This is a genomic window from Citrobacter sp. Cpo089 (assembly GCF_030332695.1).
Classification (GTDB): domain Bacteria; phylum Pseudomonadota; class Gammaproteobacteria; order Enterobacterales; family Enterobacteriaceae; genus Citrobacter; species Citrobacter portucalensis.
Genome location: NZ_JAOWHJ010000038.1, coordinates 1 through 57,671, shown reverse-complemented (window position 1 = coordinate 57,671; position 57,671 = coordinate 1). Strand labels below are relative to the sequence as shown.

Here is a 57,671-nt window from a genome sequence, read left to right as displayed (position 1 = left end):
TGTGATTTCAGTGCTTCAATGGCTTCCGCACTCAGACGACGCCCCATGTCCGGACGCGTCAGATACAGGTTTTTGTCGCTGATTTCCGAGCGCACTTCCAGCAGCCCCTGGGCTTTTACCCACTCTTCCGGCACTTCTTTCAATACCGTATCTTTCGAACGTGAGTGGTCAGCCAGGAAACGCAGCAGCGCCTGGGTACGCGGACGAGGACCGGCACGACCGGTACATACACGCGCAGCGGTGCTACGGCGAAGTTCAGTCAACACCTCTGCACGGTGCGGATTCTCTACGCCAATCCATGCTTTGGCTTCGGCTGAGCCTAAGTCCATCGCGCAGCTTTCACCGGTCGGCGCGGCGCACTGCGTGGTGCTGCATTTTGCTGGTGCTGACGGTTCTTGAGCCTGCGGTTGAGACTCACCCATTGACGCCATTACGCTGCGTACAATTTCTTCAATCTGTTTTTGATCCATCGTGTGTCATCCCCGCGTCATCAGAAGAACAGTGACGGATCGCCCGCCCGTTTGGTCAGGCGACCGTTTGCCATAATGCCCATGGTTTCCAGCCAACGTTCAAACTCCGGCGACGGACGCAGGTTCAGCAGCTGACGCACGGTCGCGGTGTCGTGGAAGGCGGTGGTCTGATAGTTGAGCATGATGTCGTCACCGAGCGGCATGCCCATGATGTAGTTGCAGCCAGCGGTGGCGAGCAGAATCATCAGGTTTTCGTTAAGGTTCTGGTCAGCATCAGCATGGTTGGTGTAGCAGCAGTCGCAGCCCATCGAGATGCCGCTCAGCTTGCCCATAAAGTGATCTTCCAGACCCGCGCGAATAATCTGACGGTCGTTGTAGAGATACTCCGGCCCGATAAAGCCCACCACGGTGTTCACCAGGAACGGATCGTAGTGGCGTGCCAGCCCGTAGTTACGCGCTTCCATCGTCACCTGATCGGCGCCGAAGTTCGCGCCCGCGGAAAGCGCAGACCCTTGCCCGGTTTCGAAGTACAGGCAGTTTTCCCCGGCGATACGGTTGAACTCAGCGCCCACTGCACGCGCTTCATCCAGCATGGCCAGCTCAACGCCAAACTCTTTTAAGCCTTTTTCGCTACCGCAGATACTCTGGAAAATCAGCCCGCCCGGCGCACCGCGACGAATCGCTTCGATCTGGGTAGTCACATGTGCCAGTACGCAGCCCTGGGTCGGGATGTTGAATTTGTCGATAACGCCGTACACGGTATCCAGTACGCGGCTTAAGTTTTCCACGTCATCCGTTACCGGGTTAACACCAATCACCGCATCGCCCGCCCCGAAGGACAGCCCTTCGTAGATTTGTGCCGCAATACTCTGCACGTCATCACGGGTGTCGTTCGGCTGTAAACGGCAGCTGAAGGTGCCCGGCAGACCGATGGTGGTATTGGCCTTTTTGATCACCGGCATTTTCTTACCGCCGTAGATCAGGTCCGCGTTAGAGCAGATTTTTGCTACCGCAGCGACCACTTCCGACGTTAACCCTTTGCGCGTAAACGCAATGTCATCAACGGAGGTTTCATCGCTCAGCACGTACTCGCGCAGCTCGCTGATACTCCAGTTTTTGATACGGTTATATGCCGTTTCGTTGACGTCATCCTGAATCAGACGCGTTACACAGTCCTCTTCATAGGAAATCACCGGGTTATTGCGGATATCCGCCACCGTCATTTCCGACAGTACCTGCTTGGCCGCCACGCGCTCCTGCGAACTGGTTGCAGCCACTCCTGCCAGCACATCCCCCGAACGCAGTTCGTTGGCTTTTGCCAGCACCTCTTTAACATCCTTAAACTGATAAACATTGCCGAACAATGTGGTCTTTAGTTTCATAAGTCGTTCCCTCAGGAAGGAAATGCGAGTGATTTCACCGTCACCGGCACAACCGATCCGCCAAAAAGAGGCGTACCAATGTCGATATAGTCCCCCGCCCGGACAACCACCTCATCGATGACTGCCAGCGGGTGTTGCTGTAACTGTGGGCGTAACAGCATGCCCAGGGCCTTACCAAAATCCTGCTCGGCTACCACCAGCAGGGGGTGCGGATTCGGATAGCGCGCGACGAAGGCCAGCAGCGCATCAATCACCGTTAACAGCGCGGCGTAGCGCACCGGCAGTGAACCGGGCAGCGCCAGCACGTAGGCGTCTGTTTGCGGGTCAAGATCGAGCTGCATTAGCGCCTGTTGCCAGGCGGCCACCAAATCAGCCTCATCAACCGGAATCGCCACCGGCAGATTGCGCAGCGGAAGCGCCACACCTTCCAGCCAGATAGTGCTGCCCGAAAGCGACAGCGTATGCGCACCGGCGCCAATCACCGTGGCGCGCACGGTTTGCGCCGGGAACTGCACGTTCATCTCACGCAGGCGCGGATGTTCATGCAGCGCCGTCGCTAACAGCGGGCCAATGTCGGAAAAACAGAACGGATCGGCAGGTTGGTTGCGGTAGCATTCGCCCACCCCGCCGGACAACGTAATCACTTCCGGCTTCACGCCCGCCGGTAACAGGCCGGTTTGCATCAGCGCCTGCGCCAGCGGTGATAACGTGCCGTCAATCACCTCCACAATCAGCGCCGCCATCCGTCGGGCTACCTGAACAAGCTGCGCCGCATTGAGAGTTCGGGCATCAGTGCCCGGACCAAATACGTCATCAACAATCATCTGTCCCGGCTGATGCGCATGCACAACGCGCCCCTGGCCATCCGTTTCCAGCAATCGTCCGCCGACGTTGAGGCAAGCCGAACCGCTGACCTTTCCGGCATCGAACAGAACGTAGTTCGACGTACCGCCACCGATGTCGATATTCAGTACGCGGCACAACTTCTGCTCTGAAAGGGTTTGTGCCCCCGCACCGTGACCGGCAATCACTGATTCCAGATGCGGACCGGCGCTGGCAACCACGAAGTCCCCCAGAGACTGAGAGAGCGCCATCACCGCCGGACGCGCATTTCGGGTTTTGGCACTTTCTCCGGTGATGATGATCGCGCCGGAATCGACAATCTCAGGCGCAATACCCGCCGCCTGATACTGGGCGAGGATCAGCGCCTTAAGTTCGGCCTCTTTCAACCCGCCCTGCTTATCAACGGGGGTAAAGAACACCGGGCTTTGCCAGCTAATTTCGCGTTTGATGAATTCGTAGCGCGGCACCTGCGACACTGCCGCACGGTTAACCAGTTCAAGGCGCGAGAAAATCACCTGAGTGGTAGTGGTGCCGATATCGATACCGACGCTCAGTAGCTGGCGAGTATTCACGATTGCGCCTCCGGGTTGGTTTCTACTTCTGCTGGCACATCTTCATCTTTCGGTACCAACAGCATAGCCACACCAATCGCCGTCACGCCGCCAATCAACTTGCCGACAATCATCGGGAAGATCATCGCGTTCATGTTGGCAGCGGCGAAGCCTAAGTGGTCACCCAGTGCAAAGGCCGCGGAGACCGCAAAGGCGCAGTTGATCACTTTGCCGCGGGTATCCATATTCTTCATCATGCCGAACATTGGAATGTTGTTCGCCAGCGTCGCGACCATACCAGCAGCCGCAATATTATTGATTTTTAACAGGTTACCGACGCTCATCAGCGGTTTTTCAAACCAGCGGGTCAGCAGCAGTACCATTGGGTACGCACCGAGCAGTACGCAGGAAATAGAACCGATCACTTCGATGGCGCGCATCACTTCACCCGGCTTGTCGCCCGGAGCCATGAAGATAGGATCAAGACCTGGGATCAGCTCCCAGCCGAGCAGGAATTTGACCACCGCTGCTGCCAGGCCAATGGTGATCAGCGCCACCAGGAATTTCGCGAAGATCTGGAAGCCGTTGATCATTTTTTCCGGGATGAATTTCAGTCCCAGCGCCACCAGCACAGCCACGATCAACACCGGGATCATATTCATCAGGATCAGCGCGAAGGTGAATTCCACCGGCTGCCCGTTGATTTCGACGCCGGAGTACATCGCAATCAAACCGCCCGCAATACAACCAATCGGAATGGTGACAATACCCGCCAGCACGCCCAGCGCCAGATAACGACGGTCAGACGGTTCAATAATCCCCAACGCAACCGGAATGGAGAAGACCAGCGTCGGCCCCATCATCGCCCCGAGGATCAGGCCAGAGTACAGCCACGCCGCAACGTCGCCGCCCGCCAGTTCTTTCGCCAGGAAGAAGCCGCCCATATCGCACGCCAGCAGCGTTCCGGCAAACATCGACGGGTTCGCGCCCAACATTTCATACAGCGGAATAATTACTGGCCCGAGCACATGCGCCAGAACCGGTGCCAGCGCGGTCATACCGACCATCGCCAGGCCCAGTGCGCCCATCGCCATAAAACCTTCTTCAAACTGGCCGCCCGATCCCTCAATACTCTTACCGAACTTCCCGAGGAAGCGTGCCGAACCGCCGAACTGCGACAGGATCCTGTCCACGGCGGCAATCAGCATAAAGAACATCATGATGTACATGATGATTTCGTTAATTCCCATAGCCCCTACTCCCTGTCATTTGTGATTTGTAGGCCGGATAAGACGTTTACGTCGCCTCCGGCATTAACGCCGTGTTATTGCCGGATGACGGTGCGAGCACCTTATCCGGCCTACAGGCATTACCCAGCAGCCGCGTACAGGTCGATGATATGTGCCTGCGTGGCGGTGCGTGGGTTACTGCGAATACAAATATCCTCCAGCGCAGCGTGAGCCCATGCGCTGTACTGCTCGGGCTTTGCCCCAACGTCAGAGAGTCGTTTGGTCTGGCCCACTTCGCTAATCAACTCGCTGACCGCGTTGATAGCATCACGATCGTCCGATTTCTTGTTGGTTAACGCGCGTCCGATATGGCTGAAGCGCTCACGACACACCATGCGGTTGAACCCCATTACCGTAGGAAGCAGCATGGCGTTAGCCTGTCCGTGTGGAATGTGCAACGTCGCCCCCGGCTGGTGCGCCATCGCATGGCACAGGCCAAGCCCAGCGCTGGAAAACGCCATCCCGGCCATACAGGAAGCCAGCAGCATGCTTTCGCGCGCCGCCAGATCCTGACCGTAGCCGACGGCCTTCGGCAGCGATTTACCGATCATCGCTATCGCGCCAATCGCCAGGCTGTCGGTAAACGGCGTCGCGTTCAGTGCGCTATACGCTTCAACGGCGTGCGTCAATGCATCAATCCCGGTCATCGCCGTTACGTGTGCAGGCACGCCTTCCGTCAATGCGGCGTCAAGGATCGCCACATCCGGCATCAGGGTTGCGTGGGCCAGCACTTTTTTGAGTCCGGTCGCGGCGTCGATAATCACCGTGACGTTCGTGGTTTCTGAACCCGTTCCGGCGGTAGTCGGTACGGCAATCAGCGGCAGACGCGGGCGTAACACGCTGCGCTCGTCCATGTCAGCCAGCGTCTGGGTAGGATTGGTCACCAGCAACGCCACTGCCTTGGCGGCATCCAGCACGGAACCGCCGCCGAAAGCCACGACACCGTCGCACTTTGATTCACGCAGTTGCGCGACTGCCGCGCAGACGTCCGTAATGCACGGTTCACCTACCGGACATGGCCACAGCGTCATTGCCACACCTTTCATCGCCAGGCTGCGCTCCAGTGCGGCGGTCATCCCCGCCTGATGCAGAAAGCTGTCAACCATGACGAACATATGCGTCAGTCCGCGCGTTTGTGCTTCCTGTCCGCAGGTACTGAGCGCTCCCAGTCCACATAACGTAACCGGGGGAACGCTAAACGTTTTTACGCGTTGCAGATTCAGGGTATCGAATGCCTGAAAGAGCGCGGTCTGCAATTCAGCTTGCATAGATTCCTTCCGCTTTTTCTTTTCCGCTGTTTGCAATCGCCAGCGGAGTCATAAACAGGCTGTGCTGGGGTAAATGCACCTGCAGTTCCGGGAAACGCTTACGGAACAGTTCATCAACGCCCGGCTGCATACAGGAGCCACCCGCCAGCCACAAATCAGCGACACTCTGTCCGGCAATATGGTGCGCCACGATTTCTGCCATCTTTTCGTAGACAGGCTTCACCACCGGCCAGATTTCTTTGCCATTGCTGCGCTTGTACTGCTCGGCTTCCTCCAACTGGATACGACGGTTCCCGGCCAGCGTCAGAGAGATATGGTGCCCGCCGGTCGCTTCATCAGCGGAGTAAGTCACTTTTCCCTGTTTAACAATTGCAATCCCGGTAGTGCCACCACCAATATCCACCACGCCGGCGTTATCAAGCTGCAACAGATCCGCCACCGCGGTTGGTTCGTCGAGGACATGGCTCACTTCAAGCCCGGCAGACTCCAGCACGTTAATAGAGATGCGTGGGTCAGTTCCCGGTGGAAACGAGGTTGCCGCATGGGTAAAACGGCAACCCAGCTGTTGTTCGAGCGTATCGAGATGGCGACGAACGATGGTCACCGCACCAAAGAAATCCCAGACGATGCCATCGCGCACGACATCGGCCCAGTCCAGGCAAACCGCGACCGGCTGTCCGTCACTGTCCACAACCATCGACACCACATCACACGTTCCCAAATCAATGCCCAACCACAGCGGTGAATCGCTCTTTGCGGGCGTCTGGTTACATAGCGTTGCCGCTTTTAGCAGTCTGGGTGTCAACCAACGTTGTTCGTCGTGCGCCATCTCATTTACTCCTTATACAATTCTGAAGGCGTCTACCAACACACAGCGACGCAGACGCACAAACGTACGCGCACTGGTCACCCCTTCCCCGGTTGGTGTGGTAATGGTCATCGTGGTCCAGCCTTCACCGCCCAGTCCAAGACCGGCAATGCACGGTCCGTTCTTAACGAAGATGCTGGTATCAATGGCGTTTGCCATACGGTTCATATTTTCGATATTGCGTGAGTGCATCGCCGCCGTATGGTGGCAGCCGCCTTCCAGCTTGACCGCCAGTTCAATGGCTTCATCGACGTTGGCAACCCGTACGACCGGCAGCACCGGCATCATCAGTTCGGTAACGGCAAACGGATGCGTCGCTGAGGTTTCGACGAATAACAGACGGGTTTGCTCCGGTACGTTCAGACCAATCGCCGCAGCGATTTTTCCGGCATCGCGTCCGACCCAGTCACGACTGACCGTGCCTTTACCGCGCTCATCGATATTTTTCAGCAGCACCGGCTGCAGCTGTTCGGCCTGAGCAGCGGTCAGTTTCACCGCATGCTGGCTTTCCATCAGACGCATCAGTTCATCAGCGACGCTATCGACCACGATCAGCACTTTTTCGTCGGCGCAGATGATGTTGTTGTCAAACGATGCACCTTTGACTATCGACTGCGCCGCACGTGCCAGGTCAGCCGTTTCATCAACCACCACTGGCGGATTACCCGCACCAGCGGCAATCAGACGTTTGTTGGTGTGCTTACGCGCGGCGTCCACTACGGCTTCACCACCGGTCACCACCAGCAGGCCGATACCTGGGTACTTGAACAGACGCTGGGCAGTCTCGATATCCGGGTTGGCAACCGTCACCAACAGGTTTGCCGGACCGCCTGCGGCAACCACCGCCTGGTTAAGCAGAGTGATAGCGCGCTGAGAGACTTTTTTCGCCGCCGGATGCGGTGCGAAAACCACGCTGTTACCAGCGGCAATCAGGCTGATGGCGTTGTTAATGACGGTCGCGGCCGGGTTGGTGGATGGGGTTACCGAGGCCACCACGCCCCACGGCGCGTTTTCAATCAGCGTCAGACCGTTATCGCCGGTCAGAACCTGTGGAGACAGGCATTCCACACCCGGCGTGCCGCGCGCCTGCGCCACGTTTTTGGCAAATTTATCTTCGACGCGTCCCATGCCGGTTTCAGTGACGGCAAGTTCCGCTAATTCTCTGGCGTGCTTTTCGCCCGCCTCACGTAGGGCCGTGATAGCCAGTTGGCGCATGGCGACGCTTTTCAGCCCCTGCTGGGCCAGTTTTGCTGCCGCCACTGCGTCATCCAGGGAGGCAAAAACGCCCATTTCTTGAACGGCACTGACGGGTTGGCTGCTGTCTTTCATTTTCAGCAGTACCGCTTTCACGACCTGTTCAATATCCTGTTGATTCATGATTTTCTGCCTTATTTATGGAAGATCACCTGACCACCTGCCACCACTTCATCGACAATGCCAATCACGCACAGATCGACAGGCGATGATTCATTCCGGTGCGCCTGACGGGCGGAGCTTCCGCTGACCAGCAGCACCCACTCTCCGGTTCCCGCCCCGATGCTGTCGATAGCAACAGCACATTGCCCATCGGGATTTCCCTGGGCGTCAATCATTTCCACCATCAGCAACTTGTCGTGCGCGAGCCCCTGATGGCGTACGGTACAAACAATTTGTCCTGTAACGATTGCCAGTTTCATACGCGCCTCCGTGGCATATTTCAGGTAAAACCTCCCCCTACCCTCCGCAGAAGGTAATGTGAAAAGGAGAGAGGGTGACGCCAGCAATGAAGTCTGTGGCGTCACATGGACGACTTACATGTCGTTGCTGTCGCCTTTAAAGCTGATCGGGAACACTTCTTCCAGATCGCCGTGCGGACGTGGGATCACGTGTACTGAAACCAGCTCGCCAATACGCTGTGCTGCCGCAGCACCTGCGTCCGTTGCAGCTTTACATGCCGCTACGTCGCCACGGACCATGGCAGTGACCAGACCGCCACCGATCTGCTTCACGCCAACCAGTTTCACGCGTGCCGCTTTAACCATTGCGTCAGAAGCCTCAATCAGTGCAACCAGGCCCCGGGTTTCAATCATTCCTAATGCTTCCATTGTGTTTTCCTCTCATTAAGGGGTCCAGAACGGGACCTAAACAACCAGTGTTTGTGAGGCGTTTTCACGACTCACGTCAGTCTGGCGCGGCACTGCTGCCACCAACGCCAGTTCGATAATTTCCTGTACGCTACAGCCACGAGAGAGGTCGTGAAGCGGTGCGGCAAGCCCTTGAATCAACGGACCCACTGCGCGATACCCTCCCAGACGCTGAGCGATTTTGTAGCCAATATTGCCTGCCTCGAGCGATGGGAAGACCATCACATTGGCATTGCCCTTTAACGGACTGGCGGGCGCTTTTTGCGCAGCGACATCCGGAACAAAGGCGGCATCAAATTGCAGTTCTCCGTCCACGGTAAGCTGCGGGGCACGCTCACGAACGATCTCGGTCGCCTGCTGCACGTTAGCGACGTTAGGATGGCGAGCACTGCCATTGCTTGAAAACGACAGCATGGCGACGCGCGGCTCTTCACCAGTGATCGCCTGCCATGTCTGTGCGCTGGCAATCGCAATATCCGCCAACTGTGCGGCGGTGGGCTGCGGTACGACGCTGCAATCGGCAAAGCCTAATGACGGCCCAAGGTACTGCGGCAGCATCAGGAAAATTGACGACAGCGTTTTACAGCCAGGCTGTAGCCCGATAATGCGTAATCCGGCACGCAGCACGTTCGCTGTTGATGAGAGATTGCCCGCAATACAGACGTCAGCTTTACCCGCGCTGACCATTGCAGCGGCGAACATCAGCGGATCGTTGAGTTTTTCCAGCGCATCCGCAGGCGTTTTATCTCCCGCGCGGGCCAGCCAGCGCAGCGCAAACTCTTCGCGCATTGGCTGATTGCTTTGCGGATCGATAACCTGAATACCATCCATTGCCACCCGGTGGCTGAGGGCAAACTGGCGCAGCGCAAACGGACTGGCGACGAGAATGGGATGTGCCAGACCGTGCTGATGCAGGTAATTCGCCGCCTTCAGCACCCGGACATCCAGCGCATCCGGGAACACCACCCGTGCAGGTGAGCGTTGGGCGAGTTGACGAGCACGTTCAATGATCATTGCTTCTCCCCCAGTCGCTGTTGAATTTGGTTAACCGTCAGCGGATGCTTCGCAACGCTCAGAATCATCATCACGTAGACCGTACTGGAAAGGCGATTGAGCGCCTGCATAATGTCCGGTCGCATAACCTCAAAACTGCGAGTGATGAACACCTGGGCCGCCACCGTCTCCGTTTCACGGACTTTGGTACGCAGCAAATTAAGCAGCGCGCAATCACGTCCGTGGCTGGCCTCCGGCACCAGATGGTCGTGGTCCAGATAGCGCAGCGGTTGATGCGAAAGACGGTGTAAATCTTCGTCACTTAAACCCACGACAGCTTGTGCTGCCAGCGGCTCATCCATGGCATCAGCGCGCATAATATTGCCCAGGCGCGAGCGGATATCCGCCAGCCACGGCTGCCACGGTTCTGCCATCTCAATCTGCAACCACACGGCCACGGCGATGGTGCTGTCCAGCGCGGCGCGAAATCCCAGACGCGGATCGCTTTTGGCGACCATCTTGTCCGCCGTCAGATGCGTCAGGGTGTCCGGTTTCTTCACCACCGGTTGATGACACAGTTCGCAGCTGGCCTGTGGATGCGTATCTCTGCTGGTTAATCCATGCACCGGCTGCGGCTGCTGTTCTTCGTCATCAATAAACAGGCTGCCCTGCTCGTCGATAAACTTAATACGCAGATGTCGGCTTTCCAGTAATTCCCGGGCAGACGGCGTCAGGCGAGCGTCAGCGGGGAGATGAATTTCAGCCCCTTCGCTGAGCGTATGATTCGCTCTGAGCCATGCTTCGGTAATGAAATCCTTCATACATCCGCCTTAGCAGGACTGCCAGTTCGCAGGCCAGGCCACATACAGAAACTTCACCGTCGATGGCGTACCAAATTCGATGCTGGAACCTTTCGGGATAAACATTACGTCCCCGGCTTTTGCAATCATGGTTTCGCCTTCGTGGCGAACGTGCAGCTCGCCTTCCAGAATCATGTCGATTTCGTCGTAGTTCAGCGTCCATGGGAAAAAGGCGTTATCCCACTGCATAAACCCGGCGGCCATACTGCTACCGTCCTGGTCGGTCACCAGATCGGTTAAGCCCACGCAGTGCGGCTGCGCGCCGTCAAAACGACCAAACTTCACGCTGCTGCCGTCGATGACTTTGACGCCGCCTTTGCCGGTTACCGAGTTAAAGCTCGGCTGCATTCCGCCCTGTTCCAGCGACTGCTTCTCCTTCATAACTTTGTCCATCAGCTGGGCGACCAGGCTTTCGGTAAACTGCCCTTCCGGTAACTGCGCAATGATGGTTTCGCGAATGCGCTGGCTTTCCGTTTTGCCATCATCAACCGCCGCCGGTACAGCAGCAGTTGACGCGGATTCCTCGCATTCACTGATGGTAACGCCCAGCAGCTCCGCAACTTCGCGCGCCTCCGGGGTGATGATGCTGGCGCGCAGAACAACCGACATTTCCTGTTCGCCGCGTGCGTGGGCCGCACGAATATCATTAGCTGTGATGAGTTTTTTCACCTGCCCTTTCCTCCTTTTGGCTGAGCTCAGTCAGATAATCCACCAGGTGCTGCACGCTACGCGGGTCATGGCTATTGAGCTCAAAAATCGGCTCCTGAAACCCCATCCCGCGAAGTAGTTGTCGCGTTGCGGCGACGTCGGCATCCGGCATGTCCGTTTTACTGATAACGGCGATTTGTCGTTTACTGGCGCCGATATCCAACAGCCCGGCAGGTAAGCGACTTTCTTTATCATTTGCCGCGTGTATATAAATCAACGTATCAACATCCTGCAGCGTGGTAATTAAGGCGTGATACCAGCGCGGATGGCTAAAATATTCCCCTGGCGTATCGATATCGCCATTTTCATTAAACTCCACGGCCTGTGTTTTTCTGGCGAGGGAATAATTCCCCTGTAGCGCATTAAAGAGCGTTGTTTTCCCCGCCCCCACCGTACCGACAAATGCAATACGTTTCATCGCCGCCTCTGATTAACTTTTTGTCAGGTTGCACAAAGTGAAATTTAATAATCGACCCAGACCGCTTACCGTCTGTAATAACGCTTCTTCTACTGCGCCTACCGAACCGTAGATCACCAGTGCGCCGCTGAATCTATCGAGAAAACCGATATGTACATCCGCCGCCTTCATGGCTAAGTCACCGGCAATCATCGCGGTTTCGCCTGGCGTCAGCGTCATGATGCCGATAGCGCCCGCTTCGGGAACGCCGATCTTTTTCGCTAATTCCTCGCCGGGGTGCGCAATGAGATGCGCCAGTGTGACCTGTTTCCCCGGCACAAATTCCTGAATAATGCGTTCTTTTTCCATTGCTCACCGCCTCCGCTAAAACTGCCCTCATCGTGGCAATTTTTTGTCAGAGTAAATAACAAAATTCGGCAACCAGGTTTAAAAGGTGAAGTAGATCACTAAGAAAGGGAAAATAAAAAGGCGCGGGAGAAACCCGCGCCGGAAATAAATTAAAGTGAAATTACAGCGGCTGCGTTTGGGCTTCTACAACCGCCAGCGCCACCATATTAACGATACGACGAACAGAGGCGATCGGCGTTAATACGTGAACCGGTTTCGCAACCCCCATCAGCACCGGGCCAACCGTTACGCCTTCAGAACTGGAAACGCGTAGTAAGTTGTAACTAATACGGGCCGCTTCCATATTTGGCATCACCAGAATATTCGCTGAGCCTTTCAATGGACTGTCCGGCATGCGGTCATTACGGATGCTTTCCACCAGCGCGGCATCGCCGTGCATTTCGCCGTCAATCATCAACTCTGGCGCACGCGCCTTAATCAGCTCCAGCGCGTCGCGCATTTTGCTGGCCGACGGGCAGTTAGAGGAACCAAAGTTGGAGTGCGACAACAACGCCACCTTCGGTTCAATACCAAAGCGGCGCACGGTCTCTGCCGCCATCACGGCGATTTCCGCCAGTTGCTCAGGCGTAGGATCGTCGTTGACGTAAGTATCGGCGATAAAGGTGTTACCGCTTGGCAGCAGCAAGGCGTTCATCGCTCCGGCAGTATGCACGCCGTCGCGATGACCAAACACCTCTTTTACCACGCTGAAGTGCTCATGGTAGTCGCCAATCGTACCGCAGATCATCGCATCCGCTTCGCCGCGCTGTACCATGATTGCGCCGATCACCGTGGTGTTGGCAATCACCGCACGCTGCGCCTGCTCCTGGGTAATCCCACGACGCTTCATAATCTGGTAGTACTCGCTCCAGTACTCTTTAAAGCGCGGATCGGACTCATTGTTGACGATTTCAAAATCGACACCCGCTTTGATCTGCAGACCCAGCTTCTGGATACGCATTTCAATAACGCTCGGACGCCCGATCAGGATCGGTTTTGCCAGCCCTAACGTGATCAGCTCCTGGGTAGCGTGCAGTACGCGCGCTTCTTCCCCTTCGGTCAGCACCACGCGCTTCGGCGCTTTGCGTGCCAGGGAGAAAATCGGCTTCATGAACAGGTTGGTTTTGTAGACGAACTCGGTCAGCTTATCGATGTAAGCGTCAAAATCGGCAATCGGACGCGTTGCCACGCCGGAGTCCATCGCCGCTTTCGCCACAGCAGGGGCGATTTTGACGATCAGACGCGGGTCGAACGGTTTCGGAATGATGTATTCTGGGCCGAAGCTCAGGTCCTGATCGCCATAAGCAGAGGCCACCACTTCACTCTGCTCGGCATGCGCCAGCTCAGCAATGGCGTGCACCGCCGCCAGTTTCATCTCTTCGTTAATGGCCGTCGCACCAACGTCCAGCGCACCGCGGAAGATGAACGGGAAGCACAGGACGTTGTTAACCTGGTTCGGGTAGTCGGAACGACCGGTACAGATGATGGCGTCGGAACGTACCTCTTTTGCCAGCGGCGGCAGGATTTCCGGTTCCGGGTTAGCGAGAGCCAGAATCATTGGCGCACGCGCCATCTTCTTAACCATTTCCTGGGTCAGCACTTTCGGGCCCGAGCAGCCGAGGAAAATGTCTGCACCATCAATAACATCATCCAGCGTGCGCTTACCATCATCCACCACCGCGTAAGCCGCTTTGGTTTCCGCCATGTTCGGTTCGCGGTCTTTGTAAATCACGCCTTTGGAGTCACAGACCACAATATTGTGTTTCTGCATACCCAGCGCTACCAGCAGGTTCATACAGGCAATCGCCGCCGCACCTGCACCAGACACCACCATGCGCACGTCAGAGATATTTTTCTCAACCACCCGCAGACCGTTCAGAATTGCGGCAGTACTGATGATTGCCGTACCGTGCTGGTCATCGTGGAAGACCGGAATATTCATGCGTTCGCGCAGTTTTTGCTCAATGTAGAAGCACTCCGGCGCTTTGATATCTTCGAGGTTGATACCGCCAAACGTGGGTTCCAGGGCCGCAACCACATTGATAAATTTATCCGGATCGAGTTCATCGACTTCAATGTCGAACACGTCGATCCCGGCGAATTTCTTAAACAGAACGCCTTTACCTTCCATCACCGGTTTGCCGGCCAACGCGCCAATGTTGCCGAGACCCAGCACCGCTGTACCGTTGGAAATAACCGCAACCAGGTTGCCGCGCGCGGTGTATTTGTAGGCTGCCAGCGGGTCCTTTTCAATTTCAAGACACGGTGCAGCCACGCCCGGCGAATAGGCCAGCGCCAGGTCGCGCTGCGTTGCCAGAGGCTTGGTTGGAGAAACCTGGATTTTACCGGGTACCGGAAATTCGTGGAAATCGAGGGCGCTTTGTTTTAACTGGTCATCCATCTTGTTGTTCCTTTCACGTATCTATCAAAAAAGTGGCGCGGGTAACCATTCTACTGAGCCGCACATTATCACCTCAGTCAACGGCACAAACTTTGAAGGTCCCCAAACTCTCACCATTCAAAGAAAGAATTTGTTATCAATTTATAACAGCCATGTTACCTGCTTAATCCAGCAATACCATGCTTGTCTGCTATGCTTTTTGCTGACAACGGCCGCAATTTTCCCAAAAGTGTGAATCACAACACGCATCTAACACTTTACTTTTCAAGGAGTATTTCCTATGACCCGTAAAGAGCTTGCCAATGCCATTCGTGCGCTAAGTATGGATGCCGTCCAAAAAGCAAACTCCGGCCACCCTGGAGCACCAATGGGGATGGCCGATATCGCCGAAGTGCTGTGGAACGATTTTCTACGCCATAACCCGGCCGATCCCACCTGGTACGATCGTGACCGGTTTATTCTGTCCAACGGCCACGCCTCAATGCTGCTTTACAGCCTGTTGCATCTTTCCGGTTACGACCTGCCGATCGAAGAATTAAAGAACTTCCGTCAGCTCCATTCGAAAACGCCAGGTCACCCGGAAATTGGCTACACACCGGGCGTGGAAACCACCACCGGACCGCTGGGCCAGGGGTTAGCCAACGCCGTCGGCATGGCCATTGCCGAGCGAACGCTGGCAGCGCAGTTTAACCAGCCAGACCATGAGATTGTTGACCACTTTACCTGGGTCTTTATGGGCGACGGCTGTCTGATGGAGGGTATTTCACACGAGGCTTGTTCGCTGGCGGGCACGTTGGGGCTTGGCAAACTCATCGGCTTCTACGATCACAACGGCATCTCGATTGATGGCGAAACCGACGGCTGGTTTACCGACGATACTGCAAAACGCTTTGAGGCTTATCACTGGCATGTGGTGCACGAGATTGACGGTCATGACCCTGAGGCGGTGAAAAAAGCCATTCAGGAAGCGCAGGCTGTTACCGATAAACCGTCGCTGATTATCTGCCGCACGGTGATTGGTTTTGGCTCACCAAATAAAGCCGGAAAAGAGGAAGCGCACGGCGCTGCGCTGGGCGAAGAAGAGGTGGCGCTGACCCGGCAGAAACTGGGGTGGCATCATCCTGCTTTTGAGATCCCCAAAGAGATTTACCGGGCGTGGGACGCACGCGAGAAAGGCGAAAAAGTGCAACAGGGCTGGAAGGAGAAATTCGCAGCTTACCAACAAGCCTACCCGGAACTGGCGGCAGAGTTTACTCGCCGGATGAGCGGTGGACTGCCGAAGGAGTGGGAGGCAACAACCCAGAAATATATTACCGAGCTGCAGGCTAATCCGGCCAAAATCGCCACCCGTAAGGCCTCGCAAAATACCCTTAACGCCTACGGGCCTATACTGCCTGAGCTGCTTGGCGGATCGGCGGATCTGGCCCCCAGCAACCTGACCATCTGGAAAGGCTCCTCCTCTCTTAAAGAGGATCATGCAGGAAACTACATCCACTACGGCGTGCGTGAATTTGGCATGACCGCGATTGCCAACGGTATCGCGCACCACGGGGGCTTCGTACCGTACACCGCTACGTTCCTGATGTTTGTCGAATATGCCCGTAATGCCGCGCGTATGGCGGCGCTGATGAAAGCCCGACAAATCATGGTTTATACCCACGACTCAATTGGTCTGGGGGAAGATGGTCCTACGCACCAGGCCGTTGAACAGCTCGCCAGCCTGCGTCTGACGCCTAATTTCAGCACCTGGCGACCATGCGATCAGGTTGAGGCGGCGGTAGGCTGGAAGCTGGCAGTCGAACGTCACGACGGGCCAACCGCGCTGATCCTCTCGCGGCAGAATCTGGCGCAAGTTGAGCGCACGCCTGAGCAGGTACAGCAAATTGCCCGCGGCGGCTATGTGCTGAAGGACGGCGGCGGTAAGCCGGATGTTATTTTGATTGCTACCGGTTCAGAAATGGAAATCACGCTACTGGCAGCGGAAAAACTGACCGGCGAAGGTCGTAACGTGCGGGTGGTTTCTCTGCCCTCAACCGATATCTTCGACGCCCAGGATGAGGCGTACCGGGAATCGGTCCTGCCAGCAAACGTCAGCGCGCGTGTGGCGGTAGAAGCAGGGATTGCCGACTACTGGTACAAATATGTCGGGCTGAAAGGGGCAATTGTTGGGATGACGGGTTATGGGGAGTCGGCTCCGGCGGACAAGCTGTTCCCGTTCTTCGGCTTTACGGTAGATAACATCGTCGACAAAGCGCACAAGATGCTTAACGCGTGATCCACAGCGTGGGCCAGGCATCTGGCCCATGCCAGTTATCGCAGCTTGGCTCCTGGGCATAGCGCACCAGGCGAAAACGTTGCCCGTCGTAGCGCCAGCGGGTCTGGATACCGCAATCTGCCAACCCTCGCCCTTTAGCGAGGGTGACCAGCTCCCGCGACTTCTCGTCAAACGTCGCGTTGGTCAGCTCCATATCGCGACTTTCTGTATCCGTTTTAAACGGCAGGTTTAACCGTACCGCGCGTGAAGTCAACGGAGTCGTACGTGAAACCACCCACGCCAGATCGATGATGTTATACGCCCCGGCCTCACAGCCAATCATCAGCAGCGCTTTATCATCCGTTAGGGCCGTGACGCGCATCTCGCGACGCAGCGGATCGATAGAGCAGCGAATACCGTTGATCCGCCAGTTACCATAGTCCAGCAGTTCACTGCGCTCCTGCTGTGTGAGAGGCGTTGGCGTTGGATTAATGACCGCTACACCTTTCAGCGCGGGGGCCGGGGGTACGCTGAGCGGAGGCTCGTCACCTTTTTCAATCCATGCGGTTTCGCTCCCCACCCGTTTTTGCTGGGCGTCGATAAACAACAACGCGGCTTTTAGCCCGACCAGCGAAAGGTTTTGCGCACCTTTTTGCAGGGTAATCGCCTTCGCGTCCTGTACGGTTTGTAAAAATGCGCTGATGGTGGCGGGATCATCGGTCGTCAGCTGCCAGGGAGTTATGCGCCAATGTTCGCCGCTCAGCGAGAGTGGCGCACCATCCAACAGCAGACGCGGCGCAATATCGCTCTCTTTGACGCTGGACGATTCCAGCCCGCCCAGCTCAATACGCAACACGGCATCGGTATATGCCCCGGCGCTGCGGCTCAAGGTCATGACCAGGCCGTGGTGCTCCCCGGTATTGCGCGCCACGCAAAAATTTTGGTTATTACACGTCACCTGCCAGTCAGAAAACGCCTGTTGCGCGGGCGCAGCCCACAGCAAACGGGCGGGTAGCAACCCGAGCAGGAAAAGGAGAATAACGCGATAGCGCATGGACGGTACAACTCCGAAGTCAAAACACACAGCCTAAGCGGTATCTTCCTTGCGCGACTGATGTGGCTCAATAAGAATCGTCGGATTGGCCGTAAATTTGTAAAGAAATATAAATCCCGCGCATTAGTCCATGAGATGCGATGACTGCAAATAGTTCAGTAATAGCACTGTTTTACCGTCACGGATCTCACCTGTTTTGATCATTTCCAGCGCCTGTGTGAACGGCAGTTCCAGAACTTCAATATCTTCATCTTCCACGCCGCCACCCGCGTTTGCACGCTGGCTGTCACTGTATTGTGCGATGAAGAAGTGGATTATTTCCGTCACACCGCCCGGCGACATGTATAGCTCAAACAGTTTACGTACTTCACCCACTTCAAAGCCGGTCTCTTCAATCGCCTCTTTTCGAATACATGCTTCCGGTTCGTCGTTATCCAGCAGCCCGGCGCAGGTTTCAATCAGTTGACCGTCTTCGTTACCGTTGACCCATGTCGCAACGCGAAACTGGCGGATGAGCACCACCGTTTTCTTCTCCGGGTTATACAGCAGGATTGTGGCGCCGTTGCCACGATCGTAAACCTCACGTTTGTGACGGATCACCTCTCCATTCTTACGGGTCAGGTCATAAGTGATATTGCGCAGGACGAAGTAGTTATCGGAAAGGACTTTATCTTTGATGAGGGTAATTTTTTGCGACATACCGGCTCCACAGCAAGAAGTGAGAAATAATACTACGCCGTGAAACCGGGTTTGTCTTGGAACAATGTAGGCCTGTTAAGCAAAGCGCCATCAGGCATTCATGCGGCACATTGCCGGATGGCAACGCTAACGCATTTTATCCGGCCTGCTCGCCGATTAATGAGATTTGACTGATTTTACGCCCAGCCAGTCGACGATCCCCTGGGCGGCGTGCCGCCCTTCCGCCATAGCCGTCACCACCAGGTCTGCACCGCGTACCGCGTCACCACCGGCAAAGATTTTCGGGTTACTGGTTTGATAACGGTATGCGCTTTCAACATCGGCGGCAATGCGCCCCCAGTTATCGACCTTAACGCCATGCGACTCCAGCCACGGCATGCCGTGTGGGTGAAAGCCAAACGCCATGATCACCGCATCTGCGGGCATAACAAACTCACTCCCGGCGATGGGAACCGGGCGACGACGGCCCTGCGCATCAGGTTCGCCAAGTTGGGTTCGTAAGAAACGCACGCCGCTGACTCGCCCATCGGCATGCAGCACCAGCTCAACCGGCTGGACGTTAAACTCGAAGTTTGCCCCCTCTTCCCGGGCGTTCTTCACCTCTTTTTTTGAGCCGGGCATGTTGGCTTCATCACGACGATAGGCGCAGGTCACCTGGCTTGCGCCATGACGCAGGGCGGTTCGCACACAGTCCATTGCCGTATCACCTCCGCCCAGCACAACCACGTTTAGTCCGGCGGTATCGATAAACGGTTCTTCAGGCAGTTCCTCCAGCCCCATCACCTGCTTGGTGTTGGCAATCAGGAACGGCAGCGCATCATACACGCCAGGCGCATCTTCATTTGGCAGGTCCGCCTTCATGGAACGATAGGTTCCTACGCCCACGAACACGGCATCGTAATCCTCCAGCAGCTTTTCAAGCGCGACATCCTTACCCACTTCACAGTTAAGTTCAAAATGAATGCCCATGGCGCTGAAGATTTCACGGCGACGCGCCAGCAGCGATTTGTCCAGCTTGAAGGCCGGAATACCGAACGTCAGCAAACCGCCAATTTCAGGATGGCGATCGTAAACGGATGTGCTGACGCCGCTGCGCGCCAGCACATCCGCACAGGCCAGACCCGCCGGACCCGCACCGATGATGGCAACACGCTTGTCCACTTTCTGCACATGGCTTAAGTCCGGTCGCCATCCTTTACTCAGCGCCCGATCGGAGATGTAACGCTCAATATTACCGATGGTGACTGCGCCATGCTCGCTACGCACCGTGCATGCCCCTTCGCAGAGTCGATCCTGCGGGCAAACGCGTCCGGTCACCTCCGGCAGGCAGTTGGTCTGGTGAGAAAGCTCAACCGCCGCGTCGATATTCCCGGCTTTGACCAGTTCAATCCACTGCGGAATGTGGTTATGCAGTGGACAGGTCCATTCGCAGATACTGTGGTCGCCGCATTTCAGGCAGCGAGAGGCTTCGCGCTCCGCCTGTACCGTACGAAACGGCAGATAGATCTCTTCAAAGCTGGTTTTCCGGGCTTCAATCACCAGTTTATCCGGCTCCCCACGCGCAGGCGTCGCCTGCATTTGCTCACGTTTAGTGATGACATGTGGAACAAAATCGGTAGTGCTGGTATGCCATGGCTGGCTTTCCAGACTTGCGGCACGCAGCCTGCGCGCTTTTGACAGACCGGTAAGCGAATTTTCCGTCACCAGCTGTAACGCCTGCGCCGGACAGTTCTCTACGCAGGCGGGTCCCTGTTCACGCCCCTGGCACAGATCGCATTTGTGCGCGGTAGCTTTCACCTTCCCTTTGGCGACGGGAGTGAGTACGATCTGCATCGTGCCGAAAGGACAGGCAACGACGCACGATTTGCAGCCAATGCACTTTTGTGAGTTCACCTGAACGCTGTCGTTATCATGGCTAATTGCCCCGTTTGGGCAACTTCTGGCGCAGGGTGCATCTTCGCAGTGGTGACAGGTCACCGCGCTGCGCTGCTGCTGATGCTTAATGACGGTAATTCGGGGCTGAAAATGCCGTTGGTCCAGGACATGCTGTTCGCCATTGTGAGCCATGACGCAGGCGACCTCACAGGCATGGCATCCCAGGCACTGCTGGCTATTGACCATAATAAAACGATTCATGGCTTCCTTCTTTTTTGGTTGCAAAAACCTTATTCTTTATAAGAGTGTTATTAACCGACACGGAAGGAAGCGGCAATGTTCATTTGCCCAGGAAGCACAACTATTTATCCAGAACCTGTGGCAGATCAATTTATTTCATCGCATATGAAATTGTGTTTCAGTTACCATCCAGTTTCATGGCGTTTTATTAACATTTATCAAATACACCGCATCGTTCACGCTGTTTTCAGGCGCGACGTGTATTGTGTGAGGATGCACAAGTGACGGTAAAGCGTCCGGTCTCGGCCAGTCTGGCTAAAGCTTTTTTCTACATAGTGCTGCTGTCAATTCTCTCAACAGGTATTGCGCTGCTCACGCTGACCAGCAGCTTGCGAGATGCCGAAGCCATCAACGTTGCTGGCTCGTTGCGCATGCAAAGCTACCGTCTGGGTTACGATCTACAAAGCCAGAGCCCGCAGCTTAACGCCCACCGCCAGCTTTTCCAGCAGGCGCTAAACTCGCCAGCACTACAGAATCTGAACGCGTGGTATGTGCCACAAGCGGTAAAAAGCCGCTATGGACGACTGCATGCTAACTGGCTGGAAATGAACGCCCGCCTGGTCGACGGCGATTTGAAATGGTACCAGGCCAACATCAACAACTACGTCGATCAGATCGATCTCTTCGTGCTGGCGTTGCAGCATTATGCCGAACGCAAAGTGATGCTGGTATTTGGCATCTCGCTGGCGGGCGGAATAGGCATATTCACCCTCGTCTTCTTTACCCTGCGGCGCATTCGCCAGCAGGTGGTGCGTCCGCTGAATAAACTGGTGATGGCCAGTCAGCAAATTGAACACGGTCAGTTTGATATCCCACCGCTGGATACCGATTTGCCCAATGAACTGGGATTGCTGGGCAAAACGTTTAGCCAGATGTCGAGTGAATTACACAAGCTGTATCGTTCGCTGGAAGCGTCTGTGGCCGAGAAAACTCACGATCTCCACGAAGCCAATCGCCGTCTGGAGGTGTTGTATCAGTGCTCCCAGGCGTTAAATACCAGCCAGATTGACGTGCACTGCTTCCGCCATATTTTACAGATCGTCCGCGAACATGACGCCGCGTATTTCCTTGAACTCACCGTCGGTGATAACTGGCGGATTAGCGAAGGGACTAAAAGCCTCGAGCTGCCGATGCAGATCCTGCCTGTCACCATGCAGGAAACCGTCTACGGCGAACTGCACTGGCAAAGTCCAAACGTCAGTGCTTCTACTCCGCTGCTCAACAGCGTCTCCTCGATGCTGGGACGCGGGTTGTACTTCAACCAGGCGCAAAAACATTTTCAGCAGCTGTTGTTAATGGAGGAGCGAGCGACAATTGCACGCGAGCTGCACGACTCGCTGGCGCAGGTGCTCTCTTATTTACGCATTCAGCTCACGCTGCTGAAGCGTTCAATTCCGGAAGATAACGCCCCGGCACAAAGCATTATGGCGGATTTCTCCCAGGCGCTGAACGATGCCTACCGTCAGCTACGAGAACTGCTCACCACCTTCCGTCTGACCTTACAGCAGGCAGACTTACCCTCCGCCCTGCATGAAATGTTGGAAACGCTGCAAAATCAAACCTCAGCTAAACTCACACTCGACTGTCGGTTACCCACGCTAGCGTTGGATGCTCAAATGCAGGTGCATCTGTTGCAGATCATCCGTGAAGCGGTGCTGAACGCCATTAAGCATGCGAGTGCGAGCGAAATTGCCGTCAGCTGCGTAACGGCTCCGGACGGCAACCACACGGTTTATATCCGCGATAACGGCATCGGCATTGGCGAGCCGCATGAGCCTACAGGGCATTATGGACTCAATATTATGCGTGAGCGGGCGGAAAGACTGAGCGGCACGTTGACCTTCTCTCAACCTTCCGGAGGGGGAACGTTGGTGAGCATCAGTTTCCGTTCGGCTGAATCAGACAGTGAGCTAACGTAAAGAACCGCAAAGCGCCGTCGGGTCTGGATCCAGGCCTGACGGCGTTGGCACGAAAGGTATGCTGTAAACGGGCATGATAATTTACATTATCTTCTTTTTTTCTCCACGTTTGACCCGTACCTTGCCGCTAAAGTGAAGCAAGCCATACCCATAACGATACGCAGAAACACGAGGTCCTCTTTTAATGGCGAATTTTTTCATCGATCGCCCCATTTTTGCCTGGGTGTTAGCTATCCTGTTGTGCCTGACAGGAGCCCTGGCTATTTTTTCACTGCCCGTTGAGCAATATCCCGATCTGGCACCGCCAAACGTGCGGGTCACAGCCAACTATCCCGGCGCTTCGGCTCAGACTCTGGAAAACACCGTCACCCAGGTTATCGAGCAGAACATGACCGGTCTCGATAACCTGATGTACATGTCATCGCAGAGCAGCGGGACAGGTCAGGCGACGGTTACGTTGAGCTTTGTTGCCGGAACCGATCCTGACGAGGCCGTCCAGCAGGTGCAAAACCAGCTGCAATCGGCAATGCGTAAACTGCCGCAGGCGGTACAGGATCAGGGGGTCACGGTGCGTAAGACCGGGGACACCAATATTCTGACTATCGCCTTTGTCTCCACCGATGGCTCAATGGATAAGCAGGACATCGCCGACTATGTCGCCAGTAACATTCAGGATCCGCTTAGCCGTATTAACGGCGTGGGAGATATTGACGCTTACGGCTCACAGTACTCCATGCGTATCTGGCTTGACCCGGCCAAACTGAACAGTTTCCAGATGACCGCTAAAGATGTGACCGACGCTATCGAGTCACAGAATGCGCAGATTGCCGTCGGACAACTTGGCGGTACGCCTTCGGTGGACAAGCAGGCGCTGAACGCGACGATCAACGCCCAGTCGCTACTACAGACTCCGGATGAATTCTGCGCCATTACGCTACGCGTCAACCAGGATGGCTCAGAAGTTAAACTGGGCGATGTGGCGACGGTCGAAATGGGTGCTGAAAAGTATGATTACCTCAGCCGCTTTAATGGAAATCCTGCCTCCGGCCTGGGCGTGAAGCTGGCCTCCGGCGCCAATGAAATGGCGACGGCGGAGCTGGTTATCAACCGTCTGAACGAGCTGTCGCAATATTTTCCGCACGGGCTGGAATATAAGGTGGCATATGAAACCACCTCCTTTGTCAAAGCCTCAATCATCGACGTGGTAAAAACCCTGCTGGAAGCGATCGCGCTGGTATTCCTCGTGATGTACCTGTTCCTGCAAAACTTCCGCGCCACGCTGATTCCCACCATCGCCGTTCCCGTCGTCCTGATGGGTACCTTCTCCGTGCTTTACGCCTTTGGCTATAGCGTTAATACCTTGACGATGTTTGCGATGGTGCTGGCGATCGGCCTGCTGGTCGATGACGCCATTGTGGTAGTGGAAAACGTCGAGCGTATTATGAGTGAGGAAGGACTCTCTCCGCGGGAAGCGACACGGAAATCGATGGGGCAAATCCAGGGTGCGCTGGTCGGTATCGCCATGGTGCTGTCAGCGGTGTTTATCCCGATGGCCTTCTTCGGCGGCACTACCGGGGCTATTTACCGTCAGTTCTCGATTACTATCGTCTCCGCTATGGTGCTGTCTGTTCTGGTGGCGATGATCCTGACCCCCGCTCTGTGCGCCACCCTGCTCAAACCGCTGCATAAGGGCGAGCATCACGGACAAACCGGTTTCTTCGGCTGGTTTAACCGGATGTTTAATCGCAACGCCGAGCGCTACGAAAAAGGCGTTGCCAGAATTCTGCACCGCAGTCTGCGCTGGATACTGATCTACGGCCTGCTGCTCGGCGGGATGGTTTTCCTGTTCCTGCGCCTGCCAACCTCCTTCCTGCCGCTGGAAGACCGCGGCATGTTTACCACCTCGGTACAGTTGCCCAGCGGCTCCACGCAGCAGCAAACATTGAAAGTGGTTGAGGAAGTGGAGAAGTATTACTTCACCCATGAGAAAGACAACATTATGTCAGTCTTTTCCACGGTCGGTTCTGGCCCTGGCGGGAACGGTCAAAACGTGGCGCGTATGTTTGTCCGCTTAAAAGACTGGGATGAGCGCGACACCACTACCGGAACCTCTTTCGCCATCATCGAACGTGCGACCAAAGCCTTTAATAAGATTAAAGAAGCCCGCGTCTTCGCCAGCAGCCCTCCGGCTATCAGCGGCCTCGGAAGCTCTGCCGGTTTCGATATGGAGCTGCAGGATCACGCCGGTGCGGGCCATGATGCGTTAATGGCTGCGCGCGACAAACTCATTGAATTGGCCGGGAAAGACACCTCCCTGACCCGCGTTCGTCATAACGGTCTGGACGACAGCCCGCAGTTGCAAATTGATATCGATCAGCGCAAAGCCCAGGCGCTGGGCGTTTCCATCGACGACATCAACGACACATTGCAAACGGCCTGGGGTTCCAGCTACGTCAATGACTTTATGGACCGGGGCCGTGTGAAGAAGGTTTACGTGCAGGCGGCAGCAAAATATCGCATGCTCCCGGACGACATCAACCTGTGGTACGTACGCAATAACAACGGTGGCATGGTGCCTTTCTCGGCCTTTGCGACTTCACGCTGGGAAACCGGTTCACCACGTCTGGAGCGCTATAACGGCTACTCCGCGGTCGAGATTGTCGGCGAAGCCGCGCCGGGCGTCAGTACCGGTACGGCAATGGACATAATGGAATCGTTGGTGCGCCAGTTGCCGACCGGGTTCGGCCTCGAATGGACGGCGATGTCCTATCAGGAACGGCTGTCGGGTTCTCAGGCCCCCGCCCTGTACGCCATTTCTCTGCTGGTCGTGTTCCTGTGTCTGGCGGCCCTGTATGAAAGCTGGTCGGTACCCTTCTCCGTCATGCTGGTCGTGCCATTGGGGGTTATTGGCGCGCTACTGGCGACCTGGATGCGCGGCCTGGAAAACGACGTTTATTTCCAGGTCGGGTTACTTACCGTTATCGGGCTATCGGCGAAGAACGCAATATTGATTGTTGAATTCGCCAATGAGATGAACGAGAAAGGACACGATCTGCTCGACGCCACGCTCCATGCTTGTCGCCAACGTTTACGCCCAATCCTGATGACCTCACTGGCGTTTATCTTCGGGGTGCTGCCGATGACCATCAGCAGTGGCGCTGGTTCTGGCGGTCAACATGCGGTGGGGACTGGCGTAATGGGCGGGATGATTTCAGCCACAATTCTGGCGATTTACTTCGTTCCCCTGTTCTTTGTGCTGGTGCGCAGACGCTTCCCATTGAAGCCACGCCCAGAATAATCGGGCACAAAAAAGGCGACTTACGTTGAGTCGCCTTTTTTTATCCTTTACAGGATATGAATTTCTTCCAGAAAATTATTTACGAAGCATCACTTCGATAAAGTCTTTCCAGTTCCCCAGTTCACGTTCAATCATAACAACCTCTCTTATTATTATGGGCATTCTACGAAATCATCATCATTAAAAGAAGGCAATTTAACCGATGGTTGCGATTGATTCCTCCAGTGTTTGGGGTTTATGTGATCACTATGCGCTATACCCATAAATTTTATGTGACTTACTGCAATATTTTGAAATATTCATACATCATCTACTACTTTTGCAATTCTGATGGAAAAACAGGCTGATGCAAACAGGCAGATTCTGATTTTTAGTTATACGGTATTTTTTGGAGCTTTCAGGAATCATTATTCACTGTTGTTCAACAATGTTATATTTTTCTATAACGATTGAATGACAATATGTATTATTCATTGCCACAGAATAAAAGAATAAATATTCAAATTACGTCAATAAGGATTCAAATGATCACCCTCTACGGCATTAAGAATTGCGACACGATTAAAAAAGCCAGACGCTGGTTGGAGGCTCAAGGTATTGACTACCGATTTCATGATTATCGCGTCGACGGTCTGGACAACACGCTATTACAGTCCTTTATCAGCGAATTAGGTTGGGAGGCGCTGCTCAATACGCGTGGAACCACCTGGCGTAAACTCGATGAATCCACGCGCAGTCAAATCACCGATGCGGCTTCCGCCGCCGCGTTGATGATTGAAATGCCAGCAATTATCAAACGCCCATTGCTCTGCGCGCCGGGTAAGCCTATGCTGCTTGGTTTCAGTGAATCCAGTTATACTCTGTTTTTTAATGAGGTGTAGTCTATGTCGTGCCCGGTCATTGAGCTGACACAGCAGCTTATTCGCCGTCCTTCCCTGAGCCCGGATGATGCCGGGTGCCAGGCGTTAATGATTGAACGCCTGCGCGCGGTAGGTTTTACCGTTGAGCGAATGGACTTTGGTGACACACAGAATTTTTGGGCATGGCGCGGTAAAGGTGAGACCCTGGCATTTGCCGGTCACACCGACGTAGTGCCTGCCGGCGATGTCGATCGCTGGATCAATCCACCGTTCGAACCGACCATTCGCGATGGCATGTTGTTCGGGCGTGGCGCTGCCGATATGAAGGGTTCACTGGCGGCGATGGTCGTGGCCGCAGAACGTTTTGTCGCCCAGCATCCAAACCATCAGGGTCGTCTGGCCTTTTTGATAACGTCTGACGAAGAAGCCAGCGCCAAAAACGGCACCGTGAAGGTGGTTGAAGCGCTGATGGCGCGTAATGAACGACTGGATTATTGCCTGGTGGGTGAGCCATCCAGCACGGAAATCGTTGGCGACGTGGTGAAAAATGGACGTCGTGGTTCACTGACCTGCAACCTGACCATTCACGGCGTGCAGGGCCACGTAGCCTATCCGCATCTGGCCGATAACCCGGTACACCGCGCGGCCCCCATGCTCAACGAACTGGTGGCGATCGAGTGGGATCAGGGTAACGAATTCTTCCCGGCGACCAGCATGCAGATTGCCAATATCCAGGCTGGAACCGGCAGCAACAACGTTATCCCTGGAGAACTGTTTATCCAGTTCAACTTCCGTTTCAGCACTGAGCTGACCGATGAGATGATTAAAGCACGGGTTCACGCGCTGCTGGAGAAATATCAGCTTCGTTATACCGTCGACTGGTGGCTTTCCGGTCAGCCGTTCCTGACCGAACGCGGTAAACTGGTGGATGCAGTGGTGAACGCCATTGAGCACTATAATGAGATTAAACCGCAGTTACTGACTACAGGCGGGACGTCCGACGGGCGTTTTATTGCCCGCATGGGGGCGCAGGTAGTAGAACTTGGGCCGGTCAACGCCACTATTCATAAAATTAATGAATGTGTTAATGCCGCCGACCTGCAGCTGCTTGCCCGTATGTATCAACGTATCATGGAGCAACTCGTCGCCTGATGAGTGTTCCTATAAGAGGAAATGAGCATGGACTGGCTGGCAAAATATTGGTGGATTCTGGTGTTGGTGTTTCTGGTAGGCGTGCTGCTGAACGTGATTAAAGATCTCAAGCGCGTCGATCACAAGAAATTTCTTGCCAACAAGCCGGAGCTTCCCCCGCATCGTGACTTTAACGATAAATGGGATGACGACGACGATTGGCCGAATAAGGACCAACCGAAGAAATAATTAATAGGCAGATAAGTCCCGTAGGCCCGGTAAGCGTTAGCGCCACCGGGCATTACGTGCCGGATGGCAACGCTTCGCGTTTTATCCGGCCTACGGTGATCAATCAGATCATGGCAATCACATCATCATCGTGAGGCTTACCGCTGCTCAGCGCTTCATCAAAGTAGTGCTTCGGTACGGTAAAACGCAGATGATCGAGCGCAAACTGCATGCTGCGTTCATCAATGGCGTGCCCCAGATTTTCGACGATATCCAGCGTCACGTCTCCACCAGCGCGCATTAACGCTTCCTGCGCGGCAACGGCATGAGATAACTCAATTACCCGGTCTTCACCACCGTGAATCAAATGCACCGTCGTCGCGGTGGTTGCAGCCTCTGGCAAGGTGGCATAGCGGCCATTGAAGGCGATGACCCGCGATGCCAGCCCCGGCTCAGCTTTGATGCTCTCAAGTGACATAATCGCCCCCTGAGAAAAGCCAATCAGCGCGGTTGCCTGCGGCGAAACGCCGCTGTGCTTCTGCCAGTAACGCACGGTTTCGATAAACACCGGCATTATGGCGTCAACGCGTGCCTGACGACTCTCTTCTGTTACGCCCTGCACCGAAAACCACTGACGTCCGGACGTCGTCCCGTAAGGCTCTGCCCCGCCAATGCTAACGATTAGCGCATCCGGAAACAGCGGCGCAAACCAGGTGCCAATTTCACCCATGGCAACCGGATTATCGCCGACGCCATGAAACAGCAGCAGTAGCTGTTGAGCGGGTTTTTCGGGACTTTGAACAACAAAATGGTCATGTTTCATGGCGGTCTCCTTAGCTGATGAGAATCATTCTACGCCGCTTAACCGCAATGACCATGCCAGGAAATTGAAGAAGTTAGTGAAAAAATTGCCATTGCATAATGCGATTATGTAGCCGCTGTTCACGCTCTGCATCCAGCTGATTTAATGCCTGCGCCGCTTCGGCGCGCTGAATGACCAGCAACGCTTTACGACCAGAAATCTTGAGCTGTTGGCACAATTCGGCGTCGCTACGTTTAGCCTGGATGCGTCCGCGCAAGGCCGGAAGAGGTAACTCACTGTGCTCAAGCAGACGACTCAGACAGCCTAGAGACGTCAATAATGGCCGATGCGCGAAGGCAAACCCAGCCAGCTCAGCCCAGTCATCCTCATTAAGCGTAGCCTCTTTCAGAGGGACCAGCGGAATGTTCTCACCGTTCCATCGCGCAAGGATTTCCGCATCACGACGCAAATGCTGGTGCTCCCGCTCAGCAAGGCGTTTCCCCGCTTCGCTAATGGGAAGTAACGCCATGGCGGTATAACAGCCGCTGCTGGCTTCCCGATGATTTCCCATTCGCACCAGCACAAAACCGCAGCGCTCCCAGAAACGCCATAGTTCAGCCGTATACCCAAAACTGACCGACAGATAGTCACACGATGTGGAATAGCGGTGGGCCAGCATAATCAGCTGTTGCCCAATACTTTCTCTTTGGCGCGCAGGATGAACCGCAATTCGACTGACCCGTCTCCCGACGAGCGTCGCCGCCAACGGGTCACCACCGTGCGCCGCCAGCGACTGCGCAACCAGATTCCCTCTCGGTCGGCGATATCCGGCCCAGACGGCTTGGCTTAATTCTGCGGATAGTCCCCCTTCATCGACCAACCAGACGGCTCCCGCCACTGAGTCAGCGGTTGATGCCTGAAGAAAATGCTGTCCAGGCGCGTCCATCATTCGTCGCAGGTCCAATGGCGAGGTGCGATAATGCGCTCCGGAAAGCAGTTGGTATACCGCTAACGGCAGCGCCGGGTTAGCATGCCAGGACTGTTGCTCAAATGCCGAGAAGTGAAGCTCCCCCAATGGGGCATGCGTGAACGTTTCATCATCAAACACCAGCGCATCGCTGACGATTTGCTCCAGCGGACATCCCTGCGCCCAGCGTACCGGTTGCTGCAATTCATAGCGTTGAAGATTGGGGAAGCGGGCACAGAATTTCAGCAAGAAGCCTCTCCCCGTTCCCTCGTAGCCTTGTACTGTAGTGGTTAACAGCGTACGAGGAAAACGCGCCACCAGTTGATGCAACAGCGGCGCGGGGATCGCGGCGGCTTCATCCACAATTAGCCAGTCTGCGATTGCAGAACTGCTTAACAGCGCATCCGGGGCCATAAAACGGTAACGCTCCCCGGCAAATTGCGCCAGCACATCGGTTGCCGCTTTGGCAGGCGCTGTCACAATCGCAGTGCCGTTAATCCGCGCTATGAGTTGCCCTGCCAGAGCGGATTTACCCCGACCCCGTGCCGCCGTCACCGCAACCACACCGGGAGGCATAGCCAGCAAATGATTTAATATCATCGCCTGTTCTGGCTGGGGTTCGCCGGTTGCCGCGTGCCAGGCTGCGCGAGCAGGAAAGTACGGACAGGAAACCGGCTGATGCTGTTGCCAGTGCAGAGCCTGTCTATCGCGGGAAATCACCCGTTTGACGTGTTCAATAAAGTGCGGTGTAGGGATAGGTTCAGCACAATCGCTCCAGCGTAGTGAATCCGCGTCCGGATGCGTGTGCCAGGAATGCCAGGGTGGGGTCAGCAATACCAGCCAACTGCCAGAAAGCAGTGTGCCGCTTAAGGCGGCAAACGCCGCAGCGTCAAAACCTTGCCTGGCGTCAAAAACCGCATGACGAAACTCGCGCCCTAATAATGTTTTTAGCGCCTGCGGCGTACAGCACGGCTCGGTAGGGGCTTGCTCCCCTACCCACAGCCAGTCGCCGGGTAACATGCTGCGTAGCGCTAATGCCTGTTCCTGACACCAGTTATCCTCGCCGCTGATAATCAGCAGACGACGGATCCCTTCGAGGGTCATTTGTTCGGTTAACGTGCTCAGCGCCGTGTTATCGGACATCCCTGCCTCAGTATCTTAAATACCTTTACCAAAGGTATTACATTGCCCCGGATCGCCGCTATCAAAACCGCGTTTGAACCAGGTAAAACGCTGTTCAGAGGTTCCGTGAGTAAAGCTGTCCGGCACGACGCGTCCTTGTCCCTGCTGTTGCAGACGATCGTCACCAATGGCCTGTGCGGCGTTCAGTGCCTCTTCCAGGTCACCAGACTCCAGTACGCCCTGCTGCTGCATGCTGTGGCCCCAGACACCGGCAAAGCAGTCTGCCTGCAGTTCCATTCGAACGGAAAGACGGTTCACTTCTGCCTGTGAGGCATTCTGCTGCATCTGACGAACTTTAGGTTCAATGCCCAGCAGTTTCTGCACGTGGTGACCCACTTCATGGGCGATAACATAGCCCTGAGCAAAATCACCATCAGCGCCCAGCTTGTTTTTCATGTCGTCATAGAATGAAAGGTCGATGTAAACCGTACCATCTGCCGGGCAATAAAATGGCCCCATCACGGACTGACCCGCGCCGCAGCCGGTACGCGTCGCGCCCCGGTACATCACCAGCTTCGGCTGTTGGTAGGTGCGGCCCATTTTTTCAAACTGCTGTCCCCAGGTATCTTCTGTGGTAGCCAGAATCACCGAGGTAAATTTTGCCGCTTCATCATCGTTTGGGCTGATGGAGCGTGATGATTGCTGTTGGGAGACCGGCTGGCCAGTCATTAGCCCGGTGAGATCCACGCCATAATAACCCGCCACCAGCACCACAATCAGCAGAATGATGCCGCCTTTACCACTGGGCAGACGAAAACCAGGCCCACCCATAGAGGGGCCGCCGCCAGAGCTGTTTCGTCTGTCTTCCACGTTGTCACTTTCACGACGCCCTTGCCAGCGCATAATCACCTCAACTTTTTATTCATTATGATGATGATCGTAGGCGGTTCGGAACAGGATTACCATAAGAAATAGTAATCAAATCAGGTGGGGTTAATGAGCCGGAGAGCGATCGCCGGCTCAGGGGATGATTAGTCTAACTTCACACCCAGGCGATGCGCGACGGCTTCATAGGCTTCGATCAGGCCGCCCAGACTCTGGCGGAAGCGATCTTTGTCCATTTTATCCAGCGTTTCTTTGTCCCACAGGCGGCTACCGTCCGGTGAGAATTCATCACCCAGGACCACTTCACCTTTATACAAACCAAACTCAAGTTTGAAGTCGACCAGAATCAGACCAGCATCATCAAACATCTTTTTCAGCACGTCGTTAGCTTTGTAGGTCAGCTCTTTCATACGTGCCAGATTCTCTTTGCTCACCCAACCAAAAGTTTCGCAATAGGAATCGTTAATCATTGGATCGTGCATAGCATCGTTTTTCAGGAACAGATCAAACAGCGGCGGATTCAGTTCAATACCTTCCTCAACGCCTAAACGCTTAACCAGAGAGCCTGCCGCGCGGTTACGTACCACACATTCAACCGGTACCATCTCCAGTTTTTTCACCAGACATTCGGTATCAGAAAGCAGTCGCTCCATCTGGGTAGGAATACCCGCTTCTTGCAGTTTAGTCATAATGAAATGGTTGAATTTGTTGTTCACCATGCCTTTACGGTCAAACTGTTCAATGCGCGCGCCATCCCCTGCTGACGTATCATTGCGGAATTCGAGCACCAACAGGTCCGGGTTTTCCGTGCTGTATACGGTCTTCGCTTTACCACGATACAACTCAGCTTGCTTTTGCATCTTTATTACTCCTGGGTGTGAATTAACGATAAATATTGCGTTTTTCTGCCGACGCACACGTTTGCGTATCATATCAGAAAAAAAGGGCTGGAGTTATCCAGCCCTTTATTTTTACTTACTGAACGCTGCCTGGAAGACGGCGACCAGCGCGTCGTTCTGGCTTTGCGTCAGGGTATGCCCCTTCGGATCGATAAACTGCAAGCTACTGCGGTTGTCTAAATCACCGACCTGCAGTTTATAGTCGCCGGATACCAGACCCGGGTCGCTTGCACCCAACTCCTGCCAGTTGCTATCGGACAGTGGTTTGTAGGTCACCGCGATGCTGCCCTGAGAACGGGTGCTGTCGGTTACCTTCATCCCCACTTTCTCAAGCGCTGCCGGCAGACGCTGCCACACCACGTTGAACGGCCCGCGTACCACCAGCATTGGTAAACCGGTGTCATCGGCGGCGCTCTGAACATCCATGGTGGCTGCAGAGCGGTTCTGCGCGGCATTCGCGGCGTCTGTGGCGTTCTTATCCAGACCAGCAGAGATAACGTTCATCATTTCAGCGCTGTAGCGCTGCATTGATGCCGCATCGGCTACGGTTTTACCCGCCTGCTCGAGGTTAACCAGTTTCACCGTTACCGCTTGCTGATAGCCCTGCGGTTTAACCGAGATTTGATAACGTCCACGGTACTGCTCGTCTTCATCCAGACGGTTCCAGTCAACCCAGTCGGTGGTCAACGTCTGGCTGGCATCATCACGTTTGGTGATCGTGTAGTTTTTAGACTGAATGACGCTAACGACCTGCGGCCACAGTGTGTTGCCACGACCGTTTTCCACCAGTAATGTCGACGTATCACCCGCGATCTGTGTGCGAGCACCGGTGACTAATGCTAACGGCTGAGCCGGTGGACGAATATCCAGCGCTTTACCCACGGCACCACTGCCGTTGGTTACCGGGATATTATAGTCGCCCGACATAACCGGCAAAATCATCCCAGCTGGAGCATGAAGCTCAGCAAGCGGTGCGGCCTCCAGATAGGATTCATCACCGCTCACCTGGCGCTTATAGCGCGAGTCAGAGCTACAGGCCGCGAGCAACATAACAAGCGAAACACCCGCAACCTTGGCCAGGCGCGACTTTTGTACTGAGTAAGCCATCAAATCTCCCTAAACTTTACAGCAAACCGGCATGCTTAAGCGCCGCTTTGACGATTTCACGAGCATTGTCCGTGATTGGCGTCATCGGCAGACGTAGCGTATCGGTCGCCACAAGTCCCAACTCCTTACACGCCCATTTCACGGGAATAGGGTTGGGTTCGACAAATAGTTTGTTGTGTAACGGCATCAGACGTTGGTTAATCACCCGCGCCTCGGCAAATTGCCCGGCTGCCGCCAGTTTGCACATTTCAGCCATATCACGTGCCGCAACGTTAGACGTTACGGAAATCACGCCATGACCACCGAGCTGCATAAAATCCAGTCCGGTCGCGTCATCACCGCTGAGCAGAATAAAGTCGTCCGAAACCAGCTCTTTGATCTGGTGAACGCGACTTAAGTTCCCCGTGGCCTCTTTAATAGCGATAATATTTTTAACTTTCGCCAGACGACCAACGGTTTCCGGCAGCATATCGCAGCCAGTACGGGACGGCACATTATACAGAATTTGCGGCAGGTCAGTATGCTCAGCAATGGCTTTGAAATGCTGGAACAAACCTTCCTGGGTTGGGCGGTTGTAGTAAGGCGTCACCGTCAGGCAGCCGACAACACCGCTGTCGTTGAAACGCTGCGTCAGACTAATGGCTTCCGCGGTCGCATTGGCGCCGGTTCCGGCAATCACCGGAATACGCCCGTCAGCCAGTTCCAGCGTCATCATCACCACATCGCCATGTTCATCATGACTCAGGGTGGCGGACTCACCGGTGGTGCCAACAGAAACGATCGCCGAGGTGCCGCTGGCGACATGATAATCAATCAGTTTTTTCAGGCTCGACCGGCAGACTTTACCTTTCTCATCCATCGGCGTAACAAGCGCGACAATACTTCCCGTGAACATGGGCCATCCTCTGTGCAAACAAGTGTCTCAATGGTACGTTTGGTACGACAATAAAAGCAAGCGACCAGAGCCGTTCTGATTGTTGTATGCATGTTTTTTTTATGCTTTCCTTATGATTACCTCACCGCTCAAAGGAAGAACAGGTTTGACATCGTCATCGCAACACTATCTGGTCATTACTGCGCTGGGTGCCGATCGCCCAGGAATTGTGAACACCATCACGCGTCATGTCAGCAGTTGCGGCTGTAATATCGAAGACAGCCGACTGGCCATGCTGGGTGATGAGTTCACGTTTATCATGTTGCTGTCGGGAACCTGGAATGCCATCACCCTGATTGAATCAACCCTGCCATTAAAAGGCGCAGAGCTGGATTTACTCATTGTGATGAAGCGCACGACCGCGCGCCCCCGTCCGGCAATGCCTGCTACGGTATGGGTGCAGGTCGATGTCCCTGATTCTCCCCATTTGATTGAACGCTTCACCGCTCTGTTTGACAGCCACCAAATGAATATTGCGGAACTGGTTTCACGCACGCAACCGGCTGAGAATGGAAAGGCGGCGCAGTTGTTTATTCAAATTACCGCACATAGTCCTGCGTCACATGATTCGGCAAATATTGAAGATGCGTTTAAAGCACTCTGTACAGAACTCAATGCGCAAGGCAGTATTAACGTCGTCAATTACTCACAGCATGATGAACAGGATGGAGTTAAGTAATGAACCCACTGAAAGCCGGTGATATCGCACCGAAATTTAGCTTGCCGGATCAAGACGGAGAACAAGTAAATTTAACCGACTTCCAGGGACAGCGTGTTCTGGTTTATTTTTACCCGAAAGCCATGACACCCGGCTGTACCGTACAGGCCTGCGGCCTGCGCGATAACATGGATGAGTTAAAAAAAGCGGGTGTTGAAGTGCTGGGGATCAGCACTGACAAACCAGAGAAGCTTTCCCGATTCGCGGAGAAAGAAGTCCTGAATTTCACGCTCCTGTCCGATGAAGATCATCAGGTTTGCGAGCAGTTCGGCGTCTGGGGTGAGAAGTCATTTATGGGCAAAACCTACGATGGCATCCACCGCATCAGCTTCCTGATTGATGCCGAAGGGAAAATTGAGCATGTGTTTGATGACTTCAAAACCAGCAACCACCACGACGTGGTAATGAACTGGCTGAAAGAGAACGCCTGACCGTGAAATGCCGGATGGCGGTGTGAACGCCTTATCCGGCATACGTGCGTGCATTTGTAGGCCGGATAAGGCGTTAGCGTCGCCATCCGGCAGATGACCGCCCGGTTACTCAAACGTCCCTTTCACGCACGCTTTCTGCTCTTTCACCACGGCTTTTCCCTTCGCCCACAGGTGATGAACTTCCAGCGCGTCGTTGAGCACCAGAATGTCCGCATCGCATCCCACCGCCAGACGCCCTTTATGCTCCAGTGCCAAAAATTCTGCGACCGTACGCGTCAGCGGACACAGCGCCTGTTCCAGCGGTATGGCATGAATCTTCACCAACTGGCGCACCGTCTCGGCCAGTGATTCAAACCCCGCGACACCGATGCCGGTGAGATTGCCAAGCTCATCAAATTCCGGCTGGCTGCCGTTGCCATCCGAGCTAAGGGTAATGCGCGACAGCGGCACGTTCTGGCGTAGCGCCGTGGCGATAGCCGTGGCCGGGTCGACGGGCTCATCAATGCTGCTGGTAATGTCGATATAACCGCCTTTACGGGCATACTCCAGCGCCGCCTGGAACAACGGTTCCGCACGGTTAACGTGTGTCGGCAACAGTTTAGTAATCGGCACATCGCAACATTCAAGGATCTGGTACAACGGTTCCAGCATGCGCGGGCTGTCGCCCATATGGAAAACGCTGATCCCCGGTTTGCGCCCTAACAATCCGCCGACACGCGACTGCGCCGCCATATTTGCCAGCGCCGAGGTATCCGGGGCTGAAGAACGATGGTCCGAAACCGCACATTTCACACCAATAACTTTATCAATCAGCGCCACATCGCGATCGATACTACCGGTGATCGTCGGGGAAGGCAGAGAATACGCCCCGGTCAGCATCCATGCGCTGATGCCTTCAAACTCCAGCGCGCGGGTTTTTGCCAGCAGCGATTCCGGGTGACGGGTAATGCCATCGGTACCCAGCAAACCCACCACCGACGTGACGCCAGCTTCAACCAGCCGTGACAAGCGCACTTCCGGGGTGCGGGTATGCGGCCCCGCCTCCCCACCGCCGCCAATAAGATGGACGTGTTGATCGATAAATCCTGGGCATACAATCGCGCCGTCAAGATTGATACACTCGCAACCGGGAAAGTCTTCAGGAGAAATTGACGGGGCGATGGCAACAATTTTGCTGCCGGAGACCAGTATATCCTGTCGCCCTAAATCTTCCGGCGCATACACGTGTCCCTGCTGGAACAACGTCAAATCAAGAATTGAACAGTTCATAACCTTCCTTGTCAGGCAATAACCTGCATAACCCAAATAGAGAGCAGCGCATTAATGACGCATACCGCAATAATTAGCGGGTAATAACGAGGATGAACCCCCGCGGTCCCCAGACAACGGCCCACATTTTGCACCGGATTTCCCATCAGGTAGATAGCCGGTAACAACACCGTGGCATCATGTCCCGAAAGCGTACCGGCGACAACCAGGCTGGCGCACACGCCGACGCCGCCTCCCATACTCATCACCGCTGCCAGCAGCACAGTGGCAGATTCCCCCGGCAGCCCCCACAGCGCCATTACCGGCTCGCATACCCGCCCGACAACCTCGAGCAGCCCTGTCACCTTCAGCGCCTGAATAATCACAAACGCCATCACCACGTTAGGCAACAGACTGGTTGTTGCAATGGTAAACCCGCGCCGTGCGCCATCGATAAACATATCCATGACGTTTTTACGTACCTGTGTTGTCATCTCACGCCTCCTGCTGCATACGGCGATTTTCCAGCTGCGCGATCCATACACGCAACAGGTTCGCGCCCACAAATTTGAAGACAAGGATCACCGCCAGCGGCGTAATCACCGGAACGGTCACCATCGTAAACAGCGCTGCGCCAGAAGAAAAATAGTTGGTAATGCACGCGCTGCCGCTGGTTTGCCAGCAGGCAAAAATAGCGCGTTCCTGCTCTGTGATAATGCCCTCTTCCGCCATTTCTTTGGTCATCCCGGCCGCGGCATCGGTATTTTGCAAATTCGCAATCAACGCCAGCGAACAAATACCCGGAATGCCCAGTAACGGACGCAGGACCGGCGTCATCAGCTGTTGTGCCGCGCGCAACCCACCCAACCCTTCGGTGACAGAAATAATCCCAAGCGAAAGAATGACGGAAGGTGCCAGCTCAAGCGCGAATAAGAAACCGTCTTTGGCCCCCATCCCTCCAGAGCCACGAAAAGAGACCGCCGTGCCGCCCGCAGCATTAATCTGCCCAAACGCACCGTTGAGGACGGTGAAGTCAAAGACCCGCCACCATTCGGTACTTTTCGCAAACATGCCGGAAAAAAGAATAATCGTAATAAAAAAAGCGAGATAACCGCCCCATCCCACCTTTTGCTGCGTGTGTGTGCTGTGATCCATTTTGTTCTCCTGTTGGCCTTAATCCTTGTGTGACTAAAAGACATCACGATGGTCAAGTTAAAGACAAACGCGGAGAAAAACGACACCAGAGGAGATTATTCAGAAAGAGTGGATAGAGGTCAGACAAGTTCAGATCCGGCGACATGATATCGCCGGATCTTGCAGATTAGGGTTCGTCAACGACCTGACCATCCGGCCAGGCATGCATTACCGCTTTGATTAACGTCGCCAGAGGAATCGCAAAGAATACGCCCCAGAATCCCCACAAACCGCCGAAAATCACCACGGAGAGAATAATGACCAGTGGATGCAGATTGACCGCCTCGGAGAACAGCACGGGAACCAGCAAATTGCCGTCCAGCGCCTGGATTATCAGGTACACGGCAAAACAGCTCCAGAACTCAGTGCCAAGGCCAAACTGGAACAGCGCCACGCCAACCACCGGAATCGTCACCACAAAAGCGCCGATATACGGGATCAGCACAGAGAACCCGACCAGCACCGCCAGCAGCAGCGAATAGTTGAGACCAAACAGCAGGAAGCCGAGCCAGGTCGCTACGCCGACCACCACCATTTCCAGCACCTTTCCGCGGATATAGTTGGTGATTTGCTGATTCATCTCTTTCCATACCTGCCCCGCCAGCCCGCGGTTACGCGGCAGCACCCGGCGCACGGCGTTCAGCATCTGTCCTTTATCTTTGATCAGGAAGAACACCATCAATGGGACAAGAACAAGATAGACCGCCAGGGTCAGCAATCCAACCAGTGAGGCTAACGAATATTTCACCACCGAATCGCCCATGGTGAGCATTCGCGAGCGCATATTTTCCGCCATCGCATCAATGATGCCTGCATCCATCAGCGCCGGGTAACGTCGTGGCAAGGTGGCGGCAAAATCAGACAATTTATTGAGCATGCCGGGCATGTCGCGGATCAGGTAAATTCCCTGCTGCCACGCAACGGGCATCACCACAAAGGCCATCAGCAGTAAAATACCGACAAACACCACCAGCACAATCGATGTCGCCCAACGCCGTGAACAACCAATATGTTCCAGCCGCACTGTCGGCCATTCAAGCAGGTACGCCAGCACAATGGCGACCAGCAGCGGCGCCAAAAGGCCGCTAAAGAAAAACAGGATGCCAAAACCGGCAACAAGAATAATCAGCAGGGCGATGGCTTCGGGGTCGCTAAAGCGGCGACGATACCATTGCATCAACATTTCGAGCATAAAACCCTTCCATGAACCCAATAGCGGGATTGCGATCCCGAATTGTATCGAAATGTCACAAAAAAGACTTCGCTTTTTATGGCTGATTACGCAAAGTGAAAAGACATTTTTCCTGGGTGTTCATCGTCAGGTTTCGCAGTTACACTCCGTAAGCTTGCGGAGTGTGAACGATACTTCACAGCATCGGTCAAATGGCTATCTCAAAAAAGAATACAGGACAGAGGTTATGTTCAGGCAGTTGAAAAAAAACCTGGTTGCTACCCTCATTGCCGCACTGACTATCGGTCAGGTTGCGCCCGCATTTGCTGATACTGCGGACACCCTGCCTGATATGGGAACGTCGGCAGGCAGTACGCTTTCCATAGGACAGGAAATGCAGATGGGCGATTATTACGTACGCCAACTGCGCGGCAGTGCGCCATTAATTAACGATCCATTGCTCACCCAATACATTAATGCGCTGGGGATGCGTCTGGTCTCGCACGCCGACTCGGTTAAAACGCCCTTCACCTTCTTTTTGATTAACAACGATGAAATCAACGCCTTTGCTTTCTTTGGCGGCAACGTTGTCCTGCACTCTGCATTATTTCGCTATTCCGACAACGAAAGCCAGCTGGCATCGGTTATGGCGCACGAAATTTCCCACGTTACGCAGCGTCACCTGGCGCGTGCCATGGAAGATCAGAAACGCAGCGCGCCACTAACGTGGGTTGGCGCTTTAGGTTCAATTTTATTAGCAATGGCCAGCCCGCAGGCGGGTATGGCGGCGCTGACCGGTACGCTGGCGGGTACACGTCAGGGAATGATCAGCTTTACGCAGCAAAACGAACAGGAAGCAGACCGCATCGGTATTCAGGTACTGCAACGCTCGGGATTCGATCCCCAGGCCATGCCAACGTTCCTGGAAAAACTGCTCGACCAGGCTCGTTACTCTTCGCGTCCGCCGGAAATTTTGCTGACTCACCCCCTGCCGGAAAGCCGTCTGTCTGATGCCCGTAACCGCGCCAACCAGATGCGCCCGGTGGTCGTCCAGTCGTCAGAAGATTTTTATCTGGCTAAGGCACGAACCTTGGGCATGTACAACTCTGGTCGTAACCAGTTGACCGATGACCTGCTGAGTAACTGGTCGAAAGGCAACGTACGTGAGCAACGTGCGGCGCAGTATGGCCGGGCATTGCAGGCGATGGAAGCCAGTAAATATGACGAGGCGCGTAAAGCGCTGCAACCGCTGCTGGCGGCAGATCCTAACAATGCCTGGTATCTCGACCTGGCAACGGATATCGATCTCGGCCAGAAGAAAACCAGTGATGCCATTAACCGCCTGAAAAACGCCCGCGACCTGCGCACTAACCCGGTTCTGCAGCTCAACCTGGCGAATGCCTATTTACAGGGTGGACAAGCCAAAGAGGCGGCGACCATCCTGAATCGCTATACGTTTAACCATAAAGATGACCCTAACGGCTGGGATCTGTTAGCGCAAGCGGAAGCCAACCTGGGCAACCGCGATCAGGAGCTGGCGGCGCGCGCGGAGGGGTATGCCCTCGCGGGACGTCTGGATCAGGCTATTTCGATGCTCAGCAGCGCAAGTTCTCAGGTGAAACTGGGTAGCCAGCAGCAGGCCAGATACGATGCCCGTATTGACCAGCTACGCCAGCTGCAAGAACGCTTTAAACCGTACACGAAGATGTAATTATCGAACCTTTGCCGGATGGCGACGCTGTAGCGTCTTATCCGGCCTACGTCAGACGCAATATGTAGGCCGGATAAGGTCTTTTGGCCGCCATCCGGCAGTATTGTTATGCAAGGAGAAGTCATGTCAGACGCGATTAAAATCTACCATAACCCACGTTGCTCCAAGAGCCGTGAAACGCTGGAATTACTGAAGTCCAACGGCGTGGACCCGGAAGTGGTGTTGTATCTGGAAGCGCCGGCTGATGCAGCAACCCTGCGTGAACTGCTGCAAATGCTCGGTATGTCCAGCGCGCGTGAACTGATGCGCCAGAAAGAGGATCTTTATAAATCACTTAACCTGGCGGACAAAAATCTGAGTGAAGACACGCTGATTCAGGCAATGGTGGAAAACCCGAAACTGATGGAGCGCCCGATTGTGGTTGCCAAAGGTCAGGCTCGAATTGGACGCCCGCCTGAGCAGGTACTAGAAATCGTCGGTTAACCTGCAACCTGCCGCAGTCTTCCCGGCTGCGGCGCTTACAGCTTCAGAATTTCTTTTACGAACGGAATGGTCAGCTTACGTTGGGCGGTGATCGAAGCATGATCAAGCTGATCCAGCGTCATAAACAGCGTACGCATTTCTCGATCCAGACGCTTTAGCAGAAAACGTCCCACATCTTCCGGCAGTTCAAATCCACGAAGTCTGGCGCGTAATTGCAACGCCTGCAGCTTATCTTCATCGGAAAGCGGTTGTAGCTTGTAGATTTGCCCCCAGTCCAGGCGTGAGGCGAGATCCGGCAACCCCAGATTCAACTGTCTTGGCGGACGATCGCCGGTGATCAGCAGGCGCGTTTTCCCCGACTCCAGGATACGGTTGTAGAGATCAAAGATCGCCATTTCCCACAGCGAATCACCAGCCACACATTCGATGTTATCGATGCATACCAGCGATAAATGCTCCATCCCGTCGAGCACCTCGGGGACGAACCAGGTGCGTTTGTCGAGCGGCACGTAGCCTACCGCATCGCCGCGCGCGGAGAGTTCCGCACAGGCTGCATGCAGCAAATGACTACGGCCAGCGCCTTCACGCGACCAGAGATAAATATACCCGCTATGTTCCTGACGCAGCACGTTTTGCAGTGCAGCCAGTAAAGAGGAGTTATCCCCCGGCCAGAAACTTGCGAAAGTTTCGTCGTCAGGAAGATAAAGTGGCAAAGAGAGCTGTGCCGGTGTGTTCAGAGATACCTCAACCCAGGATTTCATAAAATCGCGTTGAGTTTAACACAGAAATACGTCGCGATAGAACCGGGCAGCGTTGCCGCCCGATCAGAGATTTACTGTTGCGGACTGTCTGCATCTTTCGCGTCAAGCACGACTTCTTCCGGACGCAGCAGGCTGATAACTTTGAAAATCAGGCTCAGACAGACACCAACGATGGTCGCCAGCGCCATGCCTTTCAGCTCTGCGGCACCGATGTGAACTTTCGCGCCACTTACGCCGATGATCAAAATAACCGAGGTCAGGATCAGGTTCTGCGCCTTGTTATAGTCAACCTTCGACTCGATCAGTACGCGAATACCAGAAGCACCAATCACACCGTACAGCAGCAGCGATACGCCGCCCATAACCGGCAGTGGAATGATTTGGATCGCTGCAGCCAGTTTACCCACGCAGGAGAGCAGAATGGCGAAAATTGCCGCACCGCCGATAACCCAGGTACTGTAAACGCGGGTGATCGCCATTACGCCGATGTTTTCGCCGTACGTGGTGTTCGGCGTAGAGCCGAAGAAACCAGAGATTACCGTAGACAGACCGTTGGCAAACATAGAACGATGCAGGCCAGGATCGCGAATCAAATCTTTTTTCACGATATTTGCCGTTACCACCAGGTGCCCGACGTGTTCAGCGATGACCACCAGCGCTGCTGGCAGGATGGTCAGAATGGCAACCCATTCAAAACGCGGCGTGTAAAACGTCGGCAGCGCGAACCAGTGGGCCTGCGCAATCGGCGTAGTGTCCACAACGCCCATCACGAAGGAGAGCGCATAACCGGCCAGCACCCCGATCAGAATCGGGATAATCGCCATAAAACCGCGGAACAATACGGAACCAAAGACCGTTACCGCCAGCGTTACCATAGAAATGATGATGGTTTTTGAATCCGGTAATTGCCCCTCAGCAGGCAGTAACCCCGCCATACCCGCAGCAACGCCAGCCAGCTCCAGACCGATGACGGCAACGATTGCGCCCATCGCCGCAGGCGGGAACATGACATCCAGCCAGCCGGTTCCTGCCTTCTTAACAATGAAAGAAACCAGGCAGAACAGGACGCCACACATAATGAAACCGCCCAGCGCCACTTCATACCCTAACGGCAGCAGCAGCAGTACCGGGGAAATAAAGGCAAAGCTGGAACCCAGATATGCGGGAATTTTACCCTTACAAATAAAGAGATACAGCAACGTACCAATGCCGTTAAACAGCAGAACGGTAGCTGGGTTGATGTGGAACAGGACTGGCACCAGCACCGTTGCGCCAAACATGGCGAACAGGTGCTGCAAACTAAGCGGGATTGTCTGTAAAAGCGGCGGTCTTTCACTCACCCCGATAGCACGGCGCGTCATAGTGTTTTCCTCTGAGTGTTGTTTGTTATTAGCCATTGGGTTGTTTTATTCAAAAAAAAGCCGACTCTTAAAGTCGGCTTCTTTTCACTTATTCGTTTACTTAGTACCAAAAATCTTATCGCCGGCATCGCCGAGCCCCGGAATAATGTATCCGTGCTCGTTCAGTCCCTGATCGATGGAGGCGGTGTACAGCTCCACATCCGGGTGCGCTTTTTCCAGTGCCGCGATACCTTCCGGTGCCGCAACCAGGACCAGCACTTTAATGCTGGTGCAGCCTGCATTTTTCAGCAGATCGATAGTGGCGATAACAGAGCCGCCGGTTGCCAGCATTGGGTCAACGATCAGCGCCATACGCTCATCGATGTTAGAAACCAGCTTCTGGAAATAAGGAACCGGCTCCAGCGTCTCTTCGTTACGGTACATACCAACAACGCTGATACGCGCGCTCGGAACGTTTTCCAGAACACCTTCCATCATGCCCAGGCCCGCACGCAGGATAGGCACAACGGTGATTTTTTTGCCTTTGATTTGGTCAACTTCAACTGGACCGTTCCAGCCTTCAATGGTCACCTTTTCGGTTTCCAGACCAGCGGTTGCTTCATAAGTCAGCAGGCTGCCAACTTCCGAGGCGAGTTCACGAAAGCGTTTAGTGCTGATGTCGTTTTCACGCATCAGTCCCAGCTTGTGTTTGACGAGTGGGTGTTTGACTTCCACGATCTTCATACTCTTCTCCTTTCCTCAGACGAATGGCAACCACAAAAAAAATCGCCGGATTATACCGCTTTTCCTCTCTGGCGCAACACTGCATACGCTTGATATGGATCAACCAAAGTCATTTGCGTCTGAATGATGAGTATAAAACAAGCCCCGCACTGATGGCGGGGCTAGCTGTCAATGCTATGAATTTTAAAGATATTCAGCATTGGTCTGGATGACTTTTTGATACCATGAAAAAGATTTTTTAGGTGAGCGAGTTAATGTCCCGCTACCATCATTATTTTTATCGACATAGATAAACCCGTAGCGTTTTTTCATCTCTCCCGTCCCGGCCGAGACTAAATCAATGCAGCCCCACGGGGTATATCCCATCAGATCCACGCCATCTTCCACCACCGCTTTTTTCATCTCACGTATGTGGGCGGCAAGGTAGTCGATACGGTACTGGTCGTTAACTGTACCATCGTCCTCGCGCACATCAATGGCGCCAAATCCATTCTCCACAATAAATAGTGGCAACTGATAATGATCCCAGAACCAGTTTAGTGAATAGCGCAGGCCGACAGGGTCAATCTGCCAGCCCCAGTCCGATTTCTGCACGTACGGGTTGGAAACCAGGCTTTTCGACTCGTCGTAATCCAGCTGTGGGTTGTCCGCCGTAGCCTGGGTTGCGAAAGACATATAATAGCTAAAGCCGATGTAATCAACGCAGCCCTCGTTCAGCGCCTGACGGTCTTCCTCGGTGATATCCAGTTCAAAGCCACGACGGGCAAAGTAGTTGAGAAGATGCTGCGGGTATTTGCCGCGCACATGGACGTCGGTAAACCAGTAACGCCTGTGCATGGCATTCATCGCCATCATCATATCGTCTGGCGCGCAGGTCAGCGGATAGATTGGACACATGGCAATCATGCACCCTATCTGTAATTCCGGGTTAATCTCACGCGCGACCTTTACCGCCAGCGCGCTTGCCACCAGCTCATAGTGCGCCGCCTGGTACATGACCGGCTCGCGGTCTTCGCCGGGCTGGTATTTCAGACCTGAGTTAGTAAAGGGCGCGAAATCTTCGTGATAATTTGCCTGGTTGTTAATCTCATTAAACGTCATCCAGTACTTCACTTTGTGCTGGTAACGAGTGAATACCCCCCTGGCAAAACGGACAAAGAAATCGATAAGCTTGCGGTTGCGCCAGCCGCCGTACTCCATCACCAGATGGTAAGGCATCTCAAAATGCGACAGCGTAATCACCGGCTCAATGCCATATTTCAGGCATTCGTCAAACAGGTCATCATAGAACTGTAGGCCAGCCTCATTGGGTTGTTCTTCATCGCCTAAGGGGAAAATACGCGTCCAGGCAATAGAGGTGCGAAAACATTTAAACCCCATTTCGGCAAACAGCTTTATGTCGTCTTTATAGCGATGATAAAAATCGATGGCCTCGTGGTTAGGGTAATTTTTACCGGCAATCACACCGTCGGTAATCTCACGCGCCACACCATGCGCTCCCGCGGTCATGACATCGGCAACGCTAATACCTTTTCCGCCCTCCTGCCAGCCACCTTCCAGTTGATGAGCGGCGACAGCGCCACCCCACATGAAATCTGCTTTAAATCCTGACATACCCTTCCCCTATCATGATGACTCTGCGCAAAACGCTGTTGATGAGGTCTGCAACAGAAAACAGAAACCGGTTTCAGTACGATACTGTGCATTCGGCTAACAGGATTCAAGCACAAGACTGTACCCGGTTTCATTTTCGTGGCGCAGCTCAAACATATAGATAAATGATTGTAAGATGCTGAAAAAACCAGCAGATAAAACTTGATGCAGAGCAGGCTCGCAAACGTTTGCTTTCCCTGTTAGAATTGCGCCGAATTTAACTTTTACTGCAAGTAAACATGTGGGGAAGCAGGCAGTGACCGATAAAACCTCTCTTAGCTACAAAGATGCCGGTGTTGATATTGATGCAGGTAATGCTCTGGTTGATCGAATCAAAGGCGTAGTAAAGAAAACGCGTCGTCCGGAAGTTATGGGTGGTCTGGGTGGCTTCGGTGCGCTGTGCGCATTGCCGCAAAAATATCGTGAACCGGTACTGGTTTCCGGCACTGATGGCGTTGGTACAAAACTGCGTCTGGCGATGGATCTGAAACGCCACGACACTATCGGCATTGACCTCGTCGCAATGTGCGTCAACGACCTCGTGGTTCAGGGCGCTGAGCCGCTGTTCTTCCTCGACTACTATGCGACCGGCAAACTGGATGTGGACACCGCAGCCAGCGTCATTAACGGGATTGCCGAAGGCTGCCTGCAGTCTGGCTGCGCGCTGGTCGGTGGGGAAACAGCTGAAATGCCGGGGATGTACCACGGCGAAGATTACGACGTGGCAGGTTTCTGCGTTGGCGTCGTCGAAAAATCAGAGATTATCGACGGTTCAAAAGTGGCTGACGGTGACGTACTGATTGCGCTCGGCTCCAGCGGCCCGCACTCCAACGGTTACTCTCTGGTGCGTAAAATTGTAGAAGTCAGCGGTTGTGACCCAGAAACCACCGAGCTTGAAGGCAAGCCGCTGGCCGATCACTTACTGGCCCCTACCCGCATTTACGTGAAATCCATTCTGGAACTGATCGAGAAGGTTGATGTGCACGCCATTGCCCACCTGACCGGCGGCGGCTTCTGGGAAAATATTCCGCGCGTTCTGCCGGACAACACGCAGGCAGTGATCGACGAATCTTCATGGCAGTGGCCAGCCGTCTTCAACTGGCTGCAAACGGCGGGTAACGTCAGCCAGCATGAGATGTATCGCACCTTTAACTGCGGTGTAGGTATGGTTATCGTCCTGCCAGCTCCGGAAGTGGACAAAGCCCTTGCTTTGCTCAATGAGAAAGGTGAAAACGCCTGGAAAATCGGTATCATCAAAGCATCTGATTCCGAACAGCGTGTGGTCATTGAATGAAAAACATTGTGGTGCTCATTTCCGGCAACGGAAGCAATTTGCAGGCGATAATCGACGCCTGCGAACAGAAAAAAATCAATGGCACCATACGTGCAGTATTCAGTAACAAGGCCGATGCGTTCGGCCTTGAACGCGCACGCGAAGCGAATATTCCGGCGCACTCGCTGGAAGCCGCCCAGTTTGCCAGTCGCGAAGCATTCGACCGCCAACTGATTCAAGAGATTGACGCCTATGCACCCGATGTCGTGGTGCTGGCCGGTTATATGCGCATCCTCAGCCCGGCGTTTGTCGCTCACTATGCTGAACGATTGCTGAATATCCACCCGTCTTTATTGCCGAAATATCCCGGCCTGCACACGCACCGTCAGGTTCTGGAAAACGGCGATGAAGAACATGGCACCTCCGTCCACTTCGTCACCGATGAACTGGACGGCGGACCGGTTATTCTCCAGGCCAAGGTTCCGGTATTTGAAGGCGACAGCGAAGATGATGTCACGGCACGAGTCCAGGCTCAGGAGCATACCATTTACCCACTGGTGGTAAGCTGGTTTACCGATGGTCGCCTGAAGATGCGTGATAACGCTGCATGGCTGGACGGCGTTCGTCTGCCGCCACAAGGCTACGCCGCCGACGAATAATAAAATTCAACCTGTAAGCCGGATCTCACCATCCGGTCTACAGGCATAACTACCTTTTCCGGTTAATACTACCGGTATTCATCTACGCTCCCCCTTTCTCTTTGCTATCAGACGGTTTATTGTCATATTTTTCTGGCACAGTTGGACATCTGAGAGCAATGCTCGCCATAATAAATCGGTAGTGTCCCGTGAATGAAACGGAGTAAAAGTGGTAATGGGTCAGGAAAAGCTATACATCGAGAAAGAACTCAGCTGGTTAGCGTTCAACGAACGTGTACTCCAGGAAGCTGCTGATAAGTCAAACCCGTTGATCGAACGGATGCGTTTCTTAGGCATCTATTCCAATAATCTCGACGAGTTTTATAAGGTTCGTTTTGCCGAACTGAAGCGCCGAATCATTATTAGCGAAGAACAGGGTTCAAACTCTCACTCCCGCCATTTGCTAGGCAAAATCCAGGCCCGCGTATTAAAAGCCGATCAGGAATTTGACGGCCTGTACAACGAGTTGCTGTTGGAAATGGCGCGCAATCAGATTTTCTTAATCAACGAACGCCAGTTGTCGGTCAATCAGCAAAGCTGGTTGCGTCATTACTTCAAGCAATATCTTCGCCAGCACATCACGCCGATCCTGATTAACCGCGAGACGGATTTAGTCCAGTTTTTAAAAGATGACTACACCTATCTGGCGGTAGAAATTATCCGTGGTGATACGATACGCTACGCGCTGCTGGAAATCCCTTCCGACAAGGTTCCCCGTTTTGTGAATCTGCCGCCGGAAACCCCGCGCCGTCGCAAACCGATGATCCTGCTGGACAACATCTTACGTTACTGCCTTGACGACATTTTCAAAGGGTTCTTTGACTACGACGCACTGAACGCCTATTCGATGAAAATGACCCGTGACGCCGAATACGATTTGGTGCATGAGATGGAATCGAGCCTGATGGAGCTGATGTCATCCAGCCTGAAACAGCGTCTGACCGCAGAACCTGTACGTTTTGTCTATCAGCGTGACATGCCCAATGCGCTGGTCGAAGTACTGCGTGAAAAACTGACGATTTCTCGCTACGACTCGATTGTTCCCGGCGGGCGTTACCATAACTTCAAAGACTTTATTAACTTCCCTAACGTTGGCAAAGCTAACCTGGTGAACAAACCGCTGCCGCGTCTGCGCCATATCTGGTTCGACAACGAGAAGTTTCGTAACGGCTTTGACGCCGTTCGTGAACGCGACGTGCTGCTGTATTACCCCTATCACACCTTTGAGCACGTTCTTGAACTGCTGCGCCAGGCCTCTTTCGACCCGAGCGTGCTGGCTATAAAGATCAACATCTACCGTGTGGCAAAAGATTCACGCATTATTGATTCAATGATCCATGCCGCGCACAACGGTAAGAAAGTCACCGTGGTGGTGGAATTGCAGGCCCGCTTCGATGAAGAAGCCAACATCCATTGGGCCAAGCGTCTAACCGAAGCAGGCGTTCACGTCATCTTCTCCGCGCCAGGCCTGAAAATTCACGCCAAACTGTTCCTTATCTCGCGTAAAGAAGGTGATGAAGTCGTGCGCTATGCGCATATCGGGACGGGGAACTTCAACGAAAAAACGGCACGCCTGTATACCGACTACTCATTGCTGACCGCAGATTCGCGCATTACCAACGAAGTGCGTCGGGTGTTTAACTTCATCGAGAATCCGTATCGCCCGGTGACGTTCGATTATCTGCTGGTTTCCCCGCAGAACTCACGCCGTCTGCTGTACGCAATGATCGACAAAGAAATCGCCAACGCGCAGCAAGGACTGCCTTCCGGCATTACGCTAAAACTGAATAACCTGGTCGATAAAGGTCTGGTTGACCGCCTCTATGCGGCCTCAAGTTCAGGCGTGCCGGTCAATTTGTTGATTCGCGGAATGTGCTCGCTCATCCCGAATCTGGAAGGTATCAGCGACAATATTCGCGTTATCAGCATCGTTGATCGCTATCTTGAACATGACCGGGTCTATATCTTCGAGAACGGGGGTGACAAGCAGGTGTATCTCTCCTCCGCTGACTGGATGACAAGAAACATCGACTATCGTATCGAAGTTGCCACACCGCTTCTTGACCCGCGCCTTAAGCAACGCGTGCTGGATATTATCGATATCCTGTTCAGCGACACGGTGAAAGCCCGCTTTATTGATAAAGAACTGAGTAATCGCTACGTACCGCGCGGAAACCGCCGTAAGGTTCAGTCACAATTGGCGATTTACGATTACATCAAATCACTCGAGCAACCTGACTAAAGATATGCCAATACACGACAAGACTCCACGACCGCAGGAATTTGCTGCGGTCGACCTTGGTTCAAACAGTTTCCATATGGTCATTGCCCGCGTGGTTGATGGCGCAATGCAAATTATTGGGCGACTGAAACAACGCGTACATCTGGCGGATGGTCTCGGCGAAGATAACAAGCTGAGCGAAGAGGCCATGGAGCGCGGGCTAAGCTGTTTATCACTGTTCGCCGAACGTTTGCAGGGGTTTCCTCCATCAAGCGTATGTATCGTGGGAACCCATACTTTGCGTCAGGCACTGAATGCGACTGATTTTCTCAAGCGAGCGGAAAAAGTCATCCCCTACCCAATTGAGATTATTTCCGGCAACGAAGAAGCCCGATTGATCTTTATGGGCGTTGAACATACGCAGCCGGAAAAAGGTCGCAAGCTGGTTATCGATATCGGCGGCGGCTCAACCGAATTAGTGATCGGCGAGGATTTCGAGCCTAAACTGGTCGAAAGCCGCCGCATGGGCTGCGTCAGTTTTGCTCAGATGTATTTCCCAGGCGGTGTAATTAACCGTGAAAATTTCCAGCGTGCCCGCATGGCGGCTGCGCAAAAGCTCGAAACCTTAACCTGGCAGTTTCGCATTCAGGGCTGGAACGTTGCGCTGGGCGCATCGGGCACCATTAAAGCAGCCCATGAAGTGCTGCTGGAGATGGGTGAAAAAGACGGTTTTATCACCCCCGAACGTCTGGACAAGCTGACATCTGAAGTGCTGAAGCACGCGTCATTTGATGCGCTCAGCTTGCCGGGGTTGTCAGAAGAAAGAAAAGCAGTGTTTGTACCCGGACTCGCGATTCTGTGCGGCGTTTTTGACGCGTTAGCTATTCGCGAACTTCGCCTTTCTGATGGTGCGTTACGTGAAGGCGTGCTGTACGAGATGGAAGGCCGTTTTCGCCACCAGGACGTTCGTAGCCGTACCGCCAGCAGCCTGGCAAACCAGTACAACATTGACAGCGAACAGGCCCGGCGCGTACTGGAAACGACGATGCAAATGTACGACCAGTGGCATACGCAGCAGCCAAAGCTGGCCAATCCCCAACTGGAAGCGTTACTGCGTTGGGCAGCAATGCTGCATGAGGTTGGGCTGAACATCAACCACAGCGGTCTGCATCGCCACTCTGCGTATATCTTACAAAACAGCGATCTACCTGGTTTCAATCAGGAACAACAGCTGATGATGGCAACATTAGTTCGTTATCATCGCAAAGCGATTAAGCTCGACGACTTGCCCCGCTTTACGCTGTTTAAGAAGAAACAGTTTCTGCCGTTAATTCAGCTGCTGCGCCTGGGCGTGCTATTGAATAATCAGCGTCAGGCGACCACCACGCCGCCGACTTTGACCCTGATAACCGACGACAGCCACTGGACCTTACGCTTCCCGCATGACTGGTTTAGCCAAAATGCGCTGGTGCTGCTCGATCTGGAGAAAGAGCAGCAATACTGGGAAGCCGTAACAGGCTGGCGACTCAAAATTGAAGAAGAGAGCTCACCCGATATCGCCGCATAAGATCTCAGCAGGTGTCAGTTCATCTGGCACCTGCTTTTCCAGAGTTTCATTCAACGGCAGTGGCTTACCAATCAGATACCCCTGCATGTAATCAATCCCCAGCGAAATCACCGCACTGCGTATTTCCTCGCTTTCGACGTACTCCGCAACCACCAGCATTCTTTTCATCCGCGCCAGATGGCAAATAGAGGCCACGATTTGGTAGTCGAGGCTGTTCGAAACAATATTGCGAATAAAGCTACCGTCAATTTTCAGGATATCGGCATTCACATTTTTCAGCCGCGCATAGCTGGCATATCCAGTACCAAAATCATCAATCGCAATCTGACAGCCCAGTGATTGCAGTTGCAGCAACGTTGCCTGTGCCTGTTCCGCATTGGTCAAGGCATTGCTTTCCGTCACTTCAAAGATAAGTTGCCATGCTTCAACCTTGTACTTATTCAGTAACTGATTGATGTCATTAGGAAGTCGCGCGCGACATACTGAGGTGGGTGATAAGTTGATAGCAAACCGGTGGGCGGGCATTTTTTCCCGATTCTGCGCCATAAATTTCAGCGTATTTTCAATCACCCACAGATCGATACGGGAGGACAAACCAAACTCATGGGCTACCGGCAAGAAGCTATCAGGGGCAATAGTTTCACCGTCATCCCCCTCAAGCCGCAGCAGGATTTCGTGATAAACGTCTCCACGCACACCAAAAATCGGCTGCGCCTTCAGGAAAAAGCGATTGTTCTCCAGCGCCTGCTGAATACGGTTCATCATCGCAACTTTATCTTTCAGGTCACGTTGCAGGTGCATCACACCACGCCGCTGCAAATTCTCTGGTGAATTGGTTGCCAGCGATAATTCGGCAATGGTACTTAACTCTCCCAGCAACAAATAGATATGGTTAACAGGAGAACGGACATAGCAAAAGCTGATCCCAACCTGCGGTTGCAAAGGCATACCGTCCCAGACAAAACGAAACTGCTTGATATGCCTGTCCAGTGCTTCAATGCGTTCCTGGTGTAGCTCAGTGTTAAAACGCAGGATTAGATCATTACCCGATAATTGATAGACATGCTCATCCTGTTCAAGCAACGGTGTTATCCACTGAGCCAGTTTTTGCTTGTACTGGATACGCAGCATAATGCCGTAATTTTTCACCAGCAGCTCCATGCCCGGAACCCCCAAAAAGCAAAGCACTGACCATGGCGAGTTTTTCAAATCCCGGTTCAAAGCGCGCAAATTCGGAATATGCACCATAGGGTCAAAGAAGGCCAGGCGATGGTTGCGCCGGGTAACAAAACGTTGACGCGTTGCCAGGACAGCAATGAAATTCACGATGAAGGAAAAAACCAGATAACTTGATGAGGTAATGGCAAGCTGCGTATCGTAACCCGAATACCATGGCATATAGCGCTGATAATAATGAATTGCGGTAATAAGTACGACCGCCCATATCAACGAAATAAATTTATAACCGTAACGCATTGCCCCCCACAGCATGACGGGAAGTAACAGTGACAATGTATAATTCGTGCTGAATATTGAGCTTTGTTCATTGAGCGGCATACACAACATTGCCATTAACACAGTCAATATAATCAACCAGACCGCAAACTCTGTTTTAGTCACTTTGGTATCAAACTGCTGCTTTAACTGAGAAAAATAGCCTCTCAGATGCAAGGGGTTGCGAATTGTTCGAATGATGAAATAACACAGCGGCACACCTACAAGATTCCCTGCGAGTATGGACTGATAGTTGATCAATGTGCCTGTATTGAAGGGCATAACGCCCACCATGCCAGATTTGCTTTCATAAACACCCACAAATGCGGCAAACTGAAAGAGTATCAGAAACAGCGTAGCCGGGCAGAAGACTTGCCAGAACATACGCTGAAACAACAGATGAGAGTCGCCGTGGGAAACGTTGTTTCGTCGGGGAGAAAATACTTTATATCCTCCCCAGCTAAGCACGATTGTAACTATAAAGTGCGAAATTATTGAAAGTGTTTCAAATAACCCGACCTGCGGATATTTGTACCAGATAATGGAAATGATAATACCTGGCAATGCCGCCCAGCCAAAAAAAAGCATCAGGCTAATCATCAGCGCTAACGGCAGGTAGAAAAGAATTACTGTCCCCGTACTAATATGGGCATAGGTAGTGGCAGTGCTCAATATAGGCAACAACAAAGAAGGTAAGATGAGAGGTAATGCCCACCATCTATCTCTAATACCAATATAATTTTTATTGAGTTTCATAGATGCTCAGTAGAATCCCGCACATCCTGTAGGGGGTATTCAGACAGGCATCCCACCTGACTTTAAAACGATAAAGTAAAATACATCACAATGATTCATCGATTTTAGTTGTCAGCAAAGTGTGATGCTTGATACATATCAAAAAACATGCCCCTCATTCATCAATTATTACTCTTTTCATTATTTTTTATCGTTAATACATTATTCATGCAAATAATAATATTAATTTCCATAACATAAGAAGATAAAACAACTGAAGCAATTTTACATAAGGAAGAATTGACCATTTCCTCTCAGTGTGCCTTAATGTGAGTATCGCCCTCAGTTGGGTACACTACAAGGAACCTTTTGTGAGCCAGGTTACCAGCCTACGCAAACGACACCGATTTAACAGTCGCATGATCCGGATCGTACTGCTTATCAGCTTTCTCTTCTTCTTCGGACGCTTCGTCTACTCCGCCATTGGTGCGTGGCATCACCACCAGGACAAAAAAGAATCTCAGCAGACTACTCAGCCGCAACAGACATCTTCTGCACAAATCGACGTACATTGATCGCTCGCGCCTGTGATACCCCCAGCATTAAGATTCCTTACCGGATGGCTAATCGCCTGACATTTAACCATCCGGTAAGGGATTTGAGTGATGAACTTTACCCCCCCTCTCTCGCTTAATTATCAGATAATCGGCCGTATTTTTCGCACAAATGCACAATCTTTTCATCCCACTTCGCCGCACCATTCGCGCTGATTTTTACGTTCCGGTTTAGCGGACATAAAAAGACAAATAGTGCTCAAATAAACGCTAATTAATATCACCAGCAAATATCACTGACGCAAGCATTTATATTTCGCATGAAAATTAAATAGTTATTTGAATTGTTATCATTTTTAAATACTACAGGGTAATGCCATGAGTGGTTTTTTATTATTTCCAAAGATAAGAAGCGGTCTTGAGTGGGTCGCCGGGCACAGTGATGCGGTCATTCAATTCGGCTGGAATATCGTTGCCGCCGTGATCTTATTGTTTGTCGGTAAATTTATCGCTCGCCTGCTCTCTCGTGGGCTGGAAAAGTTACTGCTTAAACGTAAAGTCGACAGAACCATCATTCAGTTCTTCACCGCGCTGGTACGTTACATCACCCTCGCTTTTTTCGTCGTCGCTGCGTTGGGTCGCGTCGGCATTGAAACATCCTCCATTATTGCCGTCATCGGCGCCGCCGGACTGGCTATTGGTCTCGCGCTACAAGGATCGCTTTCCAACTTTGCCACTGGCGTGCTGTTGGTTTCCCTGCGGCCTTTTCGCGCAGGGGAAGTAGTGCAGATTGGTGCAGTCACCGGAACAGTAGAAAAGGTGCACATCTTCTCTACCACCCTGCTCACCGCGGACAGCAAAGAAGTGGTGATTCCAAACGGTAAGATCATCGCTGACAACATCATTAACTATTCCCGTCATCCTTTTCGCCGTATCGATCTGGTGATTGGCGTGGGTTATCAGAGTCGGATTGCAGAGGTTAAGCAAGTTATTAATCACATTATCGAGCAGGACAGCCGTATCGATAAGCAACGTGGGGTAACCGTTCGCCTGGGCGAACTGGGCGCTTCAGCGTTGAATTTTTACGTGCGCGTATGGGTGCCCAACATCGAGTACTGGAACACCTATTACGATCTGCTGGAAAACATTAAAGAGGCGCTGGACGCCAACCATATTGACCTGCCCTATCCACAGATGGATGTGCGTATTCAGAATGTCGCACCTCAGCAGCAGCCTCAGCTGCAACTGGTCGATTAGCGTACTATCCGACAGAACATACGCCAGAAGTATTTACTGAAGTATTTGCTGAAATGCGTGCAATAAAAAAACCCTCTGTAAATGAACTGCACCCAAAAAGTTGGACACCCAACGAAGTAAGGTGCAGTTTTTTATGAGCAAGTATTCTCTCAGCTTCAAGCTTGAGGTTGTGCAGCACTATCTTTCCGGGCTGGAAGGACAGGAGGCGACTGCAAAACGTTTTGGTATCGATCACAGTGCCGTTCGTAAATGGTCTGCCGCCTGGAAGCTCCATGGCGAAGCCGGGCTTACAACCCGGCATTTCACCTATTCTCCTGCTTTTAAAGAGTCCGTTATCCTGCATATGCGTGAACACCAGCTGTCTGTTCGCGAAGTCTGTGCAAAATTCACTATCCCTGCCTTTTCCACTGTTAGTCAGTGGGAACGACTGTATGATGAAGGGGGATTAGAAGCCCTTACAGACAGTCGACGCAGGAAAAAAACGATGCCAGAACGCCCTGAGAATCACCCCGTCCCTCCTTTGCAGACCCCCCTTGCTCCGGATGAACGTGAGGAACTTGAACAACTGCGTGCTGAAGTGGCATATCTAAAAAAGCTGCAGGCCTTACTCAGGGAAAGAAGCACGTCAGGACGCGGGATAAAGCGCAGGTCGTGAATGAGTTAAGGCTGAAGTTCCCTCTTGCACGCTTGTTAAAAGCTGCAGGACTGGCAAGAAGCACGTTCTACTGGCAACTGGCCAACGGTAAAAAACCAGACAAATATGCCGATGATAAGCAGCATATTTTAACGCTGTTCCATAAACATAAAGGACGGTATGGATACAGGCGAATCACGCTGGCTGGCCGCCGGGAAGGAAGCTTACTGAACCATAAAACGGTTCAGAGGTTAATGAAGGTGTTAGATTTAACCTGTTGTATCAGAAGGAAGAAATATAACTCTTACAAAGGCCGGCATGGGAAAGTTGCGGGTAATGTACTGAACCGGCAGTTCAGTGTGGATAAACCCAACCAGAAGTGGGTAACAGATGTCACGGAATTTAAAATAAGCGGAGAAAAGCTGTATCTGTCCCCGGTTCTGGATCTGTATAACGGAGAAATAGTAGCGTATCAGATGGAGTCCCGTCCTCTTCTGTCGATGGTGGATAACATGCTGTCGAAGGCTATATCTGTACTGGGCAAAAACGAATACCCGCTGCTCCACTCAGATCAGGGCTGGCAATATCAGATGGCGCATTATCAGAACCGGCTAAAGGAGGCGGGTCTAAAACAGAGCATGTCAAGAAAGGGAAACTGTCATGACAATGCAGTGATGGAGAGCTTCTTCGGCACACTGAAATCTGAGTGTTTTTACCTCACGGAACACAAGAATATCAGCGAGTTGCGCATGGCTATCGATGACTACATCCACTATTACAACCATGAAAGAATAAAACAGAAACTGAAAGGCCTGAGTCCGGTAGAGTACCGAACCCAGGCCCAGATAACCGCTTAAAATAAACTGTCCAACATTATGGGGTCAGTTCA

51 protein-coding genes (1 of these 51 running past the window's edge) are annotated in these 57,671 nt (G+C 53.4%); 17 read left to right on the top strand and 34 right to left on the bottom strand.

Features of this window, described 5'->3' with window-relative positions:
• The 15 genes from eutC to maeB form a co-directional block, all read right to left on the bottom strand.
• On the bottom strand, positions 1-470 hold the 5' portion of the coding sequence (gene eutC, locus OGX92_RS06255; RefSeq protein WP_008785418.1) for an ethanolamine ammonia-lyase subunit EutC. Its footprint begins 427 nt before the window's first position; the window shows 470 of its 897 coding nt (coding positions 1-470); the start codon lies at positions 468-470; the stop codon falls past the left edge of the window.
• Between the two features lie 20 nt (positions 471-490).
• Positions 491-1,852, bottom strand: a complete 1,362-nt coding sequence (gene eutB / locus OGX92_RS06250) for an ethanolamine ammonia-lyase subunit alpha (protein WP_003038029.1) — start codon at positions 1,850-1,852, stop codon at positions 491-493.
• An 11-nt stretch (positions 1,853-1,863) separates the two neighbouring features.
• Positions 1,864-3,267 (bottom strand): ethanolamine ammonia-lyase reactivating factor EutA, encoded by a 1,404-nt coding sequence (gene eutA, locus OGX92_RS06245; RefSeq protein ID WP_286586332.1) that lies wholly within the window; start codon positions 3,265-3,267, stop codon positions 1,864-1,866.
• Positions 3,264-4,496, bottom strand: coding sequence for an ethanolamine utilization protein EutH (gene eutH / locus OGX92_RS06240; protein ID WP_003835043.1), 1,233 nt, complete (start codon positions 4,494-4,496; stop codon positions 3,264-3,266). Before eutH ends, eutA begins: the two co-directional genes overlap by 4 nt.
• A gap of 119 nt (positions 4,497-4,615) precedes the next feature.
• Positions 4,616-5,803: an ethanolamine utilization ethanol dehydrogenase EutG gene (eutG, locus tag OGX92_RS06235; RefSeq protein ID WP_286586331.1), complete on the bottom strand. Its 1,188-nt coding sequence runs from the start codon at positions 5,801-5,803 to the stop codon at positions 4,616-4,618.
• Positions 5,793-6,632 (bottom strand): ethanolamine utilization protein EutJ, encoded by an 840-nt coding sequence (eutJ, locus tag OGX92_RS06230; RefSeq protein WP_063941690.1) that lies wholly within the window; start codon positions 6,630-6,632, stop codon positions 5,793-5,795. The genes eutG and eutJ overlap by 11 nt, the downstream gene beginning before the upstream one ends.
• 12 nt (positions 6,633-6,644) lie before the next feature.
• Positions 6,645-8,048 carry an aldehyde dehydrogenase family protein gene (locus tag OGX92_RS06225; RefSeq protein WP_003835050.1) on the bottom strand — a complete coding sequence of 468 codons (1,404 nt, stop codon included), beginning with the start codon at positions 8,046-8,048 and terminating at the stop codon, positions 6,645-6,647.
• 11 nt (positions 8,049-8,059) lie between these two features.
• A complete protein-coding gene (gene eutN / locus OGX92_RS06220; RefSeq protein ID WP_003038011.1) occupies positions 8,060-8,347 on the bottom strand; it encodes an ethanolamine utilization microcompartment protein EutN in 288 nt (95 codons plus the stop codon).
• 114 nt (positions 8,348-8,461) lie between these two features.
• A complete protein-coding gene (gene eutM, locus OGX92_RS06215) occupies positions 8,462-8,755 on the bottom strand; it encodes an ethanolamine utilization microcompartment protein EutM (RefSeq protein WP_003835054.1) in 294 nt (97 codons plus the stop codon).
• Between the two features lie 36 nt (positions 8,756-8,791).
• Positions 8,792-9,808 carry a phosphate acetyltransferase gene (pta, locus tag OGX92_RS06210; RefSeq protein ID WP_032944169.1) on the bottom strand — a complete coding sequence of 339 codons (1,017 nt, stop codon included), beginning with the start codon at positions 9,806-9,808 and terminating at the stop codon, positions 8,792-8,794.
• On the bottom strand, positions 9,805-10,608 hold the full coding sequence (gene eutT, locus OGX92_RS06205) for an ethanolamine utilization cob(I)yrinic acid a,c-diamide adenosyltransferase EutT (RefSeq protein ID WP_286586330.1): 804 nt from the start codon (positions 10,606-10,608) through the stop codon (positions 9,805-9,807). The genes pta and eutT overlap by 4 nt, the downstream gene beginning before the upstream one ends.
• A 9-nt stretch (positions 10,609-10,617) precedes the next feature.
• The gene (gene eutQ / locus OGX92_RS06200) at positions 10,618-11,316 is read right to left on the bottom strand and encodes an ethanolamine utilization acetate kinase EutQ (RefSeq protein ID WP_003835059.1); all 699 of its coding nucleotides are present in this window, start codon (positions 11,314-11,316) and stop codon (positions 10,618-10,620) included.
• Positions 11,294-11,773, bottom strand: a complete 480-nt coding sequence (gene eutP / locus OGX92_RS06195; protein ID WP_003037998.1) for an ethanolamine utilization acetate kinase EutP — start codon at positions 11,771-11,773, stop codon at positions 11,294-11,296. Before eutP ends, eutQ begins: the two co-directional genes overlap by 23 nt.
• 12 nt (positions 11,774-11,785) lie before the next feature.
• On the bottom strand, positions 11,786-12,121 hold the full coding sequence (gene eutS, locus OGX92_RS06190; RefSeq protein ID WP_003037995.1) for an ethanolamine utilization microcompartment protein EutS: 336 nt from the start codon (positions 12,119-12,121) through the stop codon (positions 11,786-11,788).
• A gap of 160 nt (positions 12,122-12,281) precedes the next feature.
• On the bottom strand, positions 12,282-14,561 hold the full coding sequence (gene maeB, locus OGX92_RS06185) for an NADP-dependent oxaloacetate-decarboxylating malate dehydrogenase (protein WP_003835063.1): 2,280 nt from the start codon (positions 14,559-14,561) through the stop codon (positions 12,282-12,284).
• Positions 14,562-14,841: 280 nt separating this feature from the next.
• Here maeB and tkt point away from each other — a divergent pair, with 280 nt between their 5' ends.
• The gene (gene tkt, locus OGX92_RS06180) at positions 14,842-16,836 is read left to right on the top strand and encodes a transketolase (RefSeq protein WP_200921325.1); all 1,995 of its coding nucleotides are present in this window, start codon (positions 14,842-14,844) and stop codon (positions 16,834-16,836) included.
• Here the strand turns inward: tkt and OGX92_RS06175 are convergent.
• The 3 genes from OGX92_RS06175 to aegA all read right to left on the bottom strand — a co-directional run bounded on the left by OGX92_RS06175 (position 16,826) and on the right by aegA (position 20,704).
• Positions 16,826-17,869 (bottom strand): DUF1176 domain-containing protein, encoded by a 1,044-nt coding sequence (locus tag OGX92_RS06175; RefSeq protein ID WP_286586329.1) that lies wholly within the window; start codon positions 17,867-17,869, stop codon positions 16,826-16,828. The genes tkt and OGX92_RS06175 overlap by 11 nt on opposite strands.
• 123 nt (positions 17,870-17,992) lie before the next feature.
• The gene (gene nudK, locus OGX92_RS06170; protein WP_003835070.1) at positions 17,993-18,568 is read right to left on the bottom strand and encodes a GDP-mannose pyrophosphatase NudK; all 576 of its coding nucleotides are present in this window, start codon (positions 18,566-18,568) and stop codon (positions 17,993-17,995) included.
• 156 nt (positions 18,569-18,724) lie between these two features.
• A complete protein-coding gene (gene aegA, locus OGX92_RS06165; protein ID WP_003835073.1) occupies positions 18,725-20,704 on the bottom strand; it encodes a formate-dependent uric acid utilization protein AegA in 1,980 nt (659 codons plus the stop codon).
• A gap of 260 nt (positions 20,705-20,964) precedes the next feature.
• Between aegA and narQ the strand changes: the two genes are divergently transcribed.
• Together narQ and acrD are read left to right on the top strand one after the other, a co-directional pair.
• Positions 20,965-22,662 carry a nitrate/nitrite two-component system sensor histidine kinase NarQ gene (gene narQ, locus OGX92_RS06160; RefSeq protein WP_286586328.1) on the top strand — a complete coding sequence of 566 codons (1,698 nt, stop codon included), beginning with the start codon at positions 20,965-20,967 and terminating at the stop codon, positions 22,660-22,662.
• A 184-nt stretch (positions 22,663-22,846) separates the two neighbouring features.
• Positions 22,847-25,960 (top strand): multidrug efflux RND transporter permease AcrD, encoded by a 3,114-nt coding sequence (acrD, locus tag OGX92_RS06155; protein WP_286586327.1) that lies wholly within the window; start codon positions 22,847-22,849, stop codon positions 25,958-25,960.
• Positions 25,961-26,035: 75 nt separating this feature from the next.
• Here the strand turns inward: acrD and ypfM are convergent, their stop codons facing one another.
• Positions 26,036-26,095, bottom strand: a complete 60-nt coding sequence (gene ypfM, locus OGX92_RS06150; RefSeq protein WP_001386977.1) for a protein YpfM — start codon at positions 26,093-26,095, stop codon at positions 26,036-26,038.
• Between the two features lie 389 nt (positions 26,096-26,484).
• Between ypfM and OGX92_RS06145 the strand changes: the two genes are divergently transcribed.
• Genes OGX92_RS06145 through OGX92_RS06135 form a run of 3 tightly spaced genes read left to right on the top strand, consistent with a single transcriptional unit; the run spans position 26,485 to position 28,200 of the window.
• The gene (locus tag OGX92_RS06145; RefSeq protein WP_003835078.1) at positions 26,485-26,841 is read left to right on the top strand and encodes an ArsC family reductase; all 357 of its coding nucleotides are present in this window, start codon (positions 26,485-26,487) and stop codon (positions 26,839-26,841) included.
• A 3-nt stretch (positions 26,842-26,844) separates the two neighbouring features.
• Positions 26,845-27,972, top strand: coding sequence for a succinyl-diaminopimelate desuccinylase (gene dapE, locus OGX92_RS06140; protein WP_149335086.1), 1,128 nt, complete (start codon positions 26,845-26,847; stop codon positions 27,970-27,972).
• 27 nt (positions 27,973-27,999) lie between these two features.
• Positions 28,000-28,200 (top strand): YpfN family protein, encoded by a 201-nt coding sequence (locus tag OGX92_RS06135; protein ID WP_003835080.1) that lies wholly within the window; start codon positions 28,000-28,002, stop codon positions 28,198-28,200.
• Between the two features lie 103 nt (positions 28,201-28,303).
• Here the strand turns inward: OGX92_RS06135 and ypfH are convergent, their stop codons facing one another.
• The 6 genes from ypfH to dapA all read right to left on the bottom strand — a co-directional run bounded on the left by ypfH (position 28,304) and on the right by dapA (position 34,856).
• Positions 28,304-29,002: an esterase gene (gene ypfH / locus OGX92_RS06130; RefSeq protein WP_286586326.1), complete on the bottom strand. Its 699-nt coding sequence runs from the start codon at positions 29,000-29,002 to the stop codon at positions 28,304-28,306.
• 73 nt (positions 29,003-29,075) lie between these two features.
• Entirely contained in the window at positions 29,076-31,091 is a 2,016-nt protein-coding gene (locus OGX92_RS06125; RefSeq protein WP_286586325.1) for a tRNA(Met) cytidine acetyltransferase TmcA, read from the bottom strand.
• Between the two features lie 15 nt (positions 31,092-31,106).
• A complete protein-coding gene (ypfJ, locus tag OGX92_RS06120; protein ID WP_003037967.1) occupies positions 31,107-31,973 on the bottom strand; it encodes a KPN_02809 family neutral zinc metallopeptidase in 867 nt (288 codons plus the stop codon).
• A 128-nt stretch (positions 31,974-32,101) separates the two neighbouring features.
• Positions 32,102-32,815, bottom strand: a complete 714-nt coding sequence (purC, locus tag OGX92_RS06115) for a phosphoribosylaminoimidazolesuccinocarboxamide synthase (protein ID WP_003835086.1) — start codon at positions 32,813-32,815, stop codon at positions 32,102-32,104.
• A gap of 111 nt (positions 32,816-32,926) precedes the next feature.
• Positions 32,927-33,961 (bottom strand): outer membrane protein assembly factor BamC, encoded by a 1,035-nt coding sequence (bamC, locus tag OGX92_RS06110; RefSeq protein WP_286586324.1) that lies wholly within the window; start codon positions 33,959-33,961, stop codon positions 32,927-32,929.
• A 16-nt stretch (positions 33,962-33,977) separates the two neighbouring features.
• Positions 33,978-34,856 carry a 4-hydroxy-tetrahydrodipicolinate synthase gene (dapA, locus tag OGX92_RS06105; protein WP_003037957.1) on the bottom strand — a complete coding sequence of 293 codons (879 nt, stop codon included), beginning with the start codon at positions 34,854-34,856 and terminating at the stop codon, positions 33,978-33,980.
• Between the two features lie 145 nt (positions 34,857-35,001).
• Between dapA and OGX92_RS06100 the strand changes: the two genes are divergently transcribed.
• A complete protein-coding gene (locus tag OGX92_RS06100; RefSeq protein WP_003037954.1) occupies positions 35,002-35,574 on the top strand; it encodes a glycine cleavage system transcriptional repressor in 573 nt (190 codons plus the stop codon).
• The gene (gene bcp / locus OGX92_RS06095) at positions 35,574-36,044 is read left to right on the top strand and encodes a thioredoxin-dependent thiol peroxidase (RefSeq protein ID WP_003835095.1); all 471 of its coding nucleotides are present in this window, start codon (positions 35,574-35,576) and stop codon (positions 36,042-36,044) included. Before OGX92_RS06100 ends, bcp begins: the two co-directional genes overlap by 1 nt.
• A gap of 105 nt (positions 36,045-36,149) precedes the next feature.
• Here bcp and iadA read toward each other — a convergent pair whose 3' ends face one another.
• From iadA to OGX92_RS06075, 4 genes are all read right to left on the bottom strand, one after another.
• Positions 36,150-37,313, bottom strand: coding sequence for a beta-aspartyl-peptidase (gene iadA, locus OGX92_RS06090; protein ID WP_063941699.1), 1,164 nt, complete (start codon positions 37,311-37,313; stop codon positions 36,150-36,152).
• An 11-nt stretch (positions 37,314-37,324) separates the two neighbouring features.
• Positions 37,325-37,786, bottom strand: coding sequence for a YjiG family protein (locus OGX92_RS06085; RefSeq protein ID WP_003835099.1), 462 nt, complete (start codon positions 37,784-37,786; stop codon positions 37,325-37,327).
• Between the two features lies 1 nt (position 37,787).
• On the bottom strand, positions 37,788-38,447 hold the full coding sequence (locus tag OGX92_RS06080; RefSeq protein ID WP_003835101.1) for a nucleoside recognition domain-containing protein: 660 nt from the start codon (positions 38,445-38,447) through the stop codon (positions 37,788-37,790).
• Between the two features lie 166 nt (positions 38,448-38,613).
• On the bottom strand, positions 38,614-39,678 hold the full coding sequence (locus tag OGX92_RS06075; protein WP_003037941.1) for an AI-2E family transporter: 1,065 nt from the start codon (positions 39,676-39,678) through the stop codon (positions 38,614-38,616).
• 226 nt (positions 39,679-39,904) lie between these two features.
• Here OGX92_RS06075 and bepA point away from each other — a divergent pair, with 226 nt between their 5' ends.
• Both bepA and arsC read left to right on the top strand, forming a co-directional pair.
• On the top strand, positions 39,905-41,368 hold the full coding sequence (gene bepA / locus OGX92_RS06070) for a beta-barrel assembly-enhancing protease (RefSeq protein WP_125112683.1): 1,464 nt from the start codon (positions 39,905-39,907) through the stop codon (positions 41,366-41,368).
• A gap of 123 nt (positions 41,369-41,491) precedes the next feature.
• On the top strand, positions 41,492-41,851 hold the full coding sequence (gene arsC / locus OGX92_RS06065; RefSeq protein ID WP_003835105.1) for an arsenate reductase (glutaredoxin): 360 nt from the start codon (positions 41,492-41,494) through the stop codon (positions 41,849-41,851).
• Between the two features lie 35 nt (positions 41,852-41,886).
• Here arsC and OGX92_RS06060 read toward each other — a convergent pair whose 3' ends face one another.
• The 4 genes from OGX92_RS06060 to OGX92_RS06045 all read right to left on the bottom strand — a co-directional run bounded on the left by OGX92_RS06060 (position 41,887) and on the right by OGX92_RS06045 (position 46,310).
• Complete coding sequence (locus OGX92_RS06060; protein WP_211924219.1) at positions 41,887-42,588, bottom strand: DnaA inactivator Hda; 702 nt, start codon at positions 42,586-42,588, stop codon at positions 41,887-41,889.
• A gap of 95 nt (positions 42,589-42,683) precedes the next feature.
• Positions 42,684-43,973 (bottom strand): uracil permease, encoded by a 1,290-nt coding sequence (gene uraA, locus OGX92_RS06055; RefSeq protein ID WP_003835107.1) that lies wholly within the window; start codon positions 43,971-43,973, stop codon positions 42,684-42,686.
• Between the two features lie 96 nt (positions 43,974-44,069).
• Complete coding sequence (gene upp, locus OGX92_RS06050; RefSeq protein ID WP_003835110.1) at positions 44,070-44,696, bottom strand: uracil phosphoribosyltransferase; 627 nt, start codon at positions 44,694-44,696, stop codon at positions 44,070-44,072.
• Between the two features lie 183 nt (positions 44,697-44,879).
• Complete coding sequence (locus OGX92_RS06045; RefSeq protein WP_286586323.1) at positions 44,880-46,310, bottom strand: 6-phospho-beta-glucosidase; 1,431 nt, start codon at positions 46,308-46,310, stop codon at positions 44,880-44,882.
• Positions 46,311-46,605: 295 nt separating this feature from the next.
• Here OGX92_RS06045 and purM point away from each other — a divergent pair, with 295 nt between their 5' ends.
• The 4 genes from purM to ppx all read left to right on the top strand — a co-directional run bounded on the left by purM (position 46,606) and on the right by ppx (position 52,108).
• The gene (gene purM / locus OGX92_RS06040; protein ID WP_003835116.1) at positions 46,606-47,643 is read left to right on the top strand and encodes a phosphoribosylformylglycinamidine cyclo-ligase; all 1,038 of its coding nucleotides are present in this window, start codon (positions 46,606-46,608) and stop codon (positions 47,641-47,643) included.
• Complete coding sequence (gene purN, locus OGX92_RS06035) at positions 47,640-48,281, top strand: phosphoribosylglycinamide formyltransferase (RefSeq protein WP_003835118.1); 642 nt, start codon at positions 47,640-47,642, stop codon at positions 48,279-48,281. Before purM ends, purN begins: the two co-directional genes overlap by 4 nt.
• A 214-nt stretch (positions 48,282-48,495) precedes the next feature.
• The gene (gene ppk1, locus OGX92_RS06030; RefSeq protein WP_032944192.1) at positions 48,496-50,562 is read left to right on the top strand and encodes a polyphosphate kinase 1; all 2,067 of its coding nucleotides are present in this window, start codon (positions 48,496-48,498) and stop codon (positions 50,560-50,562) included.
• Between the two features lie 4 nt (positions 50,563-50,566).
• On the top strand, positions 50,567-52,108 hold the full coding sequence (gene ppx, locus OGX92_RS06025) for an exopolyphosphatase (RefSeq protein WP_003835121.1): 1,542 nt from the start codon (positions 50,567-50,569) through the stop codon (positions 52,106-52,108).
• On the opposite strand, the gene OGX92_RS06020 is transcribed toward ppx, so the two are convergent.
• Positions 52,088-54,358: a bifunctional diguanylate cyclase/phosphodiesterase gene (locus OGX92_RS06020; RefSeq protein WP_003835123.1), complete on the bottom strand. Its 2,271-nt coding sequence runs from the start codon at positions 54,356-54,358 to the stop codon at positions 52,088-52,090. The genes ppx and OGX92_RS06020 overlap by 21 nt on opposite strands.
• Before the next feature lie 350 nt (positions 54,359-54,708).
• Here OGX92_RS06020 and OGX92_RS06015 point away from each other — a divergent pair, with 350 nt between their 5' ends.
• The 3 genes from OGX92_RS06015 to OGX92_RS06005 all read left to right on the top strand — a co-directional run bounded on the left by OGX92_RS06015 (position 54,709) and on the right by OGX92_RS06005 (position 57,639).
• Positions 54,709-54,912, top strand: coding sequence for a YfgG family protein (locus tag OGX92_RS06015; RefSeq protein WP_071692595.1), 204 nt, complete (start codon positions 54,709-54,711; stop codon positions 54,910-54,912).
• 357 nt (positions 54,913-55,269) lie between these two features.
• Positions 55,270-56,148 (top strand): small-conductance mechanosensitive channel MscS, encoded by an 879-nt coding sequence (gene mscS, locus OGX92_RS06010; RefSeq protein WP_286586322.1) that lies wholly within the window; start codon positions 55,270-55,272, stop codon positions 56,146-56,148.
• Between the two features lie 133 nt (positions 56,149-56,281).
• Positions 56,282-57,639, top strand: a protein-coding gene (locus OGX92_RS06005) for an IS3 family transposase (RefSeq protein ID WP_174785198.1) whose coding sequence is annotated in 2 segments (ribosomal slippage) — positions 56,282-56,744 and positions 56,744-57,639 — 1,359 coding nt in all. Because the reading frame shifts where the segments join, the coding sequence is not laid out codon by codon here.
• Positions 57,640-57,671 lie beyond the last annotated feature (32 nt).

Coding starts and splice junctions, on each gene's coding strand:
- bamC (WP_286586324.1), bottom strand. CDS start 33,961: ATGGCTTACTCAGTACAAAAGTCGCGCCTGGCCAAGGTTGCGGGTGTT.
- maeB (WP_003835063.1), bottom strand. CDS start 14,561: ATGGATGACCAGTTAAAACAAAGCGCCCTCGATTTCCACGAATTTCCG.
- iadA (WP_063941699.1), bottom strand. CDS start 37,313: ATGAACTGTTCAATTCTTGATTTGACGTTGTTCCAGCAGGGACACGTG.
- upp (WP_003835110.1), bottom strand. CDS start 44,696: ATGAAGATCGTGGAAGTCAAACACCCACTCGTCAAACACAAGCTGGGA.
- OGX92_RS06080 (WP_003835101.1), bottom strand. CDS start 38,447: ATGGATCACAGCACACACACGCAGCAAAAGGTGGGATGGGGCGGTTAT.
- ppx (WP_003835121.1), top strand. CDS start 50,567: ATGCCAATACACGACAAGACTCCACGACCGCAGGAATTTGCTGCGGTC.
- bepA (WP_125112683.1), top strand. CDS start 39,905: ATGTTCAGGCAGTTGAAAAAAAACCTGGTTGCTACCCTCATTGCCGCA.
- OGX92_RS06175 (WP_286586329.1), bottom strand. CDS start 17,869: ATGCGCTATCGCGTTATTCTCCTTTTCCTGCTCGGGTTGCTACCCGCC.
- mscS (WP_286586322.1), top strand. CDS start 55,270: ATGAGTGGTTTTTTATTATTTCCAAAGATAAGAAGCGGTCTTGAGTGG.
- eutT (WP_286586330.1), bottom strand. CDS start 10,608: ATGAAGGATTTCATTACCGAAGCATGGCTCAGAGCGAATCATACGCTC.
- acrD (WP_286586327.1), top strand. CDS start 22,847: ATGGCGAATTTTTTCATCGATCGCCCCATTTTTGCCTGGGTGTTAGCT.
- eutN (WP_003038011.1), bottom strand. CDS start 8,347: ATGAAACTGGCAATCGTTACAGGACAAATTGTTTGTACCGTACGCCAT.
- bcp (WP_003835095.1), top strand. CDS start 35,574: ATGAACCCACTGAAAGCCGGTGATATCGCACCGAAATTTAGCTTGCCG.
- aegA (WP_003835073.1), bottom strand. CDS start 20,704: ATGAATCGTTTTATTATGGTCAATAGCCAGCAGTGCCTGGGATGCCAT.
- eutH (WP_003835043.1), bottom strand. CDS start 4,496: ATGGGAATTAACGAAATCATCATGTACATCATGATGTTCTTTATGCTG.
- nudK (WP_003835070.1), bottom strand. CDS start 18,568: ATGTCGCAAAAAATTACCCTCATCAAAGATAAAGTCCTTTCCGATAAC.
- eutG (WP_286586331.1), bottom strand. CDS start 5,803: ATGCAAGCTGAATTGCAGACCGCGCTCTTTCAGGCATTCGATACCCTG.
- ppk1 (WP_032944192.1), top strand. CDS start 48,496: ATGGGTCAGGAAAAGCTATACATCGAGAAAGAACTCAGCTGGTTAGCG.
- OGX92_RS06125 (WP_286586325.1), bottom strand. CDS start 31,091: ATGTCCGATAACACGGCGCTGAGCACGTTAACCGAACAAATGACCCTC.
- dapA (WP_003037957.1), bottom strand. CDS start 34,856: ATGTTCACGGGAAGTATTGTCGCGCTTGTTACGCCGATGGATGAGAAA.
- purC (WP_003835086.1), bottom strand. CDS start 32,815: ATGCAAAAGCAAGCTGAGTTGTATCGTGGTAAAGCGAAGACCGTATAC.
- OGX92_RS06135 (WP_003835080.1), top strand. CDS start 28,000: ATGGACTGGCTGGCAAAATATTGGTGGATTCTGGTGTTGGTGTTTCTG.
- dapE (WP_149335086.1), top strand. CDS start 26,845: ATGTCGTGCCCGGTCATTGAGCTGACACAGCAGCTTATTCGCCGTCCT.
- OGX92_RS06020 (WP_003835123.1), bottom strand. CDS start 54,358: ATGAAACTCAATAAAAATTATATTGGTATTAGAGATAGATGGTGGGCA.
- OGX92_RS06045 (WP_286586323.1), bottom strand. CDS start 46,310: ATGTCAGGATTTAAAGCAGATTTCATGTGGGGTGGCGCTGTCGCCGCT.
- OGX92_RS06075 (WP_003037941.1), bottom strand. CDS start 39,678: ATGCTCGAAATGTTGATGCAATGGTATCGTCGCCGCTTTAGCGACCCC.
- ypfH (WP_286586326.1), bottom strand. CDS start 29,002: ATGAAACATGACCATTTTGTTGTTCAAAGTCCCGAAAAACCCGCTCAA.
- eutS (WP_003037995.1), bottom strand. CDS start 12,121: ATGGAAAAAGAACGCATTATTCAGGAATTTGTGCCGGGGAAACAGGTC.
- eutM (WP_003835054.1), bottom strand. CDS start 8,755: ATGGAAGCATTAGGAATGATTGAAACCCGGGGCCTGGTTGCACTGATT.
- pta (WP_032944169.1), bottom strand. CDS start 9,808: ATGATCATTGAACGTGCTCGTCAACTCGCCCAACGCTCACCTGCACGG.
- purN (WP_003835118.1), top strand. CDS start 47,640: ATGAAAAACATTGTGGTGCTCATTTCCGGCAACGGAAGCAATTTGCAG.
- OGX92_RS06145 (WP_003835078.1), top strand. CDS start 26,485: ATGATCACCCTCTACGGCATTAAGAATTGCGACACGATTAAAAAAGCC.
- ypfJ (WP_003037967.1), bottom strand. CDS start 31,973: ATGCGCTGGCAAGGGCGTCGTGAAAGTGACAACGTGGAAGACAGACGA.
- eutJ (WP_063941690.1), bottom strand. CDS start 6,632: ATGGCGCACGACGAACAACGTTGGTTGACACCCAGACTGCTAAAAGCG.
- OGX92_RS06225 (WP_003835050.1), bottom strand. CDS start 8,048: ATGAATCAACAGGATATTGAACAGGTCGTGAAAGCGGTACTGCTGAAA.
- eutP (WP_003037998.1), bottom strand. CDS start 11,773: ATGAAACGTATTGCATTTGTCGGTACGGTGGGGGCGGGGAAAACAACG.
- eutB (WP_003038029.1), bottom strand. CDS start 1,852: ATGAAACTAAAGACCACATTGTTCGGCAATGTTTATCAGTTTAAGGAT.
- arsC (WP_003835105.1), top strand. CDS start 41,492: ATGTCAGACGCGATTAAAATCTACCATAACCCACGTTGCTCCAAGAGC.
- tkt (WP_200921325.1), top strand. CDS start 14,842: ATGACCCGTAAAGAGCTTGCCAATGCCATTCGTGCGCTAAGTATGGAT.
- uraA (WP_003835107.1), bottom strand. CDS start 43,973: ATGACGCGCCGTGCTATCGGGGTGAGTGAAAGACCGCCGCTTTTACAG.
- OGX92_RS06085 (WP_003835099.1), bottom strand. CDS start 37,786: ATGACAACACAGGTACGTAAAAACGTCATGGATATGTTTATCGATGGC.